This is a genomic window from Comamonas sp. NyZ500 (assembly GCF_016772095.1).
GTDB classification, from domain to species: domain Bacteria; phylum Pseudomonadota; class Gammaproteobacteria; order Burkholderiales; family Burkholderiaceae_C; genus Comamonas; species Comamonas thiooxydans.
Map to the genome: position 1 here is coordinate 224,918 of NZ_JAEIJE010000006.1, position 50,690 is coordinate 275,607.

The following is a 50,690-nucleotide window of genomic DNA, read 5'->3' on the forward strand; positions in this document are numbered from 1 at the left end:
CCCGGCTTTCACGGCCGGCTCGCACATCGACCTGCACCTGCCCAACGGGCTGGTGCGCAGCTATTCCCTGTCCAACGACAGCAGCGAGCGCCACCGCTACGTGGTCGGCGTGCTGCGCGACCGCGCCAGCCGCGGCGGCTCGCGCTGCGTGCACGAGTCGCTGCGCGTGGGTATGCCCATCACCATCTCCGAGCCGCGCAATCACTTCGCGCTCGACGAGGCAGCGACGCATTCGGTGCTGGTGGCCGGCGGTATAGGCATCACGCCCATGCTGTGCATGGCACGCCGACTCAAGGCCCTGGGGCATTCGTTTGAGATGCTGTACTTTGCGCGTGAGCGCAAGAGCGCGGCCTTTCTGGCCGAGCTGCAGGCCCTGGGCATGCCGCTGCATCTGCACTTCGATGCGGAAGCGGGCGGACCGCCCGACCTGAAGGCATTGCTGGCGCAGCGCGCACCCGATGCGGGCCTGCACCACTATTCCTGCGGCCCGACGCCCATGCTCGACGCTTTCGAGAAGTTCTGCGCCGAGCTCGGCCATGCCAACGCCCACATCGAGCGCTTCACGCCGGTGGAAGTCAAGGCATCGTCCGATGCGCGCAGCAACTACACGGTGGAGCTCAAGCGCAGCGGCCGCTTCATCGAGATCACGCCCGAGAAATCCCTGCTGGACACGCTGCTGGACGCCGGTGTCGATGTGGACCACAGCTGCTGCGAAGGGGTCTGCGGCTCCTGCGAGACCCGCGTGCTGGAAGGTGTGCCCGACCACCGCGACTCGGTGCTCAGCCCCAAGGAGCGCGCCGGCAACAAGGTCATGATGGTCTGCGTCTCCGGCTGCAAGAGCGAGCGCCTGGTCCTGGATATCTGAGCCGCTACATCAGACCTGCGAAAAACCACCACCCCTAGAGGAGACAAATCATGAAATCCATCCATACGCCGGCCATCGGCGTGGCGCTAGCCTGCCTGGCGTCTTTGCCCGGTGCCGCTTCGGCACAGTCCAAGGTCGAGCTTTTCGGCGTCGTCGACGTCGGCGTTGCCCATCTGGGCGGCTCGGGAGCCTCCAAGACCGGTCTTTCCACAGGCGGTGCCAACATCAGCCGCCTGGGCTTTCGAGGCACAGAGGACCTGGGCGGCGGCCTGAAGGCGGGATTCTGGCTCGAGGCCGGCCTGGATGTGGACAGCGGCGCGGGCAAGGCCACGGGCGGCGGCCTGAACTTCAACCGCCGCTCCACCGTCAGCCTGATGGGCAACTGGGGCGAGGTGCGCCTGGGGCGCGACGATTCGGCGACCTTTCTGAACACGCTGATCTTCGATCCCTTCCTGACAAACGGCGTGGGCGGCACGGGTGCCTTCACCATGCTGGGCATTCCGGGCGTTCCCTCGACCGGCGGTGCACCCATACAGATCAGCAATGCCGTGAGCTATTTCCTGCCCCAGAACCTGGGCGGCTTCTACGGTCAGGCCCAACTGGCATTCGGCGAGCAGCCCAGCGGCGCACCCAACAAGCGCGAGGGTGACTATCGCGGCCTGCGCCTGGGCTACCGCCAGGGGGCGTTCAACGGCGCGCTGGCCACGGGCCGGCTCTACGGCAACACCAGCGACACCAATCTGACGGCGAACAACGTAGGCCTGTCCTACGACTTCGGCGTGGCCAAGCCCATGCTGCTGTGGGCCTCGGAAAAGCGCGGCGGCACCAAGATCACGGCCGTGCAGCTGGGCGTGACCGCTCCCGTGGGCAATGGCGAGGCCCGTGCCTCCTTCGGCCACTACAACCTGTCCGGCAGCAATGCGGACTGGAACAAGATCAGCGTGGGCTATGGCTACAACCTCTCCAAGCGCACCCAGGTCTACGGCACTTATGCCTTCCTGAAGAACAAGGGCTCGGCGGCGAAGTCCATCGGCGTGCAGGGGCTGAGCGCTCCCGGCACCACGCCGGGCGGCAACTCCAACGGCCTGGAACTGGGCATCCGCCACTTCTTCTGATCCTGCCCCGTCGGGCCGGCATGGGCCGGCCCCGGGGTTTCGGCGGCAGCACGGCTGCCGTACCGCGCGCCCGCCAGGACGTGCGCCCTGGCGGGGCCGGCGGGTGCCGGTCCCGGCTTTTCTCTCTCTCAACGCTAGCCGGACTCCTATCATGAAAGACTCACGCTCGTTGCGCTGGTGGGGCGTGGTCACGCTGTTCGTGATCGTCGCCATTTCCTACGTGGACCGGATCAATATCTCGGTCCTCATCACCGATCACGACTTTCTGTCGCACATCGGCCTCACCCCTGACGACCGAACGCGCCAGGGCCTGCTGGCCACGGCCTTCATGGTCGGCTACGGTGTTTCGTCCTTTGTGCTCACGCCGTTCTGCGCGGCGCTGTTCGGCGTGCGCCGCAGCCTGTTTGCCGGCTTGCTGCTATGGGGTGTGGTGACTTTTCTGTCGCCGGCCATGAACAGCTACGGCTTGCTGCTGGCATCGCGCATTCTGCTGGGCGTGTCCGAGGGGCCTTTGTTCTCGCTGGCAGGCAGCTACATCAAGGCGCATTTCGAGAGCCGCGAGAACGGCAAGCCCAACTCCCTGGTCAATATGGGCACCGGACTGGGCCTGGCGGTGGGCTATCCCTTCGTCGGCTACCTGGTCGTGGGCCACAACTGGGAGACCTCGTTCCATGTGCTGGGCCTGATCAACGTGTTGCTGGGCGTTCCGCTGGTCTGGGCCTTTGTGCGCATGCCCAAGGTGGAGACCGGCATGCCCAAGCCCCAGTCGGTGGGCGAGGCCGTGGGCCAGGTCGGCCAGATCGTGCGCGGTGCCATGCACACGCGCTATCTGTGGCTGATCACCATTCTCACGGCGGCCTTTCTGTCCTATCTCTGGGGCAGCAGCAATTGGCTGCCCGCCTATCTCAAGGAGTCGCGCGGCTTTTCCATGCGCGAGATGGGCTGGTTGGCTTCGCTGCCGCAATATGCGAGCGTGGCGGCGGTCTTCGTCGGCGGCATGATCATCGATCGCATCGCGCGCCGCCAGGTGCCGCTGATCTTTGTTTTCGGTAGCCTGGGCGTGGCGATTGCAGTGTGGCTGGCCATCCATATGGAAGACCGCTATGCAGCGGCCTATTGCCTGATTGCCGCCAACTTCTGCTGGGGACTGATGAGCCCGGCCATTCCGAGCACCGTGCAGCATTGCGCGCGGCCCGAGCATGTGGCCAGCGCCTATGGCGTGGTCAATGGTGCGGGCAGTCTGGTCGCGGGCTTCATGCCGGCCATCATGGGTGCGGTGATAGGTGCGCTGTCGGCCCGCGGCGGCGTGGCGGCGGGATTCTTTGCGGGCTTCGCGGCGCTGATAGGCACGCAGGTGATCGTGATGCTGTGCGGCATCGTGCTCTGGGTGCGCGAGCGCGGTGAGGGTAGTGCAGCGTAAGCTACCCTCACCTATTCAGTGGAAGCAGTCTCAGATCATCCTGACTTATGCATCTGTGATGCTGCTCAGACGATAGCTTCTGCAGTGCAGTGACCTTGTCTCTGCGACCTGTGGATTTTCAGTCCTGGGCCTGCGCTTGACTTCATCCCATGCGTGCATGGGACAGGGCTGAGGTGGACTGCGTCAATGCACTTGGTCCTTGGCGCTGGCAGACTGGAACTGCGGTAATGAGCGATGACGAACATCGCATTCAGCGCGTCCGCGACCATGTGGAACAAGCGCGCGAACTCATCGAACTGGGATGCAAGAGGCAGTCCCGTCGGCATGCGACCGGGACCAGCGCAAAGCTGCCTCCATGAGCGGTTTGTGTGCCATACAACGATCACCTGTGCATCCTGACCCTGGCGCAGCGTCAGCGTGGCCCGGCGCCGGGCAGTAACTGAGGGCGGTGCTTCTGCCGCTGCGGGGCCATAGTCGTGAGCGGACCGCTGCCTGGATGCAACGGGAGGGCGGTGGCGATCTCGGCGAGGTATCCAGGAGAACCCTATTGCACAACGCCTAAGAACTACTTAGTCTTCGTTTCTGAATATTTCAAATATATTTGCAGTCTATTTAAAGGCGAAGTATTTCACCGCTCATCTGGATTCCGTGCGCTGATGCAGCGTGCGTTATCCCAAAAACGGTTTCATGCAACGTACTTGCGCGGAACTGAAGGCGGTGTTCTTAGGTGGTTTTTTACAAGGGTAGTTTTATGGAAACGAACATCTTTACCGGCACCATTCCTGCACTCATGACTCCATGCACCGCACAAGGCACGCCAGATTACGACGCGCTGGTCACCATGGGCAAAGAGCTCATGGCCGCAGGCATGAGCGCTGTTGTGTATTGCGGATCCATGGGGGATTGGCCTCTTCTCACGGCAGAGCAACGCCAAGAGGGCGTGGCCAGGCTGGTGGCCGCAGGTATCCCGACCATTGTGGGGACCGGCGCGGTGAACTCGAAAGAAGCCGTGGCTCATGCCGCCCACGCTGCGAAAGTGGGAGCACAGGGGTTGATGGTGATTCCTCGGGTGTTGTCGCGCGGCACTTCCCTGGCTGCGCAGAAAGCCCACTTCACTGCTATTTTGGAAGCCGCCCCGAAGCTGCCGGCCGTGATCTACAACAGCCCACACTACGGCTTTGCAACTCGCGCCGACATGTTCTTTGAGCTGCGCGCCAAGTACTCCAACCTGATCGGCTTCAAGGAGTTCGGTGGTGCAGAAGGCCTGCGTTATGCCGCAGAGCACATCACCTCGAAAGACAACGACGTCACATTGATGGCGGGTGTCGACACCCAGGTGTTCTATGGTTTTGTGAATTGCGGTGCGACGGGTTGCATTACGGGCATTGGCAATGCACTACCCAAGGAAGTTCTGCTCCTGGTTGAGCTGAGCAAAAAAGCAGCCCAGGGGGATGTCGTTGCTCGGCGTCAAGCTCAGGAGTTGGATGCTGCACTGGCCGTGCTGTCGTCCTTTGACGAAGGCACGGATCTGGTTCTGTACTACAAGCACCTGCTGGTCCTCAACGGCAAGAAGGAGTACACGCTGCACTTCAATGCAAGCGATGTATTGACCGACTCACAACGCCGGTATGCCGAATCCCAGTATCAACTCTTTCGCAACTGGTATGCCGCCTGGTCCAAGGGCCTGAGTCATTGATCCAGCGTGAGTCAGCTCCCCGTGGGGAGCTTTTTTTGGGGCATCGATCCAGATCGGAAGCTTGCATCTTCCAGGAACCAGGGTTAGCAGTTTCGCCGGGTTTCCAGGCAAACACCTATTGGATCAATTGAAAAAACTTCTAATATATTTAATATATTTTTAAGATGTATTCAATCTTCTGCGCCTCATTTCGTCAAATCTAAAGAACCTATATGGACGATACAACCCGACCCGCTACCGCCATCAAGCAGCCGCCATGGATTGTGCGCTGGGTGCTGGATGCCTCTGATGCGCTGCTGCGCATGGAACGGTGGTTGCTCACCTTCGCGATGTGTTTTCTGACCGCACTCATTTTGCTCAATGTGGTGACACGCTACAGCGGCATGCCGCTGTACTGGGTGGATGAAGCGGCGGTGTACACCGTGGTCTGGCTCACCTTCATCGGTGCTTCGGTCATGACGCGCCTGCGACTGGATTTTGCAGTGACGATGCTCACCGATAAGCTGAGTCCTCGCAACGCGCGGCGTGCCAAGGTGATTGCCACGGTCGGAGTGCTGTTTTTTTCTTTGGCGCTCTTTGCGATGTGCTGGCGTTGGATGGATCCCATTGGTATTGCCAGCAAGGGGTTTGATGCCAAGGAATACGCGGCGGAGTCGTTTAACTTTCTCTATACCGAACACACCCAGACGCTGGAGTGGCCGGTCTGGGTGCTGCAACTGATCATGCCGATCTTCGCAGTCTGTATGAGCCTGCATGCGCTTGCCAACCTGTTGGAAGACATGAGCCTCGCACCCAAGCGCCAGCACCCTGGCTTTGCGGCAACCAACCCGGACGCGGTGAACTGACATGCTGACCTCCATTTTCTTCATCGCAATCATGATGGTGGGTGTTCCCATCGGCCTCTGTCTTTGCCTTTCGGGGATTTTTTATATCTACAACACCGAGAACACGGTGTTGCTGCAGTCCTTTCCTTCCCAGATGTTCGGGGGGGTAGACAGCTATGGCCTGATTGCCATACCGCTATTTATCTTGATCGGTGAGGTCATGAACAGCGGCGGCATTACACGCCGACTGGTGGACTTGTCGATGGCTTTTGTGGGCTCCATCAAGGGCGGGCTTGCCTATGTGAATATCCTGGCCAACATGCTGGTGTCATCCATCATTGGCTCCGCAACGGCGCAGGTGGCCATCATGTCGCAGGTGATGGTGCCGGAGATGGAGAAGCAAGGCTATGACAAGACCTTTGCTGCAGGCCTGACCGTGTATGGCGGCATGCTGGGTCCGATCATTCCGCCGTCGGTGATGTTTGTGGTCTACAGCGTGCTGGCCCAGGTCGCGGTGGGCGATATGCTGATCGCGGGCATATTGCCAGGTGTTCTGTTGACGGTGCTGTTCTTTGGAGTCATTGCCTGTATGGGCGTGATCTACAACTATCCACGAAGCCCCAAGCGAACCTTGCTCGAACGGGCCAAGACCGTGCTGGTTTCCAGTCCGACATTGTTGATTCCGCTGGTCATCGTGGGCTCCATCCTCACTGGCTTCGCCAACCCCACGGAGGCTGCTGCTGTGGGCGCGATCAGCGCAGTGTTGGTCGGTCGCTATGTGACCCGTGAATTCAAATACTCAGACCTGGGCGCGATCATGCTGCGTTCGGGCATCTACTCGGCCATCGTGCTGTTTCTGGTTGCAGCAGCGGCAGTGTTCTCGTGGTTGTTGATATACGGCAAGGTGCCTCAGATGGTCGCTGCCTGGGTGCAGACCGTAGCGCATGACCCGATTACCTTCCTGCTGTTGGTCAATGTGATTTTGCTGGTCATTGGCACGGTGATCGACGGCATTCCCGGCTTGATCATGACCGCGCCGATTCTTCTGCCCATCGCCACCGAGATCTACCACATCGACCCCCGCCACTTTGGAGTGGTGATCGTCATCAACCTGGTGCTGGGATTGATGACGCCGCCGGTGGGGCTGAGCTTCTTCGTGGCTGCAGCGGTCACTGGTGCCAAGCCGGGTCCCATGTTCGTCGTCACGTTGCCATTCTTCATCATCAGTTGCGTGGCACTTGTCATGCTCTCGCTGTTCCCCAGCTTGTCGTTGGGCCTGCTGAACTGATCCGATTCTTCGCCCTGCTTCGCCTTTCCCTCTACGGAGTTTTTCATGACACTCAATCGACGCCACTTTCTTCAGACCACGGCTGTTGCCGCTGCTCCACTGGCCTTTGTGACGCCTTCGCGTGCGGCTGCGGCCAAGGAACTGCGCTTAGGCGTCATCACGCCTGCTGGGCATTCGTGGAATCGCGCGGCGGTGCAGTTTGGAGAAGCTTTGGCGAAAGAAACCAATGGCAGGCTCAAGGTGACCGTCTTTCATTCGGGTCAATTGGGTAATGAGTCGGCCATGATGCAGCAGCTGCAATCGGGTGCGCTGGACATGGGGTGGATTCAGGCGGCAGAGCTGGGAACGCGTGTTCCGAGCGTAGCCTCGATCAACGCGCCATATCTTGTCCGATCCACTGCTGCTGTAGCGAAGCTGGTCAAGACGCCTGCAGCCTTGAAATTGCTGGATGTGCTGCCGCGCGAAACCGGCTGCATCGGTTTGGGCTGGGGCATCACCGGCATGCGTGTGGTGTTCTCGAACAAGGAGATCAAGACGCCCAATGACCTCAAGGGTATGAAGCTGCGTATTAATCCGACGCCGGTTTACCGTGACTTCTACCAGTATTTCGGGGCAGCGCCGACGCCCATTCCCACACCTGCGGTGTTCGATGCCATGACCAATGGACAAGTGGATGGGCTCGAGGCGGATATAGAGCTCTCTTGGAGCCAGCGCTTTGACAAGGTGTCGAAACTGATGATGCCCATGAACGCGCTGTTCATGCCTGTGGCACCACTGTTCTCGGGTCGTATCTGGGCTACGCTGGATGGGAAGGACCGTGACCTGATTCGCCAATTGACCAGCCAGGCCTTGGACGGCCAGATCAACGATATCGTGACGACAGAGGTTGGCCTGCTGGAGAAACTCAGGAAGGAGTCGATTGTCATTCGCGATATCAATGCCTTTGACAATAAGCCTGCGATTGATGCCTTCGACAAGATCTGGCTGCCCAAAGCGCCTCAGATTGCAGAACTGCGCGCGGTGGGAGCCAAGCTCTGATTGATGATCAGGGGGCGCCGATTGGGAGGCGCCATGAATATGCACAGCAGGCCGCCCCCTGGGAGCGGTCTGCTGTTTAGCTTTCGATAATGCGTCTGGCAAAAGCTTCCAGATAGTCCATCAGGCGGTTGGCGCCGGTAATGGCGGCTGCTTCATCCCCGGTAGAGATACCCTGAGCCAGCTCCAGATGAGCAAGTGCGCCTTCAAGGATATCGCCTTCATGCTGGTAGGCATACCAAAAACGTCTGCACTGCACGATCAGAGGCGTGACGCTTTTGACTGCTGAACGGTTGCGGCTGGCAGTATGGATGATGGCATCGAGCGCATGATCCTCATGCATGTACTCTTCCAGGTTGCCGCGCTTGGCTGCAGCGACCATCTGCTTGGCACATTGGAGGATATCTTTGCGCTGCTGCACCGAGGCTCGCCGGGCAGCGCAAGCCGCCAACAGATTCTCCAGAACCCTGCGTGTCTGGATGACGTCCAGGTGCTCTGCCAGATCGATGTTGGAAACCAGTAGTCCGCGGCGCGGCTGCTGGACGATCAAGTCGATGGAGATCATGCGCAGCAATGCCTCGCGCACAGGCGTCCGGCCCATGCCAGTGCGCTCTGCCAGCTCCGCCTCCACGATGGGACTTCCAGGCTCAAGTTGCATGGTCGACAGCATGGTTTCAATGGCGTCGTAGGCAAGGTCTGCAGCACGGCGCTTCACCGTAGGCAAAGTCTTGGTTTTTGTTGCAGCGGCTTTTACACGTGCAGCTGGAGATTTCTTGGAAGTTGGCATCAAAAAAGCGTGCTGTCGCCATCGTGTCGCAAGAGCAGAGATGGCGGGGTTTTGATTATATTGATCCGATATTTAGAATACATCATGGGCTTGGCGCTTGGTGCAGCCTGTGACAAAACTCTTCATCTGGATCCTTCATCCTCAGCAGAGGCATGCGAGCATGTTCTCATGAGCCTAGTTCAACAGCTGCTGGATGTCACGCAGCAAGGGCTCGGGGATCTGCACATATCCATTGGCTAGACTGCGGCCTCTTGCAGTAAAGCGGCGTTGGGAAGGCAGGCGCGCCCCTTGGCCGGTAATACTCTCGAACAGCGTTTCAGCACGTTGACGCTCTTCGATGAAATTGCCCGGGCTGAAAAATTGGGGATCAAATGCGATAACGATTTCGCCATGACAAGGGGTTGCACCGGCACCGTCGTCGATGCGCAGGGACTCAGCACTGGTCATGTCGCCAATCAATGGCCCGGCCAGCAGCTCGATCATGGTCGACAGGGCCGAACCTTTGTAGCCGCCAAAAGTCAGCATGGCGCCTTGTTGGAGTACGGTTGTGGCATCGGTACTTGGGGCGCCTTCGGCGTCGACCCCCCAGCCTTCGGGCAGTGCGCGACCGCTTCTTTGGTAGAGCTCAATTTCACCGCGGGCCACTGCGCTGGTCGCAAAGTCAAAAATGTAGGGGTGTGCACCGACCCTGGGCCAACCAAAGGCGATCGGGTTGGTTCCGAAAACAGGTCGGCTTCCGCCCGCCGGGGCCACCCAGGAATGGCTGGGAGTCATGGCTAGGGCCGCAACGCCATGCTCGACCAAGGCTTCGATTTCGGGCCACAGGGCTGAGAAGTGATAGCAGTTGTTGATGGCCAAGGCTGCGATCCCGGTTGTCCGGACCTTCTCGAGCAGTACTTTGCTGCCCACCTCGAAAGCGAGTTGTGAGAAGCCGCGCTGTGCATCGACGGCGACGACGCCAGGTCCGCGGTCGCTGATGATGGGTATGGCATCGCGCACGACAGCGCCATGCTGGAGCGTGCGAGCGCACGATAGAACCCGGTACATGCCATGCGAATGGCACTCGTCGCGCTCTCCCGCTGTGATCACGCGCGCAATGGCTTGCGCATGTTCGGCAGACAGGCCGAGGTGGGTAAATACGCGATAGGCCAGGTTGTGCACCTCATCCAGCGTCAGTGCCGTGTGGCCTGGTTTCGATGCGGTTGTTTGAGCACTTTGGCCAGGGTGGTTCAGGTCGATGTTTGGCATGAGTTCCATGGCGTGCTCCTGTGCTTGGTTATGGACTGCTTGTTGACGTGCCCTGGTTGCGCTGAATGGCAAAGAAGCCTGTCAAGATTGATGGAAAATTTTATAAGGATAATTTAAATATATTAACAAGATACTTTATGATTTTCAAAGGCGCTCATATTCCTGACGAGATCGTGCGTTATCCAGGCGTTGCTTGCACTTCCTGGTCGGCTGGAGCTCTGCCATTCCGATCCATAAACACATTAGGAGACAAAGATGCAAATTACTGGCGAAATGCTTATCGGCGCGAGTTCGGTGCGCGGTACAGAAGGACAGCAGCAAGCGTTCGATCCCCGCATGGATCAATTCATCGCAACGCCCACGTTCGGTATGGGAGGGCAGGCCGAAGTGGACCGGGCTGCCCAGTTGGCGGCGCAGGCATTTGATCCCTACCGTCAACTGTCGCTTGCCAAGCGTGCAGAATTTCTGGAGCTGATTGCCGACAACATCATGGCTTTGGGCGATGCCCTGATCGAGCGCGCCATGGCCGAAAGCGGCCTGCCGATGGTGCGCCTGCAAGGCGAGCGTGGGCGCACGGTTGGACAGTTGCGGCTGTTTGCCAAGGTGGTGCGCGATGGCCGTTTTATGAGCCCCGCCATCGACCACGCACAGCCCGAGCGCACGCCGCTGCCACGTGCCGACCTGCGCCTGGCCAAGATGGCACTGGGCCCGGTGGCTGTGTTCGGTGCGAGCAATTTTCCGCTGGCGTTCTCGGTGGCAGGGGGCGATACGGCGTCGGCCTTGGCTGCCGGTGCCCCTGTGGTCGTCAAGGCCCACAGCGCCCATCTAGGCACTTCCGAAATGGTGGGTCGAGCGATTCAGAAAGCGGTCAGAGATTTGGGGTTGCCCGAAGGGGTGTTTTCCCTGCTGATGGGCGCCGGGCGCAAGCTGGGTGAAGCATTGGTAGCACATCCTGCCATCAAGGCCGTTGGCTTTACCGGATCGCGCCAGGGAGGGCTTGCGTTGATGCGCATCGCCAACGCACGCCCGGAACCCATTCCCGTCTACGCGGAGATGAGCAGCATCAACCCGGTGTTTCTGATGCCGGCCGCCCTGGCCGCGCGTGCAGAGTCGATAGGGCGCGGTTTTGCCGATTCGCTGACGATGGGGGCGGGGCAGTTCTGCACCAATCCTGGGATGGTGGTGGTCATTGGTGACCGCAATGTGCAGCGCTTCATCGATGCCGCAAGCCAGGCGCTTGCCACCAAGCCGGCCCAGACCATGCTGACGCAGGGCATTCACCAGGCCTTTGATGCCGGCGTTGCCAAGGTTGGTGGTGCGGAAGGTGTGGAGAAAGTTGCACAGGGGCAGCCTGCGGATGGACTGCACAATGCTGCGCAGGCCGCGCTGTATGTGACGGATGTGCAGCGCCTGTTGTCATCGCCTGTGCTGCAGGAGGAGATGTTTGGCCCGGCCTCTATTGTCATTCGGGCCAAAAACTTCGATGAGGTTCTCCAACTGGCTGAGCAACTGGAGGGCCAACTGACAGTGACGCTGCAGATCGATCCCGCAGACTATGCCGACGCGCAGCGCCTCATCCCCGTGCTGGAGCGCAAGGCGGGACGCATCTTGGCCAATGGTTTTCCGACCGGAGTCGAGGTATGCCACGCCATGGTGCATGGAGGTCCTTTCCCATCCACGTCCAACGCTATGTTCACTTCTGTGGGCGCCAGCGCCATTGACCGCTTTCTACGTCCGGTGTGCTATCAGGATTTGCCGGATGTGCTGCTCCCAGCGGCTGTACAGCAAGCGAACCCACAGGGACTTGTCCGAGTGATCAATGGCTCTCTAGAGGCGCGTTGACTGGTGGCAAGCGCGCTCTGCTGTTCCAAGGAGAGGGCGCTTGCCTGTGTCGATGTGTGAGCGACCAGCTGTGCCGGGCATGTGTTATTTCAACCAGCCGCGTTTGCGGAAGTACAGCATGGGGCCGACGGCGCTCAGAATCATCAGAGCGACCACGTAGCCGTAGCCGAATTCCCACTCCAGCTCGGGCATGAACCTGAAGTTCATGCCGTAGACGCTGGCAATCAGCGTGGGAGGCAGCAGAGCCACGCTGGCCACCGAGAAGATCTTGATGATCTTGTTCTGATTGATGTTGATGAAGCCGACCGTGGCGTCCATCAGGAAGTTGATCTTGTCGAACAGAAAGGCCGTGTGACTGTCCAGCGACTCGATGTCGCGCAGAATCTGGCGCGCTTCCTCGAACTGCTCGGCGTTGAGCATCTTGGAGCGCATCAGAAAGCTCACGGCGCGGCGCGTGTCCATGACGTTGCGGCGGATGCGGCCGTTCAAGTCTTCCTGGCGGGCAATGGCACCCAGCACTTCCTTGGCCATCTCGTCGGTCACATCGCCGGACAGCACCATCTTGCTGGCTTTTTCCAGGTCGTCGTAAATGCGCTCCAGCGTGTCGGCAGAGTACTCGGCATCGGCGTCAAACAGCTTGAGCAGAACGTCCTTGGCATCGTCGATCAAGCCGGGCGCACGGCGCGCTCGCATGCGCAGCAGGCGAAAGACAGGCACATCCTCGTCGTGGATGGAGAACAGCACGCCATGGCTGCGCAGCGCTGCGTTGTGCTGGTTGACGATAAAGGCCACGCGCACCGAGCGGGGGTCTTCGTCGTCGTCGATCAGAAAGTCGCTGCGGATATGCAGCTCGCCGTTGTCTTCTTCGTAAAAACGCGCCGATTCCTCGATGTCGTCGTCCATCGCATCCTCAGGGATGGACAGTTCATAGTGCTGCTTGATCCAGCGCTTTTCTTCGAGGGTTGGCGATTCCAGATCGACCCAGACGGGGCGAAAGCGTTCCAGGTCTGCCAGGGACTCGATTTCTTCCTGAACGAGTCGGCCATTGGCTAGCGTAAAGATGTTGAGCATCAGCTCACTCCCGGTTGTTCTTGAGGTTCTGCAGGGATCAGGGCGCTTTCAACCCCCACAGTCTGTACCGGGAGCTGAAAGCTACCAACTAGGGTAGGTTTCCACGGATGTCTTTCAGTAATTCGAAGCCAGTGATTATGCTACGTTGCACTGCAGCATGTCGCGTGCGGCATAGTTGGGCAAGTGGGTAAGCGGGGCTTGTCGCCCCCCTGTCACAGCCCCTTGGTAAACGCGTCGGCCTGCACCAGATCGGCCCAGGCACCGGCCTTGGCCTGCGGCGCACGCAGCAGATAGTTGGGGTCGTAGGTCACCACCGTGGGCACGCCCGCAATGTGGTGCGGCTCGGCCCGCAGCCGGCCCAGCGCGTCATGGCGGCCCAGCACGGCACGTGCACTGGCCAGGCCCAGAACCAGCACGCAGTCGGGGCGCAGCTCGCGCAGCAGAGTCTCCAGGGCGGGTTGCAGCGCCTGGGCATGGCTGAGATCGGCATCGGGTGGCGCACGGTGCAGGGCGGCGCTGAAGACACGCGGTTTTTCCTGCAGTCCGAGGGCACGCAGCATATTGTCCAGCAGCTTGGCGGCATCACCCTGCAGCGCCGTCTGGGCGCTGTCGGCCGCAGGCCTTTGCGCCGGGCTCAGCAGAGGCGGGTTGGCGGCAGGCTCCAGCAGGATCAGCCAGCCGCCTTGCTCGGCGCTGTGCACATGCTGCGGCGCATGGGGGTAGACCAGCTGGGCGGGACTGATGGTCCAGCCGAGGCCTGGCTCGCCGGCCGGGCCTGCGGCGGGTTGCTGCACAAACTGACGAGGCTCGTGCGCCCGGTGACCGGACAGATTCTGGGGCGGTGGGCTGGCTGGCCTGGCGGTCTGGGCGGGCGGCTGAACCGGTGCCGGCGCTGCCTCGGCCGCAGGTGCAGCGGCCTGAGCCACGGGCGGGCTTACGGGGGCGGGCGGCGCCGTGCGCATCGCCGGTGCCGCGACGGACTCCGCGACCGGTGATGGTGCGGCGGCGATTGCAGCGACAGCAGCAGTTGCTGCTGGTTCCACGGGCTCGGGCAGCCAGACGGTGATGCCCATGGCTTCCAGCATGGCCCGCTGGCGGGCATCCAGGTTCAGGGCCATAGTTTCAGACTCATGAGCACCGCATGTTCGCGCGGGCCGTTGGGGTTGGGATAATAGTTCTTGCGCAGGCCGACTTCGGCAAAGCCGTGCCTGAGATAGACCTCGCGGGCGCGGGCATTGCTTTCGCGCACTTCCAGCCAGATCCACTGGGCATTCTGCTGCCGTGACCATAGAGCCAGCGCATCGAGCAGCACGCGCGCCCAGCCCTGGCGCTGGCAGGCCGGGTTGACGGTGATATTGAGCAGATGCACCTCGTCCAGCGCCTGCATGGCGACAAAGTAGCCCAGCAACTGATGATCGGCATCGACCAGCAGCTGTATCTGGTAGCCGGCCACCATGGCATCCTGGAAGTTGCCGCGCGTCCAGGGATGGACATAGGCCTGCTCCTCGATCGGGAGCAGGGTGTCCAGCCAGAGCGCGGACAGCGGCTCGAAATGCACCAGGGATGCCGCGTCCTGGGTGCTGGCGTCGGCGGCGAGTGTGGAGCTGCTGGGCAAGGTCATTGGGCGCTTATCGGGAGGCGATGCCGGTTGCATCGGGTGTGAGGGCTGCGGCGGCCTTTTCGGCTTCGCGCTCGGCCGTGGTTTTTGCCACTTTATCGCGGATATAGCGCGGCAGCGCCTCTTCGGCCGGTACCGCGCAGCCTTTTGCCAACAGTGCCGGTGCCAGGCGCAGCATGGCCGTGGCCGTGGGCATGGCGTGCACATGGCGGGCGGCTGGCGCCAGCAGCTCGGGGTAGACGGGCTGGGCATTGCCCGCCACGGCATGGCCGGCTGCAGCCTGCAAAGCCTCGGGGGCGCACAGGCCGAAGTCCTCGGGCTCGATCCACTGGCCGTCCACATAGCAAAAGGCTGCGTGATAGACCTCGTGCATGCGCGCGTCGAGCACGGCCTCGACCTCGGTGCAGCCATGCAGATGACGGGCCTCTTCGGCCACGGTGAGCAGCGAGTCCACGGGCAGCACGGGAACCTTGGCGGCAAACGCCAGACCCTGGGTGATGGCGCAGGCCGTGCGCAGGCCCGTGAAGGAGCCGGGGCCGCGCCCGAAGGCAATGGCGTCCAGCTGCGCGAAACTCAGCCCCGCATCCTTCATGAGCTGGCGTATCGCCGGCAGCAACTGGGCCGACGACTGCTGCGCGCCAGGCCCGCTGTGCTGCCAGATGGCATCGCCACGCTGGACGGCAACAAACAGGGTATCGGTACTGGTGTCGATGGCGAGAAGATTCATGTTCGGCGGGGCGTCAGCCGCAGGCGGGCTGGAGCGCAATACGGGCTGCACTGGGCTGCAACAGACGGCAGCATAACCCTGCATTATCGGACGCCCGCTGCCAGCTTGCCGCGGGCGCTGCCAATGCCCGGCATGGGCGAAGCCCGGCGTAGACTCTGGCCCCATGCTGCAGACCCCCTTCTTTCTTCGCAAGACCCTGAGCGCGCTGGGCGCATCGCTGCTGGCGCTGCTGGCCCAGCCCACGCTGGCGCAGTCTCCGCCTGCCGACACCCGCATTCCCGCCGCCGTGGACGCGGCGCTGCAACGCGCCAAGATTCCGCGCGACGCCGTATCGCTGCTGGTGATGAATGTGGATGGAAAATCGCCACCGAGCCTGGCCTGGCGCACGCACCAGGCCATGAATCCGGCCTCGGTCATGAAGCTGGTCACCACCTATGCGGCGCTAGACCAACTGGGCCCGGCCTATGTCTGGCGCACACCCGTCTATCTGGGCGGTCCGGTGGTCGATGGCGCCTTGCGCGGCAATCTCTACATCCAGGGTCAGGGCGACCCCAAGCTGGTGCTGGAGCGCCTGTGGCTGATGCTGCGCCGCCTGCAAGGCATGGGCATCAAGGTCATCGTGGGCGATATCGTGCTGGACCGCAGCGCCTTTCAACTGCCCGCGCATGATGCGGCGGTCTTCGACAACGAGCCCTGGCGGCCCTACAACGCCTCGCCCGATGCGCTGCTGATCAACTACAAGGCCGTGGCGCTGAATATTGCTCCTGATACAGGAGCGGGTGTCGCTCGTATTCAATACGATCCACCGATGTTTGGTATGGAAAACCAGCAGACAGTTGCGCTAGCTGCTCCTACTTCTGATTGCGGCGACTGGCGCAGCAAGATGCAACTGGACATGAACAATCCGCAGCGCATCGCCTTCAACGGCAGCTATCCGGCAAGCTGCGGCGACAAGAGCTGGTCCATTGCACCGGCGCAGCCCGAGCGCTTTGCGGCCAAGGCCATAGAAGGCATGTGGCGCGAGCTGGGCGGCAAGCTCACCGGCGCCGTGCGCGACGGCAGCGTGCCACAGGGCCTGCTGCCGGCCTTCCAGCTGGAGTCTCCGGCGCTGTCCGAAGTGGTGCGCGACATCAACAAATACAGCAACAACATCATGGCCCAGCATGTGCTGCTCACGCTGGGCATGCAGCGCACCGGCGTGGCCAGCTTCGACTCCGCGCGCCAGTCGCTGGCACAGTGGTGGGCCGCGCGCTGGGGCAATGCCGAGCAGCCCGTGGTGGACAACGGCGCAGGCCTGAGCCGCAATGCCAGCATCACGGCCAGCGGCCTTGGGCAGATGCTGCAGAACGCCTGGGTCTCGCCCGTGATGCCCGAGTTCGTCTCCTCCATGCCCATTGTCGGCGTGGACGGCACGCTGCGGCGCAGCAAGAGCCGGTTTGCGGGCGCCGCCCACCTCAAGACCGGTAGTTTGCGCGACTCGGCAGCGTTGGCCGGCTATGTCGACGGTGCCAGCGGCCAGCGCTATGTGCTGGTGGCCATGGCCAACCATGCCAATGCGGCCGCGGCACGCACGGCCTGGGATGCACTGGTGGACTGGACGGCGGCCCAGTAGCCGCCCGGGGCGGCGCTCCATCACCGCTACATCGCCGCCCTTTGCCCGCCTCGAAAAACCGGACCCTGGTCCGGTTTTTTTGTTGGGTGACAGCTTGATGACCCGCTTATTGGGCGTTGGATTTTTGTCCGACCATCGGTAATTGCCCGATAACAACGCGGGGATGAGTGTCGCTAGGATGACGCTGAGGAAAAAAGCACGACCGTGCGATTCACAACACCTCAGGAGAACATCATCTTGGCAAGCAAACTCAAACTCTTGGCGGCTGCAATGGCAACGGTGGGCCTGTTGGCGGCCTGCGGCGGCGGAGGCGGGGCCGATACCACCCCCAAGGCCAAGGTCACCTCGGTCAAGGTCATGGGCGATAGCCTCGCGGACAGCGGTACCTTCGGCTTCAAGTTCACGGTACAGGGCTCGGCGCCCACTGGTGCTGGTTCGACCATGATCTGGCCCGAGCGCATCGCCGACCAGTTCAGCCAGAGCTTGTGCGCCCACTTTCGTGCCGGTGACGAGAATCTCACGACTTATCAGGAGGTCGCCACCTGCACCAACTACGCCGTGGGTGGTGGCCGCGTGAACCCGCTGGATGCGCCGACATCGCCCAAGTCGGTACTGGTTCAGATCCAGGCCGCATCCAAGGCAGGCTTCAGCGTCGATGATCTCGTCGTGATCGATGGCGGTGCCAACGATGCCGCCGATGTGATCGGGGCGCTGATTGCCGCGGCCAAGGGCAATTCGCAGCCGCTGAACGCCATGGTGGCCTGGCTGGATTCCAAGGCTGCGGGAACGTCCACGGCCCTGATGACCCAGGCCGGAGGCGATGCCTCCAAGTTCGCAGGTCTGGCGGCGGGTGCCTATCTGCAGACCCTGGCCAAGACTCTGGCCGGCTCCATTGCGCAGAATGTGGTCGCCAAGGGCGCCACGCGTGTGGCCGTGCTGAATGTTCCCGCCATCACCAAGACACCGCGCTTCCAGATGGTCCTGGCCAGCATTGCCCAGGCCGCAGGCGGCGGGGATCAGGGGGCTGCTGCGGCCGCCAAGCAGGAAGCGTCATTCGATGCCCTGGTACAGGTCTTCAACAACCAGCTGGCTGCCAGTCTGGCAGGCCAGTCCCAGGTGGTCCTGGTCGATTTCTACACCGAGTTCAAGAGCCAGATCAGCAACCCGGCACAGTACGACTTCGACAACGTGAAGGACCCGGTCTGCCCGATCACTGGCGTGGACGAAAGCGGCCTGCCCAGCTACACCTTCCCCACCTGCACGGCAGCGGCCTTGAGTGCCACACCCGGCAAATCCAGCCCTGACTGGTGGCAGCACCATGTCTTTGCCGACAGTTTCCACCCCACGCCTTACGGCCATCAGCAAATGAGCCAGCTGGTTTCTCGCTCTCTGGCCCAGAAGGGCTGGTTGTAAATCCGTCCGCACCTCAATAACAAGGAGACAAAACCATGAAAATTTCTGTGCGGATCATTGCAGCCGCTGCTGCGCTGGCGGCCTGCGGTCTGGCCAGCGCCCAATCGGCCGGAAGCTGGATGGCGCGTGTCGGCGTGACCCATCTGTCGCCCGATGTGAGCAGCGGCAATCTGTCGGCACCATCCTTTCCCAACACCAAGGTCGACGCCGGCAGCAATACCCAGCTGGGCGGCGGCATCACCTATATGGTGACCGACAATCTGGCGCTGGACGTGCCTCTGGCCACGCCCTTCAAGCATGATCTGTCGGGAGCCGGCTCGATTGCCGGCGTGGGCAAGCTGGGCAGCACCAAGGCGATACCGGCGACGCTGATGCTGCAGTACCGCTTCAACGAGGCCAAGGCCGCGTTCCGCCCCTATCTGGGCGTCGGTGTGACCTATGCTCATTTCTATGGCGAAAAGACCACGGCTACGCTCAACGGCCTGACAGGGGGCACCCAGGCGAATCCGACCACCGCCGAGCTCGACGACAAGTTCGGTGCGCTGGCGCAGCTGGGCTTTGTCTACAACTTCAACGAGCGCTGGTTTGTGGATGCCTCCTACTCCAAGAGCTTTCTGAAGACCAAGATCCACCTGTCTTCGGGCCAGAGCATCAGCGTCAGGCTCAATCCCGATGTGTTCTCCGTGGGCATAGGCTACCGCTTCTGAGGCGGCGCGGCCTACACGAAAAATCCGGGCGGGTCCCGGATTTTTTGGCTGCGGCTTCAGTTGTAGTGCTGGGCCGAGGGCTCCTCGCCATGCACGGCCCAGCGGCCCAGGGCCTGGAGCTTGTAGTCCAGCGGATCGTGCAGGGTATGGGTGCGCACATTGCGCCAGAAACGGTCGAAGCCGAGATCGGCATGGGTGCCGCGCGAGCCCACCACATCGAACATCTCCTGGGTGGCGAACAAGGTGCAGCGATGCGCCATGACCTTGGCTTCGAAGACGGCGATGGCGACCTCGGCGCGTTCCGCCGCGCTCAGCGCAGGGCCGCGCTGCCAGGCTTTTTGCAGCAGCTCTGCGCCGTGATCGGCCATCAGGGCGGCTCCCGAAATCTGCGCCTGCATTTCGCCCATGCGGCGCAGCAGATAGGGATCGTCAGTGGCGCGCTCCGCCGCCGAGCCCAGCCAGGGCCGGCCATGTTCGCGCGCATAGTCGCGTGCCTGCCGGCGCGCGCCCTGGGCCACGCCGACAAACAGATTCACCAGCACCAGCTGCGCCAGGCAATTGCGCAGCGTATGAAAGGCCGTGACCTCGGCGCTCTCGTCGCGCATGACGGCGCTGGCAGGAAGCTGCACGCGATTGAACTGAACCGAGCCGCTGTCGGTCTGGCGCTGGCCCATGGGGTTCCAGTCATCCTTGACGGCAATGCCGGGCGAGGCGGTTTCAAGCAGGCCCAGAACCGGCTGCGCATGGCCTGCCACACTGGCCGATACCGTCAGGTAGTGAGAGCCGCGCGTGCCCGAGCAAAAGCCTTTCAGACCGTCGAGCACATAGCCGCCGGCGAGCTCCGAGCTGCGGGGCAGGGCCTGCAGACGCGTGTCGCGCGGGTTCAGCGCATTGCCCCACCAGCCGTTCTCGTCGATGGTGCGGCGCAGCCAGAGGCGCTGCTGCTGGCGCGAGCCATAGATCAGCACGGTGGCGACCTGGAGCTGGTGAAACGCCAGCACATGGGCCAGGGCGCTGTCGACGGCGGCCAGGGCGCGCACATGGCGGTAGATGTCGGGCCAGCTCAGCGCATCGCCGCCATGCTCGCGCGGAATCGCCAGGCGCAGCAGGCCGGCATCGCGCAGCAAGGCTTTTTCCGCTGCCGCATGGCCGCCCTGGCGGTCGCGTGCAACGGCGGTTTTTTCCAGGGTACCGAGTACATCGTTGAAGTGACTGGAGAACATGGTCAAGAAGGTGGATGGCGGAAAAGAGGCGGGAGGTCAGTGGCAGATGGCTCCGTCTTCCAGCAAGGACGCTTCCAGCGCAATCGTGCTGACGCGGTTGTCCTGCGCACGTTGCTGCAGACCGCTGCGCTGCCATTGCTGGACGGCGTGCTGCAGCCAGCGGGTGGACTGCGCATCGGCCCTGGTCAGACGGATATGGGCCTGATCCGTGGTGCGAAAGCGGTTGCCCAGACGGGTGTAGAAGCGCCAGTTGTCCTGTTGCAGCAGGCGCGTGATGACCTCTGGCGACTCGGCCAGAACATGGCATTTGCCGGCCAGAAAATCGCTGACTGCATGAATGCTGGAGGGCGCGAAAAGAGGCTCTAGGCCCTGGGCCTGCAAGGTGCTGGCAGAGGCCTGACCCGTGGCGATGCAGGCCGTGGGTCTGGGGGCGGCCTTCTGCGCCACATGCGGCAGCCAGGAGCTCCAGTGACCGGGGGCATGGCGGCTCCAGAGGGAGGCTTGCTGCTTGAGCACCAGCAGTTGCAGGCTCTGCGGCATATAGCTGCCACCGGTCTGTCGATCGGCAGCGACCGGGCCGTCCTGCGGCGCCACGCCTTCGAGCACCAGGTCGGCATCGCTTGCGGGGGTGAATTTGACGTTGGTGCCCAGTTGCCGGCCCAGCCAGTCCGCCAGGGCCTGGTCGTAGACATCGGTCTCTGGCGGCAAGGCTTCGCCGGGCAGGGCAGGGCGCGCATAGCTGCGCAGGGCCACATGGAGCACGCCATTGCGCCGGGCCTGCTGCAGCACCGGGCCTGCAGTCTCCGTGCCGCCGAGCTGCGGCAGGGCGGGCCAGAGCACGCCAGCGCCGGCGGCAGCGGCTGCCAGCGCGGTACCGGCAATCACCAGGCGCCGCCAGGACTGCACCGGCCTACTCATGGAATTCCAGTCCGCTGCGCCAGCGCGTCAGGCGCTTTTCCAGCAAGGCCAGCCCATAGTTGAGCGCCAGGCCCAGAACGGCCAGCAGCACGATGCCGGCGTACATGCTGGGGATCTGGAAGATCTCCTGAGAGTTCAGCGTGAGAAAGCCCAGGCCGGCATGCGAGCCGATCATCTCGGCGGCGACCAGCGCGGTGATCGAATAGGCGCCCGCCAGCCGGATGCCGGTGAAGATGGACGGTGCGGCTGCCGGCAGTATGACCTTGAAGAAGATGAAGCCGCGCGAGGCCCCCATGGATAGCGCCGAATGAATCAGCAGCTTTTCCACCTGCTTGACGCCGCTGATGGTATTGAGCAGCACCGGCCAGAAGGCGGCCCAGAAGATGATGGCGATCTTGGAGGCTTCGCCGATGCCGAAGAACAGCAGAAAGACCGGGAACAGCGCCAGGGCCGAGACCTGGCGGAACAGCTGCAGCAAGGGGTCGACAAAGGCTTCGAAGCGGCGCACCACGCCCATCAGCAGGCCCAGCGCCACGCCTGCCACGACGGCCAGAATCAGCCCTGCCAGCGAGCGCTGCAGGCTGGCCGCCACATGCTTGCCCAGCTGGCCGGTCTGCGCGAGCTGGACGATGGCCGCCAGAACCGCAGATGGCGGGCTGAGAAAGGCCGAATTGACCAGTCCCGCGCGCGGCAGGAATTCCCAGATGGCAAAGAACAGCAGCACGCAGGCCGAGCGCTCCAGCCATCGGAGCCTGAGTTGCCGGGAGGAAAGCAGCGACACCGGCTTGGCGGGGCGCCGGGATGGGGATGCGACCAGTTGGCTCATATGGCAAATCCTCGCAAGGCCAGGCTGAAATCAGGGGCGGTGGGCAGCAGCGGTGCCAGCGGTTGCTGGCGGTGGCCGCTGGCAAAGGCGACTTCGTCGCGCAGCACATCCCAGGCCTGTTCGCGCAGCTGCACAAAGGCCGGGGCGTGGCGTATCTCGGCGGGACGCGGGCGCGGCAGCGCTATGTCCAGAACGGATTTGATGCGACCGGGTCGGTGCGTCATGACGGCGATGCGGTCCGACAGATAGATGGCTTCATCGAGGCTGTGGGTGATGAAGACGATGGTGGTCTTGTGCTGCTCCCAGATGCGCAGCAACTCGGACTGCAGGATTTCGCGTGTCTGGGCATCCAGGGCGGCAAACGGTTCGTCCATCAGCAGCAGGCTGGGCGAATAGGCCAGGGAGCGGGCGATGGCCACGCGCTGACGCATGCCGCCCGAGAGTTCGTGCGGGTAGCGCTGGCCGAAGCCGGCCAGCCCCACCAGGTGCAAAAACTGCTCGGCAGCCTCCCGGCGCTCGCGTTTGGGAATCTTGCGGATCTCCAGCCCGACCTCGATGTTCTCCAGCACGGTGCGCCACGGAAACAGCGCATAGCCCTGGAACACCACGCCCTGCTCGCGGTTGATGCCGCTCGCCGGCTGGCCGTCGATGCTGATGCTGCCGCCGCTCTTGCGCGCCAGCCCGGCCAGCACATTGAGAAACGTGGACTTGCCGCAGCCCGAGGGCCCGAGGAGGGTGAAGAACTCGCCTTCACGGATATCGAGATTGAAGTCCTGCAGGGCGGCGATCTGCTGCTTGCGGCCGCGCTCGTCGGCAATGGCGAAATCCATGCGCACATCGCGTGCCCGGATCTTGATGGCGGAGCCGGAGTCGTCCAGGGCCGCGCTCATGTCGCCGCTCCCTTGGCAAAGGGGTTGAACTCGTTGGTGTACACATCCTTGACCGCCACCTTGCCCGGCTGCAGCTTGCCTTCACGCTCCAGCACGTCGATGTAGTACTGGATGGGCGGCTCGGTGATGATCTGGTCGTCCACATAGGCATAGCGCTCCACATGCTTGAGCTCCATGCCGAGACGCTCGGCCGTGTAGCGGCGCGCTTCGTCGGTGTTGGCATTGACCCAGTTGCCGGCCTTGGCGATGGCGGTGACCACATCGCGCACGGCCTGCGGGTTCTCGCGCGCAAACTTGCCGTTGACGCTGTAGGGGGCCATGCCGCCCAGGCCGCGGTCCAGGTCGTAGTCGGTCCACAGGCGCTGCAGCTCGGGGTTGGCCTCGGCACCGCCTGAATGGGGTGGGTGGATGATGGCCAGATCCACATTGCGGCCGATCACGGCCTGCTCGCCCTGGTTGTCGGGAACGACCAGGAAGTTGATCTTGTTGACATCGGCGCCGTGCTCGCGGAAATAGGTCTTGGAGACAAACTCGGCGCAGGCGCCGAAGCTGTTGAAGCCTATGGTCTTGCCTTCCAGATCCCTGGGCGTGCGGATGCCCGAATCCTTGCGCACGAAGTACTTCATATGCGGTGCCTCCTGCAGCGTCTTGCTGCCGGCGGCAATCACCTTCATGTCGGCCCCGGCCGCGATGGCCGAAATCACCAGCGGCACCATGCGCGAGCCGAAATGGATGTCGCCCGTGCCGACCAGCGGAATGATCTGGGGGGCGGCAATCTTGCCCACGTAGTTGGGGCGGGTCGAGGTACCGTCGAAGTAGCCCAGTCTGTCGGCCAGATAGATCAGGTCGAAAGAGGGGTTGTCGGGGTAGTTGAAGGGAACGACCTTGCCGTTTTGTGCCGTGCGGCTCGTTTCGCTGCTGGCCTGGTTGTCGGAGCGCGAGCAAGCCGCCAAGCCCAGGGATGCTGCACTGATGGACAGAAGCTTGCCAAGCGCGTCGCGACGGGTTCCCATGGCTCTAACCTTTGAAGTTGCTTTGAAGCGACCAAGGTTAGAGAAGGTGTCTAATAAAGAAAACGAATAAAAATTTTTATCTTTACTTGGAAATCAGCTAAGAGGCTGCTCAGCCCGCAGCCGCTGCACGCTGCAGGCGGTCGCGCACGCCTTCCCAGTCGGCGGTGTCGGGCGGGGTTTCGATCCAGATCAGCTTGGCGCCCCAGTCATCGAAATTGCGCAGCATGCCAAACAGCTCGCGGGCCACGTCGCGCGGCTCGTCGGACATGCGGCGCAGCAGCAGCTGGGCGGTGGTGACATTGAGGGGGCTGCGGTGATAGATGGCGATATTCCTGCCATCCTTGCCCAGGATGTCCAGCGCCGATTGCAGCTGCCTGGCATCCATCAGCCGCACCTTGGCGTTGGGCGCGTAATGCGCCAAAAGCGTTCCCGAAGCACGCGGGGTATCCGCAGTCAGCTCTTCTTTCGAGAGCGGTCGCAGGCCGCAGGCACGCGCTATATCGTCGCGCGTGATGGCGCCGGGGCGCAGCAGCACGGGCACGCCCCGCGTGCAGTCGACGATGGTCGATTCAATGCCCACTTCGCAGGCGCCGCCGTCGAGCACCAGCAGTTCTTCGCCAAACTCGGAGGCCACATGCTCGGCCGTAGTGGGGCTGACGCGGCCGAACTTGTTGGCGCTGGGGGCCGAGACGCCCCAGACCGGCGGATCGAGCTGCTGGCAGGCCTTGAGCACCGCATGGGCCACGGGGTGGGACGGGCAGCGCAGACCCACGCTGTCCTGGCCGCCGGTCGATGCCTTGGCGGCATGCGGCAGGCGCGGCAGGATCAGGGTCAGCGGGCCGGGCCAGAACGCGTCGATCAACTGCTGGGCAAAGACCGGAACTTCCTTGGCATAGCGCGTGATGGCGGCGGCGTCGGCCACATGCACGATCAGCGGATGGTTGGCCGGGCGGCCCTTGGCGGCAAAGATCTGCGCCACGGCCGCATCGTTGTCGCTGTCCGCGGCCAGGCCGTAGACCGTCTCGGTGGGCAGGCCCAGCAGCCGGCCTTGCTGCAGCGCAGCAGCAGCAGCTTGCACCGAGGGTTCCTGCGTTCCATCCAAGATCATTTCAATTCCTCTTTCATGCACTGCACCGCCGTATGTGCGGTGCTTTTGCGCTTGCAGAGCATCAGCGAAGGACGCCGAGCAAGGGCCGCCCCGCAGCGAGGGCGTCGTCCCCCTCCCGCGTAGCGAGAGAGGGGCGCCCGGCTAGGGGGAAGCGGCGGTGCCGCCTAGGCAAAGCCGCTCAGGGGGTGTTATCAGAACGCTTCAATGCCGAGGATCTCGGCCGCCTTCAAAGCAGTTTCACGCGCTTTTTCGGGGCTTGCCGCGGTGATGTTCAAGTGGCCCATCTTGCGGGCCGGCTTGGCATCGACCTTGCCATACAGATGCAGGTGGGCGCCCGGCAGGGCCAGGATCTGGTCCCAGGCCGGAGCCTGTGCACTGTCGCCGTCCTTGAACCACAGATCGCCCAGCAGGTTGAGCATGACGGTGGCGCTGTGCTGGCGCGGCTGCACCAGGGGCAGATTGGTCATGCAGCGCACTTGCAGCTCGAACTGCGACACATCCATTGCGTTCTGGCTGTAGTGGCCGCTGTTGTGCGGACGCGGGGCGATCTCGTTGACCACCAGCTGGCCGTTGTCCAGCACAAAGAATTCCACGCAGAGCACGCCCACGTAATCGAGGCCGATAGCTACGGATTTCGCAGCGGCTATCGCTTGCTCTGCCTGCGCTGCAGGCACGTTGCCCTCGTAGACCTCGGTCACGGCCAGAATGCCGTCGCGATGCAGATTGCGCTGCACGGGCAGGTTGACGATGTCGCCATTGCGGCCGCGCGCCACGATGACCGAGCACTCATGCGCCAGCGGCAGCATTTTTTCGAGCACGCAGGCCACCTGCTTGAGCTCGTCCCAGGCCTTGATCAGCTCGTCGCGGGTCTTGACGCGGACCTGGCCCTTGCCGTCATAGCCCATGCGTGCGGTCTTGAGAATGCCGGGCAGCAGCGCGTCGTTGACGGCGGCCAATTGCTCGGCCGTCTCGATCACGGCATAGGGGGCGCAGGGCACGCCGCACTTCACGAAGTGGGCTTTTTCGGCGGCGCGGTCCTGGGCGATCGCCACGGCCGAGCCGGCGGGCGATACGGGCAGGCTCTCGGCCAGCTTGTTCAGCGAGCCGGCGGGCACGTTTTCGAATTCGGTGGTCACGGCTGCGCAGAGTCCGGCCAGCTCGGCCAAGCCCTTGGCGTCTTCGTAGCCGGTGCGCACATGCTGGTGGCTGACCAGACCGGCGGGGCTGGTCTCGTCCTTGTCCAGCACGGCGGTGAAGTAGCCCATGGCCTGAGCGGCATGGGCAAACATGCGGCCCAGCTGACCGCCGCCCAGCACGCCGAGGGTCGCACCCGGCAGTATCACTTGCGTGTCGCGGGCGCTCATGCGTTCACCGGCAGGGTCATGTTGCGGGCCGCTTCGGTCTGCTCGGTGCGGAAGGCTTCGAGCTTTTTGCGCAGCTCGGCGTCTTCATTGGCCAGCAGGGCCACGGCAAACAGGGCCGCATTGGCCGCACCGGCATTGCCGATGGCAAAGGTGGCCACGGGCACGCCCTTGGGCATCTGCACGATGGAGTGCAGCGAGTCCACGCCCTGCAGGTGACGGCTGGCCACGGGCACGCCGAGCACCGGCACGGTGGTCTTGGCGGCAATCATGCCGGGCAGGTGGGCAGCACCGCCGGCGCCGGCGATGATGGCCTTGAGGCCACGGTCGGCAGCGGCTTCGGCAAAGCGGAACATGTCGTCCGGCATGCGGTGGGCCGACACGACCTGCGCTTCAAAAGCGATACCGAATTGCTGGAGGATGGCAACTGCGTGTTGCATGGTGTCCCAGTCGCTGCTGGAACCCATGACCACGCCAACTTGGATGGGGTTCATGTTCTTCAGGGCGCTGCCGCCCGGCCTAGTGGAACCCCTGATTTTACGGTTTCGCCGCATTGCCGGCCGACTGTGGGGCATAGCCGTCCGGGCAAAGCAACTATGACTCCCGGATATGGGCCGCCGCGTTATCGCGTGCAAAGCCCAGCACGCGGTCCCTGAAGACATGAATGACCCAGGCCAGCGTGACCAGGATCTGCAGGCTCAGAGAAGCCCAGGGCACATAGCTGAGCCAGGCGCCGGCTTGCTCTATGCCGTCCGGCGAGCTCATCCACATGGCCACCACGGGCTGAACAAACATGGCACCTGTATAGCCGCCCATGCCATAGGCCAGCAGCGGCGCGGCGATGTTGAGGATCAGCCAGGCGATGACAAACGAGGCCAGGGGGGACTTGAGCCTGCCCGCCAGCAGGGCGAAGCCGGTCAGCAGCAGGCAGTCGCGCAGCAGATGCAGACACAGATAGAAGGTAAAGCTGTTGAGCTTGCCGCTGATGGCCGCCTCAAGTGACTGGGGGGCGAACAGCAGCAGCAAGGCCATGGCAAAGCCCAGCAGCAGGCTGACCGGCCACAGCGGCAGTGCCTCCAGCGCCTCGCGCCAGCGCTGGCGCGAGGCCGACCATTGAACCTGGCGCCAGGCGCGCAGATGCTGGTCCATGTGCTGCAGGGCGACATAGGCGGTGCCGATCAGCGCGATCCAGGCGGTGCTGCTGAAAAATTCGGCAATGCCCAGATTGAGCGAGCCGGCCGCGAAAAATCCAGTCAGCGCCAGACCCAGCGGCCAGGCCCAGGGCAGGGTGCGTACATCGAGTCGGGTGCAAAGCTGGCGGCACAGGGCCAGCAGCCCCAGGCCCAGTATCAGCGCAGCGGCCAGATAGGCCAGGCCCAGGCCGCCCACATTCAGGCCCCACCAGAACACGGGCTCGGCGTCGATGTCCACCATGCCCTTGTAGACATGGTCGATAAAGGGGCCGGGGGCGAAGAACAGGATCAGCAGAGGCAGCAGTGCCGCTCGCCGGCGATTGATAGGCCTGTCCCTCAGCCCCCAGCTCATGAGCACGGAATTCATGGCCCAGGTCTGCAGGCCCAGGCCCCAGATCACGGCCAGGCCAATCGTATGCTGCAGCTTCAGGGGCTCCAGCGCCCAGAAATGGGTGATGCCCGCCACGGCCAGTGCAAACCACAGCACGTAGAGCCAGGCCGGCAAGGTGGCGCCCAGCAGCTTGCCCCAGGCCATCTGCCAGGGCGTGAGCACGGACAGACGTTGCCAGTCCCAGGTGTTCTGGCTGGCTTCCTCGGCCAGGCTGCGCCCGGCCAGCACGCTGCCATAGATGATGGCGGCCAGATACAGGCCGGCAATGGCGGTCATGCTCAGGGTGCCGGGCAGCCCCTTGGCGGAGGACAGGGCGAAGGGCAGCGCCAGTATGAGCAGGCTCAGGCCCAGGCTCCAGGCCAGCAGCGAGGGGCGCCAGTTCAGCCAGAGCTGGCGCTGGAATTCGGGATTGCGTTGGCTCATGCTTGCTCCTGACTTTCGGTATCGCGGGCCTGGGCCGTGCGCGCATAGTGGTCCTGCAGCCGCTCGCGCACCGGGTAGAGCGCGGCGACAGGAATGCCGGCCTGCACCAGTTGGGCCAGCCATTGGGCGCGTGCGCTGGCGGCGGCCGGCAGCCAGAGTTGGATCGGGCGGCGGCCCGTGGTGTCGAAGTCCTGCACCGAGGTGCTCAGCAAGGCCTGACGAAGGCGCGCCTCCAGGCCTTCGCCTGGCTCCATGGCCACTTCCAGCGCATAGAGCAGGGGCTGCTGGCCGGCGACGGCGGGCTGGCCCTCGTCATGGGCGTTCTGCAGCGCCTCGTGGCTTTTGATGCGGCCGTCGCGGATGCTCAGGATATGGGTGCAGTACTCGTCCAGCTCGCTGAGGATGTGGCTGGAGACGATCAGCGTCATGCCCTGGGCCTGCAGCTGGCGAAACAGCGTCGAGAGGCTGCTGCGCGCATCGGGATCGAGGCCGCTGGCCGGTTCGTCGAGCAGCAGCACGCTGGGCTGGTGGACGATGGCCTGGCCGATCGCCACGCGCTGGCGCTGGCCGCGCGAGAGTTCGGTCGGGTGGCGGTGCAGCAGCTCCGTCAGGCCCAGCTGGGCGGCCACCTGCCGTATGCGGGCATCCACGTCACCGGGTGCAACGCCCATGGACAGGGCCGAGTACTGCAGGCAGCGCATCACGCTGAGTCGGTCGTACAGACCATAGAAGTCCGAGAGATAGCCCAGGTGACGGTGCACCTCGCGCGGCTGCTCCTCGACCGACAGGCCTTTGACACGGATATGGCCGGACAGCGGCTGCTCCAGTCCGGCGATGCAGCGCATCAGCGTGGATTTGCCGGCACCGTTGGGGCCGACGAGTGCCGTCACGCTGCCCGCTGCGATGGACAGGCTCACGCCGTCTAGTGCACGGTGGCCCGGGTATTCAAACACCAGTTGTGAAACTTCAATCAAGTCTGCGCTCCTTGGTTCGCAAGCAATATAGCCCAGGGGTGAGCGCGGCTGCGGGGCGGTTACTCTTGAAACCGTAGCTGCTTGCGCATGTCGTTCATCGATTTTCGTCATAAAACACCTTGAATCGACCTTGAAACAGGCGCAGAGTGCTCCCATCTGAGGAGCAAAGACCCGACCCGCTCTGGTCTATGGCTTGCGCTCGCGCATTTGCGTGGAGAATCGCAGCATCGCGCGGTGGGCACTCTGCTGGAGTGACCGGTTCGCAGACTTTTCAGCGCCGCTGCCCGGGTGGCAGCACACAAGCAGCATTGGGAATCACATGATTGACGTCACCCTCGAGAATTTTGAAGCCGAAGTCGTAGCCGCCTCCATGGCCGTACCCGTGCTGGTGGACTTCTGGGCACCCTGGTGCGGCCCCTGCAAGACGCTGGGCCCGGTGCTCGAAAAGCTGGAAGTCGCCTATGAAGGCCGCTTCAAGCTGGTCAAGATCGACTCCGATCAGGAGCAGCAACTGGCCAGCATGTTCGGCATCCGCTCCATCCCTACCTGTGTTCTGATGATCGGCGGCAAGCCCGTGGATGGCTTCATGGGCGCCCAGCCCGAAGGCAAGCTGCGCGAGTTCCTGGACAAGCATCTGCCTTCCGAGGGCGAGTTGGCGGCCGAGGCTGACGCCGACGAAGCCCAGGCCCTGCTGGAGTCCGGCGACACCCAGGCGGCGCTGCAAAAGCTGGCCGATGCGCTGGCGGCCGACCCGGCCAACGACGATGCGCGCTTTGACTATGTGCGACTGCTGATCGCCACCGGCAGCTTCGAGGAAGCTGCTGCCCTGCTGGCAGAGCCCATCAAGCGCATTCCCCAGCCGCTGCGCTTCGAAGCGCTGAACCAGTGGCTCAAGGCGCTGGAATTTGCCGTGCAGGACGACAATGCCGATGTGGCCAAGTACGACGCCGCCATCGCCGCCAACAAGCGCGACTTTGACGCCCGCTTCGGCCGTGCGCGCGCGCTGCTGGCCCACAGCCAGTGGACCGATGCCATGGACGAGTTGCTGGAAATCATCATGCGCGACAAGACCTGGAACGAGCAGGCGGCGCGCAAGCTCATCGTCGGCGTGCTGGAGCTGCTGACCCCGCCCAAGCCCAAGAAGCAGGACGCCGTGCCCGGCAAGACCAGCGGCGGCATCGAGCTGCTGGGCAAGAACAGCGCCGAGCAGGATGAGGCGACGGCCCTGGTCAACAGCTATCGCCGCAAGCTGAGCATGGCGTTGAATTAAAGGCTCCCCCTGAGGCGCTGTGCTTGGGCGGTCCCGCGCCTTCCTCCTGGCCGGGCGCCCCTCTCTCTACGCGCTGCGCGCTATGGGAGGGGGCGATGCCTTCGGCTGGGCGCCCCCGCCGCGAGGCGGCTCCTGCTTGGCATCTCTGACTTTTGTACGCGCCAGTTTTTGACATGGTGGGATCAATGAATCAGATTCTTTCCACGGCCTTTAATGGCCTGTTTTTGTATCTGGGGCTGGCGCTGGCATTCGCGGTGCTGGCGGCCGTGCTGCGCTCGCCGCGCTTCAAGGGCTGGCGTGGCGAGCGGGCCGTGCAGGCAGCGATCCGCCGGCAGCTCGATCCGCTGGTCTATGTGGACATGCACAACGTCACGCTGCCCACGGCGGATGGCGGCAGCACGCAGATCGACCATCTGATCTTTTCACCCTACGGCCTGTTTGTGCTGGAAACCAAGAACTACCAGGGCTGGATCTTCGGCACCGAAAAGCAGCGCGAATGGACGCAGCAGATCTTCAGAAAGCGCAGCCGCTTCCAGAACCCGCTGCGCCAGAACTACAAGCACATCAAGACCTTGCAGTCGCTGCTGGACATCGCGCCCGAGCATCTGCACTCGGTGATCGCCTTTGTGGGCGACTGCGAGTTCAAGACCGAGATGCCGGCCCATGTCACGCGCGGCCTCGGCTTTGTCGGCCATATCCAGAGCTTTGCCGAGCCCGTGTGGAGCCCCGAGCAAATGCAGGCGCTGCTGGACAAGCTCGAAGAACTGCGGCTGCAGCCCGGTCGTGCCACCGACAGGCGGCATGTGGCGCATGTCCGGCAGTTGCAGGCGGCCAGCAAGGCGCGCAAACCCAGGCAGGAGCCGGTGGCGGAAGCCGCTGCCCATCTGGTCAAGCCGCCGGTGCCCGAGACCGTGGATGTTCTGCTGGAGCCTGTCATGCCGGCGCCGCCTTCGACAGTGGTCGATAGGGATCTGTCGGCGCAGGTGTCGCCCGCCCAGCCAGCCGTTGCGGCTCCTGCCAGGTTGGCTGACACTGCGGCAGAGGCTGCAGAGCCGGTGCGGCGCGGACGGGTCGATGCTGTGCCGGTCTGCCCGCAATGCGAGTGGCCGCTGCGCAAGTTGCTGATGCAGCGCGGGCCGCTGGCGGGGCAGGCCATCTGGCGCTGTACCAATGCGGTGGCCTGCAGCTTTGTGCGCGGTGATCAGGTGCTTGCGCAAGCGTCTGAGACTCCTGAATAATGAGCTGCAAGCGCTTTGTCTGTATGCGTTGAAGGCCGCAAAGGTGTTTGTGATAACTGCTTTCTCGAAGCTGCATACCTTTCTTCGCCCGGCATTGAGCGCACTCTTGCTGTTGGGGAGCCTGGCAGTCGGCGCTGCGGATGCTGGGCCTGCAGCGTCCGAGGGCGAAGCCATGGCCGCCGTGCCGGCCCCGCTGCTCAATACCTATTGGAAGCTGGTGCAGCTGGGTGACGGCCCGCATGTCAGCGCCTATGACAATCAGCCCGAGCCGCACCTGGTGCTGGAGACCGGCAGCGGCCGTTTTCATGGCGCGGGCGGCTGTAATCGCCTGCGCGGCAACTACAGCCTGGACGGGCGCTGGCTGCGATTTTCGGCCGTGGGCGGCACCCGCATGGCCTGTGTGCAGGGCATGCGTCGGGAGCAACTGCTGCTGGCCACCCTGGCTCAGGTCAGCAGCTACGCCGTGCAGGGGCAGAAACTGGTGCTCAGCGATGCCGAGGGGCGTGCGCTGCTGCGACTCGAGGCCGTGTATCTGCGCTGAACCTCAGTGCGTGAGTTGTGGGCTTGAGGACTTGAGTGACGAGGCATTGCCCAGCGAGCGAATCGGTATGCCCATGTCCTGTGGAATCTCGCCCGACAGCTGCAGTGCCAGATAGCGGGTGCAGCAGACGCGCAGAAAAGAGCTGAAGTTGTCCACCGCTCCGCGCTCGGCCAGCAGCTCGTCGTAGAGCTTGGTGCAGAGCTGGGGAACGGTATAGCCGTCCCGCGCGGCAATCTCTTCGAGTACCTGCCAGAACAGGTTTTCCAGCCGGATGCTGGTGGCGACTCCATGCAGCCGGATGGAGCGGGCCCGGTGGGCCCAGAGCTGCGGATCGGCGCTGATAAAGACCTGGCACATGGCGCGACTCTCCAAAACAAAACCGGGCCATGGTGTGGCCCTGCGACTGCTGCGTCAAGAGGTGAACTCTCGAATTGATAGCTTGCTACGCTTGATGGGAAAGCGCTGGAGGCCGATTTCAGTGTGAAATCTTCGTGCCCAGCAGAGCGAGAAACTGGGCGATCCAGGCAGGATGGGCAGGCCAGGCCGGGGCGCTGACCAGATTGCCTTCGGTATGGGCCTGGTCGACGGGAATGTCGGCATAGCTGCCTCCGGCCAGTTCCACTTCGGCGCGGCAGGCGGGGTAGGCCGAGCAGGTGCGGCCCTTGAGCACGCCGGCCCCGGCCAGCAACTGCGCGCCATGGCAGACGGCGGCCACGGGCTTGTTGGTGTCGAAGAAGTGACGTACGGCGGCGCGCACGCTTTCATAGCCGCGCAGATACTCGGGGCCGCGGCCGCCGGGGATGACCAGGGCGTCGTACTGCTCGGGCTTCACATCGGCAAACGTGGCGTTGAGCGTGAAGTTGTGGCCGGGCTTTTCGCTATAGGTCTGTGCGCCTTCAAAGTCGTGGATGGCGGTCTTGATCTGGTCGCCGGCCTTTTTGTCGGGGCAGACCGCGTGCACGGTATGGCCCACGGCCAGCAGGGCCTGGAACGGGACCATGGTTTCATAGTCCTCGCAGTAGTCGCCGCAAATCATCAAAATCTTCTTGCCTGCCATGGTCTGTCTCCTTTTGAAGTGTCAAACCATTGTGGACAGGCAAGTGGCGCCGCGGGTATTAACGGGCTACTACATCGGGACGGGCGGGCGGATAGTGGGTGCCGTAGTCCGACGAGCGCTGGTACAGCGTCAGCCCGAACTGCGGCAGCACGCCGATCAGATGGTCGAAGATTTCGCCCTGTATGCCTTCGTACTCCACCCAGACGGTGGTGTTGGTGTAGCAGAACAGCTGCAGTGGCAGCCCCGTGGGCGATGTCTCCATGGTGCGCACCATGAGGAACATGCCCGGGCCTTTGCCAATGCGCGGGTGGCCCATCAGATAGGCGTAGGCATAGGCCTTGAAGGCGGCCAGATTCGTCACCTGGTGGGCCGCGATGGCCTGGGTTGGCATGGCGGCCTCGGCCGCGCCGGGCATGGCCTGCAGGCCGTCGCGCTCGCTCCAGTAGGGTTGCAGCAGCGCGATATGGCCCATGCCCGCGCGTTCCTCGGATGAAAGCAGGTGCACGGTGTTGGCGTCCAGGTTCAGCGAGCGCATGATGCGGCGTCCGCCCGAGTCGAACATGCCGCGCCAGTTCTTGAAGCTGTCCGTCATCAGCCGCCAGGTGGGAATGGTGGTGATGGTCTTGTCCCAGTTCTGCACCTTGACGGTATTGAGCGCGATATCGGTCACAAAGCCGTCGGCGCCGACCTGGGGCATCTCTATCCAGTCGCCCACGCGCAGCATGTCGTTGCTGCCGAGCTGAACGCCGGCGACAAAGGAGAGGATGGTGTCCTTGAAGACCAGCATCAGCACGGCCGACATGGCGCCCAGGCCCGAGAGCAGCAGCAGCGGCGAGCGGTCCATCAGCGTGGCCACGATGAGCACCACGGCAAAGCTGCAGACCAGCAGCTTGCCCAACTGCACATAGCTCTTGATGGAATGGGTCTGGACGGCGGCCTTGCGTGCCTCGTCGCGTTCATGGGCCTCGTTCGTGGCATTGAGCAGATCGCACAGCGCGCGTGCCAGGTGGTAGAGCGTGAAGGCCACCGCCACATTGGTGATCAGCGTGGTCCAGCGCGGCTCCAGATGCGGCACGCCTTGCACGCCGAACTGCACGATCAGCGAGGGCACGACCTTGGCCAGGCGGCGCAGCACCTTGTCGTGCATGAGGATCTGGGCCCAGCCAGTCCTGAGGGTGTCGCGCATACGGCGAAAGACCTTGAGCCCCAGCCACTGGGTCAGCCAGCCGGCCACAAGAGCGCTCAGGGCCAGGACGCAGAGCGAGGCCAGCATTTGCATGGCGGGATTCCAGTCAGAAACAAAAGACCAGCGGGAAAGCAAGAGCAGCTCCTCAGAAGAATGGACCGGGGCAGGAGCGCAAGTCTGGCAACTTCGGGCAGAAGGCAGGCGATGGCGCCGGGCACGTAAACAGGCCGGTAAGACCGGCTGGCGTGCAAAAAGTTCAGCAATGTGTGAACAGCCACTAGCTTACGCAAAGCCGTATTTCCCAGCGTGGCGTGCAGGAAGGCCGCAGGGATGGCGCAGCGGGTTCTGCGGTCATGCAGGGCTAAAACGGCGCAAGCGGTCGGGCAGCCTAAAATCCCTGCTGATTTCAGATTTCTACCTTGCCGGGTCCCAAGTGGGGCTGGCGGCCACTGCACTGCACCATGCAAGAAAAATTCAACCACATCGAGGTCGAGCGCGCCGCGCAAGACCACTGGCAAGCCAAGGACGCCTACCGCGTCACCGAAGACGGCAGCAAGCCCAAGTACTACGCCTGCTCCATGCTGCCCTACCCCAGCGGCAAGCTGCACATGGGCCATGTGCGCAACTACACCATCAACGACATGCTCACGCGCCAGCTGCGCATGAAGGGCTACAACGTCCTCATGCCCATGGGCTGGGACGCCTTCGGTCTGCCAGCCGAGAACGCTGCGCTGAAGAACAAGGTGCCGCCCGCCAAGTGGACGTACGAGAACATCGCGTACATGAAGAAGCAGATGCAGGCCATGGGCCTGGCCATCGACTGGAGCCGCGAGGTCGCCACCTGCGACCCCGAGTACTACAAGTGGAACCAGTGGCTGTTCCTCAAGATGCTGGAAAAAGGCATTGCCTACCGCAAGACCCAGGTGGTGAACTGGGACCCGGTGGATCAGACCGTGCTGGCCAACGAGCAGGTCATCGACGGCCGCGGCTGGCGTACCGGCGCGCTGGTGGAAAAGCGCGAGATTCCTGGCTACTACCTGGGCATCACCCATTACGCTCAGGAACTGCTGGATCATGTGCAGGTCGGCAACGAGAAGGCCACCTTGAATGGCTGGCCCGACAAGGTGCGCCTGATGCAGGAGAACTGGATCGGCAAGTCCGCTGGCGTGCGCTTTGCGTTCACGCATGAGGTCAGGAACGCTGCGGGCGAACTGATCGGCGATGGCAAGATGTATGTCTTCACCACGCGTGCCGACACCATCATGGGCGTGACATTCTGCGCGGTTGCCCCCGAGCACCCGCTGGCGCTGCATGCGGCGGCCTCCAGCCCCGAACTGGCAGCCTTCATCGAGGAGTGCAAAAAGGGCGGCACTACCGAGGCCGAGTTGGCCGTCAAGGAAAAGGAAGGCAAGCCCACGGGCCTGTTCGTCACCCACCCCATCACCGGCGCGCAGGTCGAGGTCTGGATCGGCAACTATGTGCTGATGAGCTATGGCGACGGCGCCGTGATGGGCGTTCCGGCCCACGACGAGCGCGACTTCGCCTTTGCCAACAAATACGGCCTGCCCATCAAGCAGGTGGTGGCCGTGGAAGGCCAGGCCGCTTATGACGACAAGCAGTGGAGCGACTGGTATGGCGACAAGGAGCGCGGCGTACTGATCAACTCCGGCGACTTCGACGGTCTGAACCACAAGGATGCGGTGCAGGCCGTGGCCAAGATTCTGGGCGACAAGGGCCTGGGCGAGCTCAAGACCACCTGGCGTCTGCGTGACTGGGGCATCAGCCGTCAGCGCTACTGGGGCACTCCCATCCCCATCATTCATTGCGCCGATTGCGGTCCTCAGCCCGTGCCCGAGAAGGACCTGCCCGTGGTCCTGCCCCAGGATCTGGTGCCCGATGGCTCCGGCAATCCCCTTGTCAAGAGCGAAGCCTTCCACGCCGGCGTGGTCTGCCCCTGCTGCGGCAAGCCTGCCCGCCGTGAAACCGACACCATGGACACCTTCGTGGACTCGTCCTGGTACTTCATGCGCTATTGCGACGCCAAGAACGGCGAGCAGATGGTGGCCGACGGCGCCGATTACTGGATGCCCATGGACCAGTACATCGGCGGTGTGGAACATGCCATCCTGCACCTGCTGTATGCGCGCTTCTGGACCAAGGTCATGCGCGACCTGGGCCTGGTCAAGATCGACGAGCCCTTCACCAAGCTGCTGACCCAGGGCATGGTGCTCAACCACATCTACAGCCGTCGCACGGCCAAGGGCGCCAAGGAATACTTCTGGCCCAAGGATGTGGAGCATGTGTTCGACGACTCCGGCAAGATCATCGGCGCCAAGCTCAAGATCGAAGTGGACAGCGCCGACGGCCTGCTGCCCGTGGGTACCGCCATCGATTACGAGGGCGTGGGCACCATGTCCAAGTCCAAGAACAACGGCGTGGACCCTCAGGATCTGATCGAGAAGTACGGCGCCGACACCGCACGTCTGTACACCATGTTCACCTCGCCCCCCGAGCTGACTCTGGAGTGGAACGACGCCGCCGTGGAAGGCAGCTATCGTTTCCTGCGCCGCGTCTACAACTTCGGCAGCAAGCTGACAGGCATGGACATGGCTTCCGCCGTGCAGGGCGTGGCCGGCGCCAAGTCGCTGGACGATGTGGAATTCGGCAAGGCGGCCAAGGCCCTGCGTCTGGAAATCCACAACGTGCTCAAGCAGGTCGAGTACGACTACTCGCGCATGCAGTACAACACCGTGGTGTCCGGCGCGATGAAGATGATCAATGCGCTGGAAGACTTCAAGGCCCTGGATGACGCCGGTGCCAAGGTGGCGCTGATCGAAGGCTTCGGCATTCTGCTGCGCGTGCTCTACCCCGCAACGCCCCATCTGGCGCATGTGCTGTGGAGCGAGCTGGGCTATGCCAACCACCTGGGCGATCTGCTCGATGCCCCCTGGCCGCAGGTCGATCCCAAGGCCCTGGTGCAGGACGAGATCTCGCTGGTGCTGCAGGTCAACGGCAAGCTGCGCGGTGCGATCCTGGTGTCCGCCACTGCCGACAAGGCTGCCATCGAGGCGGCAGCGCTGGCCAACGAGGAGTACCAGAAGTTTGCCGAAGGCCGTGCACCCAAGAAGATCATCGTGGTGCCGGGCCGTCTGGTGAATATTGTGGTGTAAATGACTCCCCCCTGAGGCGCTTCGCGCCTTCCCCCGGGGGGACGTAGCCTCGCTGCGGGGCTGCCCTTGCTTGCTATCTCTGGAGCAAGGGGCGGTGCTCGCAGCAGAGGGTGAAGCCGCAGCCTTGGCCTCTTTCGCTATCTTTGGCAGCGAGGTGCTGCGACGGTGACGAACTCTGCCCGGTGGGCAGGGTCCCAAATAAGGACAGTTGATGCAAAAACGTACGCTGCTGGCCGCCATGGCCTTGACGCCTCTGCTCGGGGCCTGCGGCTTTCGCCTGCGCGGTGCGCCGAATTTTGTGTTTCGCTCCATTTACGTGCAGGCGGGGCGCGGTGCGCCCGTGGGCACTTTGCTGCGTCGCAGTCTGGAATCGAGCAGCGATCAATTGACCGTGGTCAAGGACCCGGCATCGCCCGATACCGCCGAGGTGATCTGCCAGATCATCAGCGAGCAGGCCCAGCGCGTGATCATCGGCTCCAACGTGGCTGGCCAGGTGCGTGAAATCGAACTGCGTCTGATCGTGCGCTTCTCGTTGCGCACGCCTGGCGGCGATGAGCTGATCGAGCCGGTCGAGATTCGCCAGATCCGCAACGTGACCTATAACGAAACCAATGCCTTGTCCAAGGCAGTAGAAGAGGAAATGCTGAACAAGGACATGCGCAACGACATCGTGCAGCAGATCATTCGCCGTCTGGCTGCGGTCAAGAGCCTGCAGGTGTCATGAGCCCGTCCCCTGAGCCGCAGCGCGACGGGGACTACGGCCTTGCTGCTGGGCGGCAGGTCGCCTAGGCCCTTGCTTGACGTTTCTGAGTTGCGGTTGAGAGTCTCCAGCGTTGGTTCGATAAATCTGATAGCTGCTGACGCTTGAATTCAGGGCGTTTCAGATACTTTTTATAGAAAACTTTTCTCCATGCAGCTTGCGCTGAACCAGCTTACCTCCCATCTGGCCAAGGGCTTGCGCTCGCTCTATGTGCTGCATGGCGACGAGCCCTTGCAGCAGCAGGAAGCGGCCGACGCGATCCGTGTGGAAGCGCGTGCTCAGGGCTATACCGAGCGCAGCAGCTACACCGTCATGGGCGCGCACTTTGACTGGAGCGGCGTGCTGGCGGCAGGCGGCAGCCTGAGCCTGTTTGCGGACAAGCAGATTCTGGAAATTCGCATTCCCAGCGGCAAACCCGGCAAGGACGGCAGTGCTGCGCTGCAGCAGCTGGCCAGCAGCGCCCAGGGCAACGACAGCACGCTGACCCTGATCAGTCTGCCGCGCCTGGACAAGGCCACCAGGACCGGGGCCTGGTTTGGGGCGCTGGACGGCAACGGCGTTTCCATCCAGATCGATCCCGTGGAGCGCGGCGCGCTGCCGCACTGGATTGCACAGCGTCTGGCGTTGCAGAACCAGCGTGTGGCGGCCGGTGAAGAGGGCCAGCGCACGCTGCAGTTCTTTGCCGATCGAGTGGAAGGTAATCTGCTGGCAGCGCACCAGGAAATTCAGAAGCTGGCCCTGTTGCACCCCGAGGGCGAGCTGAGTCTGGCGCAGGTGGAGCAGGCGGTGCTCAATGTGGCGCGCTACGACGTGTTCAAGCTGTCCGAGGCCGTGCTATCGGGCCAGGTGGCGCGCAGCATGCGCATGCTGGACGGCCTGCAGGCCGAAGGCGAGGCCGAGGTGCTGGTGCATTGGGCGCTGGCCGAGGACATTCGAAACATCAAGCGGGTCAAGGACGCCATGGCGGGCGGCAAGCCCCTGCCCATGGCGCTGCGCGAGAACCGCATCTGGGGCCCCAAGGAGAGGCTGATGGAGCGGCTGCTGCCGCGTGTCAGCGATGCACGCGCGGCCGAACTGCTCCAGGCGGCCCATGCCGTGGACGGTATTGTCAAAGGTTTGCCCAGCGCGGGCTGGCCGCGCGACAGCTGGCAGGCCCTGCGGCAGCTGGCCATGCAGCTGGCCCAGGCCGGGCGCTGATTTGCGGCTCAGCCGGGATTGGCGGCTAGCTGGGTTTGGGCCTTGTCGGCCCATAGGCGCAGATTGTCCAGCAGGTCCTTCTGGCTGAAGGAGCAGCTTTCCTCGGTGAACAGCGCGCTGGATTCGAGCCGGTCCAGCAGGTTGAGCAGCACCTCGCCATAGCGTGGCGGCAGTGCCTCAAGCAATGTGGTCGCGGCGCGTGCCTGCTGGCCCAGGGCGCTGGCGCTGATCTGCGAGTGGGCGAGCTGCTCGAATCCGCTGCGCAGCTGCTGGAGCTGGCGGGCGCTTTCCTGCAGCGCTGTGGTGTTGTGGCTCATAAGTCTCCTTGCGATTCAGAGGCCGAGTGTAGGTGTCCGCAGGGCCATAAACCCCCTCGTGCTCGGGCTTGTCTGCGCAACTTGCTTATCTCGGCGAAAATCACGCCATGAACGCGCTCAATACCGTCGAATACATGCACAACCTTGGTGTACAGGCAAAATCCGCCTCTGCACTGATGGCGCGTGCGTCTGCAGCTACTAAAAACAAAGCACTCAAGGCGCTGGCCCGTCTGCTGCGCGAGAACGTCGAGCCGCTGCAGATCGACAATGCCCGCGATCTGGAGCGCGCCGTGGCCAATGGCCTGTCGGCCCCCATGGTCGACAGGCTGCGTCTGACGCCCAAGGTGCTGGAGACCTGCGCCGAAGGTTGCGAGCAACTCGCCTCCATGCCCGATGTGATCGGCGAGATCAGCGGCCTCAAGCAGATGCCCAGCGGTATCCGCGTGGGTCAGATGCGTGTGCCCCTGGGCGTGTTCGGCATGATTTATGAAAGCCGCCCGAATGTGACCATCGAAGCGGCCGGCCTCTCGATCAAGAGCGGCAATGCCTGCATTTTGCGCGGTGGCTCGGAGGCGATCGACTCCAACAAGGCGCTGGCCAGGCTGGTGGCCCAGGCGCTGGCCGAGGCCGGCCTGCCTGAAGACGGCGTCAAGCTGGTGGAGACCACCGACCGCGATGCAGTGGGCCAGCTCATCGCCATGCCCGACTATGTGGACGTCATCATCCCCCGTGGAGGCAAGGGCCTGATCGAGCGCATCAGCCGCGAGGCCAAGGTGCCCGTCATCAAGCATCTGGACGGCAATTGCCACACCTATGTGGATGACCCCTGCGACATCGCCATGGCCGTCAAGGTGGCCGACAACGCCAAGACCAACAAGTACAGCCCCTGCAACGCCAGCGAAAGCCTGCTGGTGGCACGCGCCGTGGCTGCAGACTTCCTGCCCAGGATCGGTGCAGTCTATGCCGCCAAGGGCGTGGAAATGCGCTGCGATGCCGAGGCTCTGGCCATTTTGCAGACCGTTCAGGATGCCAAGCTGGCCCGGGCAGTGGAGCAGGACTGGTACGAGGAATACCTGGCGCCCATCATCAGCGTGAAGCTGGTGGATGGTGTGGACGAGGCCATTGCCCACATCAACAAGTACTCCAGCCACCATACGGAGTCAATTTTGACGACCAATCACCTGCATGCGCAGAAATTCCTGCGCGAGGTCGATTCGGCCAGTGTCATGGTCAATACCAGCACCCGCTTTGCCGATGGCTTCGAGTTCGGACTCGGTGCCGAGATTGGCATCAGCACCGACAAGTTCCATGCGCGTGGGCCGGTAGGTATCGAAGGCCTGACTTCGCTCAAATACGTGGTCCTGGGCGACGGCGAAGTCCGTTCCTGAGATCCACCCGCCGACGAGGGCTGTTTGCGGCCCTCATCGGTCTGAATTGATGCCGCAGCTTGGATCCCTTTCCATAACACCATGAAAATCATTATTCTGGGTGCCGGGCGCGTAGGCCAGAGTGTGGCCGAAAGTCTGGTGTCCGAGCAAAACGGAATCACCGTCATCGACACGGATGCGCGAGCATTGCGTGAGCTGGAGTCGCGCTTCGACCTGCGCGGCGTGGTCGGCAACGGCATCGATCCCCAGGTGCTGGCCGAGGCGGGCGCCAAGGATACCGACCTGCTGATCGCCTGCGCCTCCATGGACGAGACCAACCTGGTCTGCTGCAAGATTGCCCAGGCCGTGTTCGACATTCCGACCCGCATTGCGCGGGTGCGCTCGTCCAGCTTTGCGGTGGATGATCCGGTGCTGGGCAAGGAGGGTTTTGCGGTCGATCGCATCATCTGTCCCGAGGAATCGGTCACCAATTACATCCGCAAGCTCATCGAATACCCGGAGGCCATGCAGGTGCGCGCCTTTGCGGGCGGGCGAGCCGCCCTGGCCTCAGTGCGCGCACGTGCCGGCGCGCCTGCCGTGGGCCTGCAGATTGCCCAGGTGCGAGAGCGCATGCCGGAACTGGCCATGCGCATCGTCGCGATCTACCGTCGCTTCATGGACGAGCCCGACCGGTTTGTGCGCTGCGACGGGGCCACGCGCATAGAGCCCGGCGACGAAGTCTTCATGCTGGCCGCGACCGAGCATGTGTCCGAGGCTCTCAAGGCCATCAACCTGCCCGAAGGCCGCCCGAGCCGGCCGGTGTTCCGCATCATGATTGCGGGCGGAGGCCAGGTCAGCCTGCGGCTGGCCAGGAAGCTGGCGCAGACGCCCGGGCGCTTTCACGTCAAGATCATCGAGTCCAACGCCCAGCAATGCCTGAGCCTGTCGTCGGTGCTGCCTGCCGAAGTGCTGGTGCTGGAGGGGGATGCCACCGACGAGGCCCTGCTGGAGGAAGAGGGCATCGAGGAGGTGGATCTGTTTCTCGCGCTGACGGACGATGACGAGGACAACATCATGTCCAGCCTGCTGGCCAAGCGCATGGGCGCACGCCGTGTTCTGTCGCTGATCAATCGCCGCGCCTATGCCGACCTGATGCACGGCACGCAGATCGATATTGCGCTGTCGCCGGCGCAGGCCATGCTGGGCGAGTTCCTGGCCTACGTGCGCCGCGGCGATGTGCAAGCAGTGCACAGCCTGCGCCGCGGCGTTGCCGAGGCACTGGAGATCGTGGCGCGCGGCGACCGCAAGAGCTCGCGTGTGGTGGGGCGCAAGGTGGAAGAGCTGCGCCTGCCCGAGGAGGTGCATATCGGTCTCATCGTGCGCGGCATTCCAGAAGGCAAGACCTGCGAGGAAGTGGTGGGGGCGGCACTGGAGACCGAGGTCATCATTCCGCGCAGCCATACCGTGATCGAATCCGGCGACCATGTGGTGTTCTTCCTGCCCAACAAGCGGCTGGTGCGCAACGTGGAAAACCTGTTCCGCGTCAGCGCCACCTTTTTCTAAGCTGCGCTCATGAAAGATCTGCTCCCTGTCCTGCGTGTGCTGGGCATGCTGATGATTATGTTTGCCGGCGCCATGCTGCTGCCCTTTGGCATCTCCTGGTTCACGCAGGATGGCATCTGGCGTATCTATCCCTGGTCGATCGGACTGACGGTTGGCGTGGGCCTGTTGCTGTGGGGGGGTCTGCACCGCCACAAGCAGGATCTGCAACCGCGTCATGGCGTGATTCTGGTGACCCTGGTCTGGGTGGTGCTGCCGCTGTGCGCCATGGTGCCGCTGATGATGGGGTTGAACCGGGTGGGCATCTCCATCAGTCTCACCCATGCCTACTTCGAAGCCGTATCGGGCCTGACGACGACCGGGGCCACGGTGCTCAGTGGTCTCGATAAGCTGCCGGTGTCCATCAATGTCTGGCGTACTTTCATGCAATGGATGGGCGGCATGGGGATTCTGATTCTGGCCGTGGCCGTGTTGCCACTGCTGGGTGTCGGCGGCGCTCAGCTTTTCAGGGCGGAAGCTGCAGGTCCCGTCAAGGACACCAAGCTCACGCCGCGTATTACCGAGACGGCCAAAGGCCTGTGGGGTGTGTACGCGCTGTTCTCCATTGGCTGTTTTCTGACCTTCTGGGCCTGCGGCATGCAGCCGCTGGATGCGCTGATGCATATGTTCGCCACGGTGAGCCTGGGCGGGCTGTCGTCGCACGATGCCAGCTTCGCCTATTTCAACTCGCCGCTGCTGGAGGCCGCGGCCTTGCTGTTCATGTTGCTGGCCAGTTGCAACTTTGCGCTGTACTTCGTGGCCATGCGCAAGGGGCGCATCGATAGTTTCATGCGCGACCCCGAAATGCGCGCCACGATCGGCGTGCTGCTGGGCTCGGGCCTGCTGGTGGCGCTGCTGCTCTGGGTCAAGGGGGTCTATGGGCCGCTCGATGCCTTGCGCAACGGCATGTTCCACACGGTCTCGGTAGCCACGACCACCGGCTTTTCCACCACGGACTATCTGTCCTGGCCGGTGTTCATTCCCGTTCTGTTGTTGCTGCTGTCGGGGGTGGCCACCAGCGCGGGCTCGACCGGCGGCGGCATCAAGATGGTGCGCATGCTGATTCTGGTCAAGCAGGCCAGGCGCGAGATGACACGTCTGGTGCACCCGCGCGCCGTGCAGCCGGTGCGGCTGGGCGATGCGGTGGTAGATAACCCGATGATTTTTTCGGTGCTGGCCTACATGCTGGTTTACGGTGCCACCGTCATTGTGCTGAGCATGGTGTTGCTGCTGACCGATCTCGACCCTCTGACCGCCTTCTCTGCCGTGCTGGCCAGCGTGCACTGCATGGGGCCGGGCCTGGGGGCCGTTGGGCCCGCATCCAACTACACGGTGTTGACGGATTTCCAGATCTGGGTGTGTACTCTGGGCATGCTGTTGGGGCGGCTCGAGATACTGAGTTTCATGGCTTTGCTGTCACCGGCGTTCTGGCGTCGTTGAAACAAAGACTGGGGAAAACACCTATCTCATGCTTCAATCTCTACAATTGCCCCCCACCATCGTCTCCTGAGGGTATTTATGGTTCCACATCTCGTCACGGCTTTGACCGGCCCCATTAACGAACTTGAGCAGCGCATTCTCGACTCCATGCCTGCCATTGAGCGTTGGTTCCGCCTGGAATGGATGGAGCACACGCCGCCGTTCTACTGTTCGGTGGATATTCGTAATGCGGGTTTCAAGCTGGCACCGGTGGATACCAACCTGTTTCCAGGCGGCTGGAACAACCTGACCGATGAAATGCTGCCACTGGCTGTCCAGGCTGCGATGGCTGCCATCGAAAAGATATGCCCCGAGGCGCGCAATCTGCTCATCATTCCCGAGAACCACACACGCAACACCCACTATCTGGCCAGCGTGCTGCAGCTCAAGCGCATCTTCAGCATGGCGGGTCTCAATGTGCGCATCGGCTCCATCAGCCCCGAGATCAAGAAGACGCTGTCCATCACGCTGCCCCTGGGCGACGAGATCAAGCTGGAGCCGGTGATCCGCAGCAAGCGCCGTCTGGGCCTCAAGGATTTCGACCCCTGCACCATTTTGCTCAACAACGACCTCTCCACCGGCGTGCCCGGCATCATCGAGGAGCTGTACGAGCAATACCTGCTGCCGCCGCTGCATGCAGGCTGGAATGTGCGCCGCAAGAGCCGTCACTTCCAGAGCTACGAGGAAGTCGGCAAGCGCTTCGGCAAGCTGCTGGGCATCGACCCCTGGCTGATCAACCCCTTGTTCGGTCATGTGGAGAACATCGACTTTGCCGAAGGCACGGGCATGGAGGCCCTGGCCGAGCAGGTGGACGTGATCCTCTCCAAGGTGCGCCGCAAGTACAAGGAATATGGCATCAAGGAAAAGCCGTTTGCCGTGGTCAAGGCCGACAACGGCACTTATGGCATGGGCGTGATGACCGTGCGCGACGCCAAGGAGCTGGCTGCGCTGCCGCGCAAGAGCCGCAACAAGATGGGCGTCATCAAGGACGGCCAGACCGTGCATGACGTCATCGTGCAGGAGGGCGTGCTGACCTATGAGCGCATGCACAACGCCGTGGCCGAGCCCGTGGTCTACATGATGGATCGTTACGTGGTGGGAGGTTTCTACCGCATGCACCCCGAACGCGGCGAGGACGAGAACCTCAATGCCCCCGGTGCGGGCTACGTGCCCCTGGCTTTCCAGCAGAGCAACCACCTGCCTCAGGCCAGCGCGCGTCCGGGCGCCAGCGCACCCAACCGCTTCTATATGTATGGCGTGATAGCACGTTTGGCCATGTTGGCGGCCAGCTACGAGTTGGAAGCCACTAATCCCGACGCAGAAATCTACGACTGATTTCGCAGGCGCTGAGGACAGCGCACAATGCCGACAATTTGATCACTTGGTGACTGCCTTACGAGTCGCTTCCTGAATCGTGCAAAATTCGAAATCCTCGCTAGGCGCCCTGACCCTGGGCGCGATCGGTGTCGTCTACGGAGACATCGGAACCAGTGTTTTGTACTCGGTCAAGGAGGTTTTCGGCTCAGGCTATGTGCCGTTCACGCCGGACAACGTCTATGGCGTGCTCTCGGTACTGTTCTGGACGCTCACGGTCATCGTCTCCCTCAAGTACGTGACCCTGGTGCTGCGCGCCGACAACAACGGCGAGGGCGGGCTGGTGGCCATGCTGGCCCTGGCCTCGCAGACGGTCAAGGACAGGCCGCGACTGTCCGGCACGTTGTTTCTGGTGGGTATGTTCGGCACCTCGCTCTTCTATGGCGATGGCGTTATCACTCCGGCGATTTCCGTGCTCTCGGCGGTTGAGGGCCTGGAAGTCATCTCGCCGCATTTCACCAAGGCCGTGATTCCGCTGACACTGGTGATTCTGTTTCTGCTGTTCTTCGTGCAAAAGCGCGGCACCGCAGGCATAGGCAAGTTCTTTGGCCCCGTCACCGTGACCTGGTTTGTCTGTATCGCCCTGCTGGGCGTGCACCAGATCATGGGGCATCCGGAAATCCTGGCGGCACTCAGCCCGCATTACGCGGTCCGCTTCATCTGGAACAGCCCGGGCATCAGCTTCATCATTCTGGGCTCGGTCGTGCTCTGTGTGACGGGTGCCGAGGCGCTGTACGCCGATCTCGGGCACTTCGGCAAGAAGCCTATCCGTCTGGCCTGGTTCAGCGTTGCCATGCCGGCGCTGACCTTGAATTACTTCGGTCAGGGCGCTTTGCTGCTGGCCAATCCCGAGGCAGTCAAGAACCCGTTTTTCATGATGGCACCCAGCTGGGCGCTGCTGCCGCTGGTCATCATGGCCACCATGGCCACGGTGATCGCCTCGCAGGCGTTGATCACGGGAGCCTTCAGCGTGACGCGTCAGGTCATTCAACTGGGCTACTTCCCACGTTTTGAGGTACGCCACACCAGTGTGAAGGAGACCGGCCAGATCTATATGCCCCTGGTCAACTGGGGCCTGTTTGTGGCGATTGCGCTGGCTGTTCTGCTGTTTCGCAATAGCGGCAATCTGGCGGCGGCCTACGGTATTGCGGTGACGCTGGACATGCTGATCACCACCATGCTGACCTTCTTTGTCATCCGCTATCGCTGGAACTATTCGCTGGCCTTGTGCCTGCTGGCGACGGGCTTCTTCTTCGTGGTGGATCTGGCTTTCTTCGCCTCGAATCTGCTCAAGCTGTTTGAAGGCGGCTGGTTCCCGCTGCTGATCGGTGGCACGGTCTTTACCCTGATGATGACCTGGCGCCGAGGGCGCGAGCTGCTGCATCAGAAGTTGCAGGCGGATGCGCTGGATCTGCGTCAGTTTCTGGAGTCCACCTGGCGTCATCCGCCCACGCGCGTGCCCGGCACGGCGGTTTTCCTCTCGGGGGAGCCCGGCACCGTGCCGCATGCGCTGCTCCATAACCTCAAGCACAACAAAGTGCTGCATGAGCGCAATCTCTTTGTGACCGTGCGCAACCACGAAGTGCCCTGGGTCGGGATGGACAAGCGGGTGGAGGCAGAGTCGCTGGGCGGCGACTGCTGGGAAGTCATCATCCACTACGGCTTCAAGAACGAGCCCGATGTGCCTGCTGCGCTGGCGCAGCTGCGTACCCAGGGCTGCAAGCTGGACTCCATGTCCACCAGCTATTTCCTGTCGCGTGATGTGATCATCCCGCGCATGAACAACTCCATGGCGCACTGGCGCGAAAAGCTGTTTGCGCAGATGCACAAGAATGCGAGCCGGGTGGCTGATTTCCTGCACCTGCCGAGCAACTCGGTGGTGGAACTGGGCTCCAAGATCGAGCTGTAAATACTTTGAGTTAAATAGGCCTTTGGCTCTTTACCAGTAAGCGCTGATAGCTATTGATTTTGATGTGATGATGGGCTTCGTCATTCGCGCTTACGCGGAGTGCATCATTTTGGGTGGGGCTGGTGCCAGAATGCACGGATGCGCTTTTTCAAAGACTTGAGCCCTGCCGCCGTGGCCGCAGGCTTTGTGGCCGTGCTTGTGGGCTTTACCAGTTCGGTGGCCCTGGTGTTTCAGGCGGCGCAGGCGTTTCATGCCACGCCTGAGCAGATTACTTCCTGGATTTGGGCGCTGGGCCTGGGCATGGGTCTGTGCTCGCTGGTCCCGTCGCTGATTCTGCGCATGCCGGTCATGGTGGCCTGGTCTACCCCAGGGGCGGCGGTGCTGGCGACCGCCGGGCTGGCGGGCGGTTTCTCCATGGGGGAGGCGATCGGCGCCTTTATTGTCAGCGCGGCACTCATCATTCTGGTGGGGGTGACCGGCTGGTTCGAGCGCATCATGAACCGCATCCCCATGGAAATCGCGTCGGCCCTGCTGGCCGGCGTGCTGGCCAAGTTCGGCATGCAGGCTTTCTCTGCGGCCGAGACCAATCTGTCCCTGGTGCTGGTCATGCTGCTTGCCTATCTGCTTTCGCGGCGTATGGCGCCTCGCTATGCGGTCATCATCACCCTGCTGGCCGGAACCGCCTGGGCGGCGCTGAGCGGGCAGATGCAGTGGTCGGCCGTGCATGGCGGGCTGGCCATGCCGGTCTATACGGCTCCCGAGTTCTCGCTGCAGGCGCTCATCAGCCTGGCGTTGCCCCTGTTTGTCGTGACCATGGCTTCGCAGAATCTGCCGGGAGTGGCGGTGATACGTGCCACAGGCTATCCGATACCCGTCTCCAGGGTCATCAGCATGACGGGCGTGGCGACCTTGCTGCTGGCGCCGTTTGGCGGTTATGCCCTCAACCTCAGCGCCATCACGGCGGCGATCTGCATGGGAGACGAGGCGCATGAGGATAGGGACAAGCGCTATACCGCTGCTGCCGTTTGCGGACTGCTATATATTTTGATAGGTGTCTTTGGTGCGGTGGTCACCGGTCTGCTGACGGCCTTTCCCAAGGAGCTGGTGGCCTGCATCGCCGGACTGGCCCTGCTGGGCTCCATAGGCGGCGGCATGGCGACGGCCTTCAAGGAGGAAAAGCACCGAGAGGCAGCGCTCATCACCTTTCTGGTCACGCTCAGCGGCGTTGTCATCGCAGGGGTGGGCTCAGCCTTCTGGGGTGTGGTTGCAGGCAGCCTGGCCCTGCTTGTCCAGAGCCTGCGTGCGCGCAGGACCTGAGTATCTGCCGTCATATTGTGGTGTTTTGCCCGGCTGGGCATGATGCCGGTATCTACCTCTACCGCTAGAGTTTTCACCATGCAAATACTGTTTGTTGCCGATCCGCTGGAATCCTTTGTCATCTACAAGGACTCCACCTTTGCCATGATGCGTGAGGCTCAACGCCGAGGACACCAGATCGTGGCCTGCGAGCCCCGCCATGTCTCCTGGCAAAGCGGCGGCAAGGTCATGGCGCAGGTGCGCCATATCAGCCTGACCGGGGAGCAAGACCGCTGGTTCGAGGAGACGCGAAGCGCTTTGACGGCACTGGCAGATTTTGATGCCATCGTCATGCGCAAGGATCCGCCCTTCGATTCCGAGTTCTTCTACGCCACGCACATGCTCAGTCAGGCCGAGCGTGAGGGCGCCAAGGTCTTCAACAAACCCAGCGCACTGCGCGAGCATCCCGAAAAGCTCGCCATCATGGAGTTTGCACAGTTCATCTCGCCGACACTGGTCACGCGCAGCGCCCAGGACATCCGTGCTTTTCATGCAGAGCACAAGGACATCATCCTCAAGCCGCTGGACGGCATGGGGGGGATGGGCATCTTCCGAGTCGGCGAAGACGGCCGCAATTTAGGCAGCATCATCGAAACCCTGAATCAGGGCGGCTCCACCAGCGTCATGGTGCAGAAGTTCCTGCCCGACATCGTTCATGGCGACAAGCGGGTGCTCATCATAGGCGGCAAGCCCGTGCCGTTCTGCCTGGCACGCATTCCGCAGGGCAATGAGGTGCGCGGCAATCTGGCGGCTGGCGGCAAGGGGATTGCCCAGCCATTGGCGCAGCAGGACAAGGCAATTGCCGAGTTCATTGGGGAGCGTTTGGTGCAGCGTGGCCTGCTATTGATCGGACTGGATGTGATTGGTCACAACGTCACCGAGATCAATGTGACCAGTCCCACCTGCTTCCAGGAGATCTTTGATCAGACCGGCTGCGATGTGGCGGCACTGTTTGTTGATGCACTGGAGCAGGCAGCTAGCGCCTGAGAAGCGACAAAGAACCCCGGCAGGCCTTGCCTGCCGGGGTTCTTTGTCTGGATGTTCGTGTGGATGTTGCCTGGCCTGCCAAAATCTGTGTACAATGCAAGGCTTCACTGAGCGAAATGCAAATTTTTGCTAGCCGATCCGAAAGAAATCAGGCGGCAAAGTTGTGATAGAATTCAAGGCTTCGCTGATCGCAGCAAGCAACGAGATTCAAGATCGGTTTTTCCGGTTTTGCACTCGGTTCCTTAAAAAAATACAGCCGATAAGCGTGGGCGTTTGAGGGCAAGCAGCCAGTTCT

General features: G+C 62.8%; 43 protein-coding genes and 1 pseudogene (1 of these 44 cut by a window edge). 24 read left to right on the forward strand and 20 right to left on the reverse strand.

The window, feature by feature from the left end; translation table 11 throughout:
* The 7 genes from JAO85_RS12125 to JAO85_RS12155 form a co-directional block, all read left to right on the forward strand.
* Window positions 1–865: the 3' portion of a PDR/VanB family oxidoreductase gene (locus JAO85_RS12125; protein ID WP_004340351.1), read on the forward strand. The gene continues 95 nt to the left of window position 1, outside the view; 865 of the gene's 960 nt are visible here — the last part of the coding sequence; its start codon lies off the left edge, out of view; it ends in the stop codon at window positions 863–865.
* A 50-nt stretch (window positions 866–915) separates the two neighbouring features.
* Window positions 916–1,980 (forward strand): porin, encoded by a 1,065-nt coding sequence (locus tag JAO85_RS12130; RefSeq protein WP_039050293.1) that lies wholly within the window; start codon window positions 916–918, stop codon window positions 1,978–1,980.
* Window positions 1,981–2,131: 151 nt separating this feature from the next.
* Window positions 2,132–3,400: an MFS transporter gene (locus JAO85_RS12135; RefSeq protein WP_039050292.1), complete on the forward strand. Its 1,269-nt coding sequence runs from the start codon at window positions 2,132–2,134 to the stop codon at window positions 3,398–3,400.
* Window positions 3,401–4,151: 751 nt separating this feature from the next.
* On the forward strand, window positions 4,152–5,096 hold the full coding sequence (locus JAO85_RS12140) for a dihydrodipicolinate synthase family protein (RefSeq protein ID WP_202788149.1): 945 nt from the start codon (window positions 4,152–4,154) through the stop codon (window positions 5,094–5,096).
* Window positions 5,097–5,308: 212 nt separating this feature from the next.
* Window positions 5,309–5,941 (forward strand): TRAP transporter small permease, encoded by a 633-nt coding sequence (locus tag JAO85_RS12145; RefSeq protein WP_012840224.1) that lies wholly within the window; start codon window positions 5,309–5,311, stop codon window positions 5,939–5,941.
* A 1-nt stretch (window position 5,942) separates the two neighbouring features.
* Window positions 5,943–7,208 (forward strand): TRAP transporter large permease, encoded by a 1,266-nt coding sequence (locus JAO85_RS12150; protein WP_012840223.1) that lies wholly within the window; start codon window positions 5,943–5,945, stop codon window positions 7,206–7,208.
* A 45-nt stretch (window positions 7,209–7,253) separates the two neighbouring features.
* On the forward strand, window positions 7,254–8,246 hold the full coding sequence (locus JAO85_RS12155; RefSeq protein WP_039050291.1) for a TRAP transporter substrate-binding protein: 993 nt from the start codon (window positions 7,254–7,256) through the stop codon (window positions 8,244–8,246).
* Between the two features lie 76 nt (window positions 8,247–8,322).
* Here JAO85_RS12155 and JAO85_RS12160 read toward each other — a convergent pair whose 3' ends face one another.
* On the reverse strand, window positions 8,323–9,033 hold the full coding sequence (locus JAO85_RS12160) for a GntR family transcriptional regulator (protein ID WP_012840221.1): 711 nt from the start codon (window positions 9,031–9,033) through the stop codon (window positions 8,323–8,325).
* 171 nt (window positions 9,034–9,204) lie between these two features.
* The gene (locus JAO85_RS12165) at window positions 9,205–10,287 is read right to left on the reverse strand and encodes an Ldh family oxidoreductase (protein ID WP_237734810.1); all 1,083 of its coding nucleotides are present in this window, start codon (window positions 10,285–10,287) and stop codon (window positions 9,205–9,207) included.
* Between the two features lie 246 nt (window positions 10,288–10,533).
* Here JAO85_RS12165 and JAO85_RS12170 point away from each other — a divergent pair, with 246 nt between their 5' ends.
* Window positions 10,534–12,120, forward strand: a complete 1,587-nt coding sequence (locus JAO85_RS12170; protein WP_202788150.1) for an aldehyde dehydrogenase (NADP(+)) — start codon at window positions 10,534–10,536, stop codon at window positions 12,118–12,120.
* Window positions 12,121–12,204: 84 nt separating this feature from the next.
* On the opposite strand, the gene corA is transcribed toward JAO85_RS12170, so the two are convergent.
* The 4 genes from corA to tsaB form a co-directional block, all read right to left on the reverse strand.
* Window positions 12,205–13,191, reverse strand: a complete 987-nt coding sequence (gene corA / locus JAO85_RS12175) for a magnesium/cobalt transporter CorA (protein ID WP_004340359.1) — start codon at window positions 13,189–13,191, stop codon at window positions 12,205–12,207.
* A gap of 212 nt (window positions 13,192–13,403) precedes the next feature.
* The gene (locus JAO85_RS12180; RefSeq protein WP_202788151.1) at window positions 13,404–14,309 is read right to left on the reverse strand and encodes a uracil-DNA glycosylase family protein; all 906 of its coding nucleotides are present in this window, start codon (window positions 14,307–14,309) and stop codon (window positions 13,404–13,406) included.
* On the reverse strand, window positions 14,300–14,812 hold the full coding sequence (rimI, locus tag JAO85_RS12185) for a ribosomal protein S18-alanine N-acetyltransferase (RefSeq protein WP_034350786.1): 513 nt from the start codon (window positions 14,810–14,812) through the stop codon (window positions 14,300–14,302). The genes JAO85_RS12180 and rimI overlap by 10 nt, the downstream gene beginning before the upstream one ends.
* 7 nt (window positions 14,813–14,819) lie before the next feature.
* Window positions 14,820–15,536 carry a tRNA (adenosine(37)-N6)-threonylcarbamoyltransferase complex dimerization subunit type 1 TsaB gene (gene tsaB / locus JAO85_RS12190; RefSeq protein WP_034394625.1) on the reverse strand — a complete coding sequence of 239 codons (717 nt, stop codon included), beginning with the start codon at window positions 15,534–15,536 and terminating at the stop codon, window positions 14,820–14,822.
* Between the two features lie 163 nt (window positions 15,537–15,699).
* Here tsaB and dacB point away from each other — a divergent pair, with 163 nt between their 5' ends.
* The 3 genes from dacB to JAO85_RS12205 all read left to right on the forward strand — a co-directional run bounded on the left by dacB (window position 15,700) and on the right by JAO85_RS12205 (window position 19,268).
* Window positions 15,700–17,148, forward strand: a complete 1,449-nt coding sequence (gene dacB, locus JAO85_RS12195) for a D-alanyl-D-alanine carboxypeptidase/D-alanyl-D-alanine-endopeptidase (RefSeq protein WP_202788152.1) — start codon at window positions 15,700–15,702, stop codon at window positions 17,146–17,148.
* Window positions 17,149–17,385: 237 nt separating this feature from the next.
* Window positions 17,386–18,561, forward strand: a complete 1,176-nt coding sequence (locus JAO85_RS12200; RefSeq protein WP_237734811.1) for an SGNH/GDSL hydrolase family protein — start codon at window positions 17,386–17,388, stop codon at window positions 18,559–18,561.
* A gap of 35 nt (window positions 18,562–18,596) precedes the next feature.
* A complete protein-coding gene (locus JAO85_RS12205; protein ID WP_004340371.1) occupies window positions 18,597–19,268 on the forward strand; it encodes an OmpW family protein in 672 nt (223 codons plus the stop codon).
* A 56-nt stretch (window positions 19,269–19,324) separates the two neighbouring features.
* On the opposite strand, the gene JAO85_RS12210 is transcribed toward JAO85_RS12205, so the two are convergent.
* The 10 genes and pseudogenes from JAO85_RS12210 to JAO85_RS12255 all read right to left on the reverse strand — a co-directional run.
* Complete coding sequence (locus JAO85_RS12210; RefSeq protein ID WP_202788153.1) at window positions 19,325–20,491, reverse strand: acyl-CoA dehydrogenase family protein; 1,167 nt, start codon at window positions 20,489–20,491, stop codon at window positions 19,325–19,327.
* A gap of 36 nt (window positions 20,492–20,527) precedes the next feature.
* Window positions 20,528–21,409 (reverse strand): hypothetical protein, encoded by an 882-nt coding sequence (locus JAO85_RS12215; RefSeq protein WP_041744371.1) that lies wholly within the window; start codon window positions 21,407–21,409, stop codon window positions 20,528–20,530.
* Window positions 21,402–22,235: an ABC transporter permease gene (locus JAO85_RS12220; RefSeq protein WP_202788154.1), complete on the reverse strand. Its 834-nt coding sequence runs from the start codon at window positions 22,233–22,235 to the stop codon at window positions 21,402–21,404. The genes JAO85_RS12215 and JAO85_RS12220 overlap by 8 nt, the downstream gene beginning before the upstream one ends.
* A complete protein-coding gene (locus tag JAO85_RS12225; protein WP_012840210.1) occupies window positions 22,232–23,125 on the reverse strand; it encodes an ABC transporter ATP-binding protein in 894 nt (297 codons plus the stop codon). The genes JAO85_RS12220 and JAO85_RS12225 overlap by 4 nt, the downstream gene beginning before the upstream one ends.
* Entirely contained in the window at window positions 23,122–24,138 is a 1,017-nt protein-coding gene (locus JAO85_RS12230) for an ABC transporter substrate-binding protein (RefSeq protein WP_012840209.1), read from the reverse strand. Before JAO85_RS12230 ends, JAO85_RS12225 begins: the two co-directional genes overlap by 4 nt.
* Before the next feature lie 109 nt (window positions 24,139–24,247).
* On the reverse strand, window positions 24,248–25,246 hold the full coding sequence (locus JAO85_RS12235) for an L-threonylcarbamoyladenylate synthase (protein WP_202788155.1): 999 nt from the start codon (window positions 25,244–25,246) through the stop codon (window positions 24,248–24,250).
* A 191-nt stretch (window positions 25,247–25,437) separates the two neighbouring features.
* Window positions 25,438–26,610 (reverse strand): 5-(carboxyamino)imidazole ribonucleotide synthase, encoded by a 1,173-nt coding sequence (locus JAO85_RS12240; protein ID WP_202788156.1) that lies wholly within the window; start codon window positions 26,608–26,610, stop codon window positions 25,438–25,440.
* A complete protein-coding gene (gene purE, locus JAO85_RS12245; protein WP_202788157.1) occupies window positions 26,607–27,101 on the reverse strand; it encodes a 5-(carboxyamino)imidazole ribonucleotide mutase in 495 nt (164 codons plus the stop codon). Before purE ends, JAO85_RS12240 begins: the two co-directional genes overlap by 4 nt.
* 100 nt (window positions 27,102–27,201) lie before the next feature.
* Window positions 27,202–28,614 (reverse strand): hypothetical protein, encoded by a 1,413-nt coding sequence (locus JAO85_RS12250; RefSeq protein ID WP_202788158.1) that lies wholly within the window; start codon window positions 28,612–28,614, stop codon window positions 27,202–27,204.
* Window positions 28,611–29,510, reverse strand: a pseudogene (locus JAO85_RS12255) (ABC transporter ATP-binding protein); the annotation flags it as partial. The gene JAO85_RS12250 and the pseudogene JAO85_RS12255, both read right to left, overlap by 4 nt.
* A gap of 397 nt (window positions 29,511–29,907) precedes the next feature.
* Here JAO85_RS12255 and trxA point away from each other — a divergent pair.
* From trxA to JAO85_RS12270, 3 genes are all read left to right on the forward strand, one after another.
* A complete protein-coding gene (gene trxA, locus JAO85_RS12260; protein ID WP_004340400.1) occupies window positions 29,908–30,858 on the forward strand; it encodes a thioredoxin in 951 nt (316 codons plus the stop codon).
* Window positions 30,859–31,043: 185 nt separating this feature from the next.
* Entirely contained in the window at window positions 31,044–32,096 is a 1,053-nt protein-coding gene (locus JAO85_RS12265; RefSeq protein WP_202788160.1) for a nuclease-related domain-containing protein, read from the forward strand.
* Between the two features lie 106 nt (window positions 32,097–32,202).
* Complete coding sequence (locus JAO85_RS12270; protein ID WP_237734812.1) at window positions 32,203–32,637, forward strand: META domain-containing protein; 435 nt, start codon at window positions 32,203–32,205, stop codon at window positions 32,635–32,637.
* A 3-nt stretch (window positions 32,638–32,640) separates the two neighbouring features.
* Here the strand turns inward: JAO85_RS12270 and JAO85_RS12275 are convergent, their stop codons facing one another.
* From JAO85_RS12275 to JAO85_RS12285, 3 genes are all read right to left on the reverse strand, one after another.
* On the reverse strand, window positions 32,641–32,994 hold the full coding sequence (locus tag JAO85_RS12275; protein ID WP_034394599.1) for a ribbon-helix-helix domain-containing protein: 354 nt from the start codon (window positions 32,992–32,994) through the stop codon (window positions 32,641–32,643).
* Between the two features lie 118 nt (window positions 32,995–33,112).
* Entirely contained in the window at window positions 33,113–33,694 is a 582-nt protein-coding gene (locus JAO85_RS12280) for a DJ-1/PfpI family protein (protein ID WP_003060496.1), read from the reverse strand.
* A 58-nt stretch (window positions 33,695–33,752) separates the two neighbouring features.
* On the reverse strand, window positions 33,753–34,973 hold the full coding sequence (locus tag JAO85_RS12285) for a mechanosensitive ion channel family protein (protein WP_202788162.1): 1,221 nt from the start codon (window positions 34,971–34,973) through the stop codon (window positions 33,753–33,755).
* A gap of 368 nt (window positions 34,974–35,341) precedes the next feature.
* Here JAO85_RS12285 and leuS point away from each other — a divergent pair, with 368 nt between their 5' ends.
* From leuS to holA, 3 genes are all read left to right on the forward strand, one after another.
* Window positions 35,342–38,050 (forward strand): leucine--tRNA ligase, encoded by a 2,709-nt coding sequence (gene leuS, locus JAO85_RS12290; RefSeq protein ID WP_012840198.1) that lies wholly within the window; start codon window positions 35,342–35,344, stop codon window positions 38,048–38,050.
* A 211-nt stretch (window positions 38,051–38,261) separates the two neighbouring features.
* Complete coding sequence (gene lptE, locus JAO85_RS12295; RefSeq protein WP_004340434.1) at window positions 38,262–38,774, forward strand: LPS assembly lipoprotein LptE; 513 nt, start codon at window positions 38,262–38,264, stop codon at window positions 38,772–38,774.
* A 186-nt stretch (window positions 38,775–38,960) separates the two neighbouring features.
* Window positions 38,961–40,007, forward strand: a complete 1,047-nt coding sequence (gene holA, locus JAO85_RS12300; protein ID WP_202788163.1) for a DNA polymerase III subunit delta — start codon at window positions 38,961–38,963, stop codon at window positions 40,005–40,007.
* 8 nt (window positions 40,008–40,015) lie between these two features.
* On the opposite strand, the gene JAO85_RS12305 is transcribed toward holA, so the two are convergent.
* Window positions 40,016–40,324, reverse strand: a complete 309-nt coding sequence (locus JAO85_RS12305) for a hypothetical protein (RefSeq protein WP_012840194.1) — start codon at window positions 40,322–40,324, stop codon at window positions 40,016–40,018.
* 107 nt (window positions 40,325–40,431) lie between these two features.
* On the opposite strand from JAO85_RS12305, the gene JAO85_RS12310 reads away from it, so the two are divergent.
* From JAO85_RS12310 to gshB, 7 genes are all read left to right on the forward strand, one after another.
* Entirely contained in the window at window positions 40,432–41,712 is a 1,281-nt protein-coding gene (locus JAO85_RS12310; protein WP_202788164.1) for a glutamate-5-semialdehyde dehydrogenase, read from the forward strand.
* Between the two features lie 81 nt (window positions 41,713–41,793).
* Window positions 41,794–43,254 carry a Trk system potassium transporter TrkA gene (trkA, locus tag JAO85_RS12315; RefSeq protein WP_202788165.1) on the forward strand — a complete coding sequence of 487 codons (1,461 nt, stop codon included), beginning with the start codon at window positions 41,794–41,796 and terminating at the stop codon, window positions 43,252–43,254.
* A gap of 9 nt (window positions 43,255–43,263) precedes the next feature.
* Window positions 43,264–44,730 (forward strand): TrkH family potassium uptake protein, encoded by a 1,467-nt coding sequence (locus tag JAO85_RS12320; RefSeq protein WP_039050275.1) that lies wholly within the window; start codon window positions 43,264–43,266, stop codon window positions 44,728–44,730.
* Between the two features lie 78 nt (window positions 44,731–44,808).
* Window positions 44,809–46,104: a glutamate--cysteine ligase gene (gene gshA, locus JAO85_RS12325; protein ID WP_004340452.1), complete on the forward strand. Its 1,296-nt coding sequence runs from the start codon at window positions 44,809–44,811 to the stop codon at window positions 46,102–46,104.
* Window positions 46,105–46,183: 79 nt separating this feature from the next.
* A complete protein-coding gene (locus JAO85_RS12330; protein WP_004340454.1) occupies window positions 46,184–48,052 on the forward strand; it encodes a potassium transporter Kup in 1,869 nt (622 codons plus the stop codon).
* A 138-nt stretch (window positions 48,053–48,190) separates the two neighbouring features.
* Entirely contained in the window at window positions 48,191–49,369 is a 1,179-nt protein-coding gene (locus tag JAO85_RS12335; RefSeq protein ID WP_202788166.1) for a benzoate/H(+) symporter BenE family transporter, read from the forward strand.
* A gap of 78 nt (window positions 49,370–49,447) precedes the next feature.
* Window positions 49,448–50,395: a glutathione synthase gene (gene gshB / locus JAO85_RS12340; RefSeq protein WP_202788167.1), complete on the forward strand. Its 948-nt coding sequence runs from the start codon at window positions 49,448–49,450 to the stop codon at window positions 50,393–50,395.
* The last annotated feature ends 295 nt before the right edge of the window (window positions 50,396–50,690 follow it).

Bases quoted from the DNA above. Each gene is read 5' to 3' on its own strand.
- JAO85_RS12130 (WP_039050293.1), top strand. From the start codon at position 916: ATGAAATCCATCCATACGCCGGCCATCGGCGTGGCGCTAGCCTGCCTG.
- JAO85_RS12135 (WP_039050292.1), top strand. From the start codon at position 2,132: ATGAAAGACTCACGCTCGTTGCGCTGGTGGGGCGTGGTCACGCTGTTC.
- JAO85_RS12140 (WP_202788149.1), top strand. From the start codon at position 4,152: ATGGAAACGAACATCTTTACCGGCACCATTCCTGCACTCATGACTCCA.
- JAO85_RS12145 (WP_012840224.1), top strand. From the start codon at position 5,309: ATGGACGATACAACCCGACCCGCTACCGCCATCAAGCAGCCGCCATGG.
- JAO85_RS12150 (WP_012840223.1), top strand. From the start codon at position 5,943: ATGCTGACCTCCATTTTCTTCATCGCAATCATGATGGTGGGTGTTCCC.
- JAO85_RS12155 (WP_039050291.1), top strand. From the start codon at position 7,254: ATGACACTCAATCGACGCCACTTTCTTCAGACCACGGCTGTTGCCGCT.
- JAO85_RS12165 (WP_237734810.1), bottom strand. From the start codon at position 10,287: ATGGAACTCATGCCAAACATCGACCTGAACCACCCTGGCCAAAGTGCT.
- JAO85_RS12170 (WP_202788150.1), top strand. From the start codon at position 10,534: ATGCAAATTACTGGCGAAATGCTTATCGGCGCGAGTTCGGTGCGCGGT.
- corA (WP_004340359.1), bottom strand. From the start codon at position 13,191: ATGCTCAACATCTTTACGCTAGCCAATGGCCGACTCGTTCAGGAAGAA.
- JAO85_RS12180 (WP_202788151.1), bottom strand. From the start codon at position 14,309: ATGGCCCTGAACCTGGATGCCCGCCAGCGGGCCATGCTGGAAGCCATG.
- rimI (WP_034350786.1), bottom strand. From the start codon at position 14,812: ATGACCTTGCCCAGCAGCTCCACACTCGCCGCCGACGCCAGCACCCAG.
- tsaB (WP_034394625.1), bottom strand. From the start codon at position 15,536: ATGAATCTTCTCGCCATCGACACCAGTACCGATACCCTGTTTGTTGCC.
- dacB (WP_202788152.1), top strand. From the start codon at position 15,700: ATGCTGCAGACCCCCTTCTTTCTTCGCAAGACCCTGAGCGCGCTGGGC.
- JAO85_RS12205 (WP_004340371.1), top strand. From the start codon at position 18,597: ATGAAAATTTCTGTGCGGATCATTGCAGCCGCTGCTGCGCTGGCGGCC.
- JAO85_RS12210 (WP_202788153.1), bottom strand. From the start codon at position 20,491: ATGTTCTCCAGTCACTTCAACGATGTACTCGGTACCCTGGAAAAAACC.
- JAO85_RS12215 (WP_041744371.1), bottom strand. From the start codon at position 21,409: ATGAGTAGGCCGGTGCAGTCCTGGCGGCGCCTGGTGATTGCCGGTACC.
- JAO85_RS12220 (WP_202788154.1), bottom strand. From the start codon at position 22,235: ATGAGCCAACTGGTCGCATCCCCATCCCGGCGCCCCGCCAAGCCGGTG.
- JAO85_RS12225 (WP_012840210.1), bottom strand. From the start codon at position 23,125: ATGAGCGCGGCCCTGGACGACTCCGGCTCCGCCATCAAGATCCGGGCA.
- JAO85_RS12230 (WP_012840209.1), bottom strand. From the start codon at position 24,138: ATGGGAACCCGTCGCGACGCGCTTGGCAAGCTTCTGTCCATCAGTGCA.
- JAO85_RS12235 (WP_202788155.1), bottom strand. From the start codon at position 25,246: ATGATCTTGGATGGAACGCAGGAACCCTCGGTGCAAGCTGCTGCTGCT.
- JAO85_RS12240 (WP_202788156.1), bottom strand. From the start codon at position 26,610: ATGAGCGCCCGCGACACGCAAGTGATACTGCCGGGTGCGACCCTCGGC.
- purE (WP_202788157.1), bottom strand. From the start codon at position 27,101: ATGAACCCCATCCAAGTTGGCGTGGTCATGGGTTCCAGCAGCGACTGG.
- JAO85_RS12250 (WP_202788158.1), bottom strand. From the start codon at position 28,614: ATGAGCCAACGCAATCCCGAATTCCAGCGCCAGCTCTGGCTGAACTGG.
- trxA (WP_004340400.1), top strand. From the start codon at position 29,908: ATGATTGACGTCACCCTCGAGAATTTTGAAGCCGAAGTCGTAGCCGCC.
- JAO85_RS12265 (WP_202788160.1), top strand. From the start codon at position 31,044: ATGAATCAGATTCTTTCCACGGCCTTTAATGGCCTGTTTTTGTATCTG.
- JAO85_RS12275 (WP_034394599.1), bottom strand. From the start codon at position 32,994: ATGTGCCAGGTCTTTATCAGCGCCGATCCGCAGCTCTGGGCCCACCGG.
- JAO85_RS12280 (WP_003060496.1), bottom strand. From the start codon at position 33,694: ATGGCAGGCAAGAAGATTTTGATGATTTGCGGCGACTACTGCGAGGAC.
- JAO85_RS12285 (WP_202788162.1), bottom strand. From the start codon at position 34,973: ATGCAAATGCTGGCCTCGCTCTGCGTCCTGGCCCTGAGCGCTCTTGTG.
- leuS (WP_012840198.1), top strand. From the start codon at position 35,342: ATGCAAGAAAAATTCAACCACATCGAGGTCGAGCGCGCCGCGCAAGAC.
- lptE (WP_004340434.1), top strand. From the start codon at position 38,262: ATGCAAAAACGTACGCTGCTGGCCGCCATGGCCTTGACGCCTCTGCTC.
- holA (WP_202788163.1), top strand. From the start codon at position 38,961: ATGCAGCTTGCGCTGAACCAGCTTACCTCCCATCTGGCCAAGGGCTTG.
- JAO85_RS12305 (WP_012840194.1), bottom strand. From the start codon at position 40,324: ATGAGCCACAACACCACAGCGCTGCAGGAAAGCGCCCGCCAGCTCCAG.
- JAO85_RS12310 (WP_202788164.1), top strand. From the start codon at position 40,432: ATGAACGCGCTCAATACCGTCGAATACATGCACAACCTTGGTGTACAG.
- trkA (WP_202788165.1), top strand. From the start codon at position 41,794: ATGAAAATCATTATTCTGGGTGCCGGGCGCGTAGGCCAGAGTGTGGCC.
- JAO85_RS12320 (WP_039050275.1), top strand. From the start codon at position 43,264: ATGAAAGATCTGCTCCCTGTCCTGCGTGTGCTGGGCATGCTGATGATT.
- gshA (WP_004340452.1), top strand. From the start codon at position 44,809: ATGGTTCCACATCTCGTCACGGCTTTGACCGGCCCCATTAACGAACTT.
- JAO85_RS12335 (WP_202788166.1), top strand. From the start codon at position 48,191: ATGCGCTTTTTCAAAGACTTGAGCCCTGCCGCCGTGGCCGCAGGCTTT.
- gshB (WP_202788167.1), top strand. From the start codon at position 49,448: ATGCAAATACTGTTTGTTGCCGATCCGCTGGAATCCTTTGTCATCTAC.